Annotated in this window: 50 protein-coding genes, 2 tRNA genes and 1 pseudogene; 21 read left to right on the top strand and 32 right to left on the bottom strand. The window is 64.0% G+C overall.

Annotation, left to right across the window (positions count from 1 at the left end; all coding sequences use genetic code 11):
* Positions 1-18 precede the first annotated feature (18 nt).
* Genes IE100_RS09225 through IE100_RS09210 form a run of 4 tightly spaced genes read left to right on the top strand, consistent with a single transcriptional unit; the run spans position 19 to position 4887 of the window.
* A complete protein-coding gene (locus tag IE100_RS09225; protein WP_189373796.1) occupies positions 19-1161 on the top strand; it encodes an HlyD family secretion protein in 1143 nt (380 codons plus the stop codon).
* 10 nt (positions 1162-1171) lie between these two features.
* Positions 1172-2707 carry a DHA2 family efflux MFS transporter permease subunit gene (locus tag IE100_RS09220; RefSeq protein WP_189373795.1) on the top strand — a complete coding sequence of 512 codons (1536 nt, stop codon included), beginning with the start codon at positions 1172-1174 and terminating at the stop codon, positions 2705-2707.
* A gap of 23 nt (positions 2708-2730) precedes the next feature.
* Positions 2731-3255, top strand: a complete 525-nt coding sequence (locus tag IE100_RS09215; protein WP_189373794.1) for a MarR family winged helix-turn-helix transcriptional regulator — start codon at positions 2731-2733, stop codon at positions 3253-3255.
* 45 nt (positions 3256-3300) lie between these two features.
* Positions 3301-4887 carry a methyl-accepting chemotaxis protein gene (locus IE100_RS09210; RefSeq protein ID WP_189373793.1) on the top strand — a complete coding sequence of 529 codons (1587 nt, stop codon included), beginning with the start codon at positions 3301-3303 and terminating at the stop codon, positions 4885-4887.
* An 82-nt stretch (positions 4888-4969) separates the two neighbouring features.
* On the opposite strand, the gene IE100_RS09205 is transcribed toward IE100_RS09210, so the two are convergent.
* From IE100_RS09205 to gspG, 11 genes are all read right to left on the bottom strand, one after another.
* Positions 4970-5566 (bottom strand): type II secretion system protein, encoded by a 597-nt coding sequence (locus IE100_RS09205; RefSeq protein ID WP_189373792.1) that lies wholly within the window; start codon positions 5564-5566, stop codon positions 4970-4972.
* Positions 5541-5921, bottom strand: a complete 381-nt coding sequence (locus tag IE100_RS09200; RefSeq protein WP_189354444.1) for a type II secretion system protein — start codon at positions 5919-5921, stop codon at positions 5541-5543. Before IE100_RS09200 ends, IE100_RS09205 begins: the two co-directional genes overlap by 26 nt.
* Positions 5922-5968: 47 nt before the next feature.
* Positions 5969-6469 carry a type II secretion system protein gene (locus IE100_RS09195; protein ID WP_189373791.1) on the bottom strand — a complete coding sequence of 167 codons (501 nt, stop codon included), beginning with the start codon at positions 6467-6469 and terminating at the stop codon, positions 5969-5971.
* Between the two features lie 16 nt (positions 6470-6485).
* On the bottom strand, positions 6486-8396 hold the full coding sequence (locus IE100_RS09190) for a secretin GspD/PilQ domain-containing protein (protein WP_229800312.1): 1911 nt from the start codon (positions 8394-8396) through the stop codon (positions 6486-6488).
* A 65-nt stretch (positions 8397-8461) separates the two neighbouring features.
* Positions 8462-8956 carry a hypothetical protein gene (locus tag IE100_RS09185; protein WP_229800311.1) on the bottom strand — a complete coding sequence of 165 codons (495 nt, stop codon included), beginning with the start codon at positions 8954-8956 and terminating at the stop codon, positions 8462-8464.
* Positions 8957-8958: 2 nt separating this feature from the next.
* Positions 8959-9507, bottom strand: a complete 549-nt coding sequence (locus IE100_RS09180; RefSeq protein ID WP_189373789.1) for a hypothetical protein — start codon at positions 9505-9507, stop codon at positions 8959-8961.
* Positions 9504-10028, bottom strand: a complete 525-nt coding sequence (locus IE100_RS09175) for a hypothetical protein (protein WP_189373788.1) — start codon at positions 10026-10028, stop codon at positions 9504-9506. The genes IE100_RS09180 and IE100_RS09175 overlap by 4 nt, the downstream gene beginning before the upstream one ends.
* Positions 10029-10030: 2 nt before the next feature.
* Complete coding sequence (locus tag IE100_RS09170; RefSeq protein ID WP_189373787.1) at positions 10031-10864, bottom strand: hypothetical protein; 834 nt, start codon at positions 10862-10864, stop codon at positions 10031-10033.
* Positions 10845-12539, bottom strand: a complete 1695-nt coding sequence (locus IE100_RS09165) for a GspE/PulE family protein (RefSeq protein ID WP_189373786.1) — start codon at positions 12537-12539, stop codon at positions 10845-10847. Before IE100_RS09165 ends, IE100_RS09170 begins: the two co-directional genes overlap by 20 nt.
* Positions 12536-13717: a type II secretion system F family protein gene (locus IE100_RS09160; protein WP_189373785.1), complete on the bottom strand. Its 1182-nt coding sequence runs from the start codon at positions 13715-13717 to the stop codon at positions 12536-12538. The genes IE100_RS09165 and IE100_RS09160 overlap by 4 nt, the downstream gene beginning before the upstream one ends.
* A gap of 12 nt (positions 13718-13729) precedes the next feature.
* A complete protein-coding gene (gspG, locus tag IE100_RS09155; protein WP_189373937.1) occupies positions 13730-14155 on the bottom strand; it encodes a type II secretion system major pseudopilin GspG in 426 nt (141 codons plus the stop codon).
* A 413-nt stretch (positions 14156-14568) separates the two neighbouring features.
* On the opposite strand from gspG, the gene IE100_RS09150 reads away from it, so the two are divergent.
* From IE100_RS09150 to IE100_RS09135, 4 genes are all read left to right on the top strand, one after another.
* Entirely contained in the window at positions 14569-16200 is a 1632-nt protein-coding gene (locus tag IE100_RS09150) for an AAA family ATPase (RefSeq protein ID WP_189373784.1), read from the top strand.
* A 2-nt stretch (positions 16201-16202) separates the two neighbouring features.
* Complete coding sequence (locus IE100_RS09145) at positions 16203-16931, top strand: general secretion pathway protein GspB (protein ID WP_189373783.1); 729 nt, start codon at positions 16203-16205, stop codon at positions 16929-16931.
* Positions 16932-16957: 26 nt separating this feature from the next.
* Entirely contained in the window at positions 16958-17632 is a 675-nt protein-coding gene (locus IE100_RS09140; protein ID WP_189373782.1) for a lytic transglycosylase domain-containing protein, read from the top strand.
* Between the two features lie 346 nt (positions 17633-17978).
* A complete protein-coding gene (locus IE100_RS09135) occupies positions 17979-21008 on the top strand; it encodes a hypothetical protein (protein ID WP_189373781.1) in 3030 nt (1009 codons plus the stop codon).
* Between the two features lie 69 nt (positions 21009-21077).
* Here the strand turns inward: IE100_RS09135 and IE100_RS09130 are convergent, their stop codons facing one another.
* On the bottom strand, positions 21078-23081 hold the full coding sequence (locus tag IE100_RS09130) for an Ig-like domain-containing protein (protein WP_189373780.1): 2004 nt from the start codon (positions 23079-23081) through the stop codon (positions 21078-21080).
* A gap of 533 nt (positions 23082-23614) precedes the next feature.
* On the opposite strand from IE100_RS09130, the gene IE100_RS09125 reads away from it, so the two are divergent.
* The 3 genes from IE100_RS09125 (at position 23615) to IE100_RS09115 (ending at position 24333) form a co-directional block, all read left to right on the top strand.
* Positions 23615-24091, top strand: a complete 477-nt coding sequence (locus IE100_RS09125) for a hypothetical protein (protein WP_189373779.1) — start codon at positions 23615-23617, stop codon at positions 24089-24091.
* A gap of 86 nt (positions 24092-24177) precedes the next feature.
* Positions 24178-24253, top strand: a tRNA-Ala gene (locus tag IE100_RS09120).
* Positions 24254-24258: 5 nt separating this feature from the next.
* Positions 24259-24333: transfer RNA gene (locus IE100_RS09115), tRNA-Glu, on the top strand.
* A 522-nt stretch (positions 24334-24855) separates the two neighbouring features.
* Here IE100_RS09115 and IE100_RS16590 read toward each other — a convergent pair.
* From IE100_RS16590 to IE100_RS09095, 3 genes and pseudogenes are all read right to left on the bottom strand, one after another.
* A pseudogene (locus tag IE100_RS16590) lies at positions 24856-25914 on the bottom strand (recombinase family protein); the annotation flags it as partial.
* Positions 25915-26014: 100 nt separating this feature from the next.
* Positions 26015-26167: a hypothetical protein gene (locus IE100_RS09100; RefSeq protein ID WP_189373778.1), complete on the bottom strand. Its 153-nt coding sequence runs from the start codon at positions 26165-26167 to the stop codon at positions 26015-26017.
* The gene (locus IE100_RS09095) at positions 26164-27273 is read right to left on the bottom strand and encodes a phage/plasmid replication domain-containing protein (protein WP_189373777.1); all 1110 of its coding nucleotides are present in this window, start codon (positions 27271-27273) and stop codon (positions 26164-26166) included. Before IE100_RS09095 ends, IE100_RS09100 begins: the two co-directional genes overlap by 4 nt.
* Positions 27274-27752: 479 nt before the next feature.
* On the opposite strand from IE100_RS09095, the gene IE100_RS09090 reads away from it, so the two are divergent.
* Together IE100_RS09090 and IE100_RS09085 are read left to right on the top strand one after the other, a co-directional pair.
* Complete coding sequence (locus IE100_RS09090) at positions 27753-29129, top strand: AAA family ATPase (protein WP_189373776.1); 1377 nt, start codon at positions 27753-27755, stop codon at positions 29127-29129.
* Positions 29130-29131: 2 nt separating this feature from the next.
* Entirely contained in the window at positions 29132-30100 is a 969-nt protein-coding gene (locus IE100_RS09085) for a DUF4435 domain-containing protein (RefSeq protein WP_189373775.1), read from the top strand.
* A gap of 103 nt (positions 30101-30203) precedes the next feature.
* On the opposite strand, the gene IE100_RS09080 is transcribed toward IE100_RS09085, so the two are convergent.
* On the bottom strand, positions 30204-30599 hold the full coding sequence (locus IE100_RS09080) for a group I intron-associated PD-(D/E)XK endonuclease (protein ID WP_189373774.1): 396 nt from the start codon (positions 30597-30599) through the stop codon (positions 30204-30206).
* Between the two features lie 487 nt (positions 30600-31086).
* Between IE100_RS09080 and gltX the strand changes: the two genes are divergently transcribed.
* The gene (gene gltX / locus IE100_RS09075) at positions 31087-32472 is read left to right on the top strand and encodes a glutamate--tRNA ligase (RefSeq protein WP_189373773.1); all 1386 of its coding nucleotides are present in this window, start codon (positions 31087-31089) and stop codon (positions 32470-32472) included.
* A 241-nt stretch (positions 32473-32713) separates the two neighbouring features.
* Here the strand turns inward: gltX and IE100_RS09070 are convergent, their stop codons facing one another.
* The 6 genes from IE100_RS09070 to IE100_RS09045 all read right to left on the bottom strand — a co-directional run bounded on the left by IE100_RS09070 (position 32714) and on the right by IE100_RS09045 (position 38345).
* Positions 32714-33049: a hypothetical protein gene (locus tag IE100_RS09070; protein ID WP_189373772.1), complete on the bottom strand. Its 336-nt coding sequence runs from the start codon at positions 33047-33049 to the stop codon at positions 32714-32716.
* Positions 33050-33274: 225 nt separating this feature from the next.
* Positions 33275-34084: a MetQ/NlpA family ABC transporter substrate-binding protein gene (locus IE100_RS09065; RefSeq protein WP_189373771.1), complete on the bottom strand. Its 810-nt coding sequence runs from the start codon at positions 34082-34084 to the stop codon at positions 33275-33277.
* Positions 34085-34158: 74 nt separating this feature from the next.
* Complete coding sequence (locus tag IE100_RS09060) at positions 34159-34848, bottom strand: methionine ABC transporter permease (protein WP_189373770.1); 690 nt, start codon at positions 34846-34848, stop codon at positions 34159-34161.
* The gene (locus IE100_RS09055; RefSeq protein WP_189373769.1) at positions 34849-35586 is read right to left on the bottom strand and encodes a methionine ABC transporter ATP-binding protein; all 738 of its coding nucleotides are present in this window, start codon (positions 35584-35586) and stop codon (positions 34849-34851) included.
* 340 nt (positions 35587-35926) lie between these two features.
* On the bottom strand, positions 35927-36688 hold the full coding sequence (locus IE100_RS09050; protein WP_189373768.1) for a hypothetical protein: 762 nt from the start codon (positions 36686-36688) through the stop codon (positions 35927-35929).
* Positions 36689-36758: 70 nt separating this feature from the next.
* Positions 36759-38345 carry a GGDEF domain-containing protein gene (locus IE100_RS09045; protein WP_189373767.1) on the bottom strand — a complete coding sequence of 529 codons (1587 nt, stop codon included), beginning with the start codon at positions 38343-38345 and terminating at the stop codon, positions 36759-36761.
* 254 nt (positions 38346-38599) lie between these two features.
* On the opposite strand from IE100_RS09045, the gene IE100_RS09040 reads away from it, so the two are divergent.
* The 5 genes from IE100_RS09040 to IE100_RS09020 are packed head-to-tail and all read left to right on the top strand — an operon-like array spanning position 38600 to position 43008.
* Entirely contained in the window at positions 38600-40027 is a 1428-nt protein-coding gene (locus IE100_RS09040; protein WP_189373766.1) for a circularly permuted type 2 ATP-grasp protein, read from the top strand.
* Positions 40028-40029: 2 nt separating this feature from the next.
* Positions 40030-40953, top strand: a complete 924-nt coding sequence (locus IE100_RS09035) for an alpha-E domain-containing protein (RefSeq protein ID WP_229800309.1) — start codon at positions 40030-40032, stop codon at positions 40951-40953.
* A complete protein-coding gene (locus IE100_RS09030; RefSeq protein WP_189373765.1) occupies positions 40950-41459 on the top strand; it encodes an arsinothricin resistance N-acetyltransferase ArsN1 family B in 510 nt (169 codons plus the stop codon). The genes IE100_RS09035 and IE100_RS09030 overlap by 4 nt, the downstream gene beginning before the upstream one ends.
* 11 nt (positions 41460-41470) lie before the next feature.
* Positions 41471-42265 (top strand): transglutaminase family protein, encoded by a 795-nt coding sequence (locus tag IE100_RS09025; RefSeq protein WP_189373764.1) that lies wholly within the window; start codon positions 41471-41473, stop codon positions 42263-42265.
* Positions 42262-43008: a proteasome-type protease gene (locus IE100_RS09020; RefSeq protein ID WP_189373763.1), complete on the top strand. Its 747-nt coding sequence runs from the start codon at positions 42262-42264 to the stop codon at positions 43006-43008. The genes IE100_RS09025 and IE100_RS09020 overlap by 4 nt, the downstream gene beginning before the upstream one ends.
* A 15-nt stretch (positions 43009-43023) precedes the next feature.
* On the opposite strand, the gene IE100_RS09015 is transcribed toward IE100_RS09020, so the two are convergent.
* The 10 genes from IE100_RS09015 to IE100_RS08970 all read right to left on the bottom strand — a co-directional run bounded on the left by IE100_RS09015 (position 43024) and on the right by IE100_RS08970 (position 54297).
* Positions 43024-43773 carry an endonuclease/exonuclease/phosphatase family protein gene (locus IE100_RS09015; RefSeq protein ID WP_229800308.1) on the bottom strand — a complete coding sequence of 250 codons (750 nt, stop codon included), beginning with the start codon at positions 43771-43773 and terminating at the stop codon, positions 43024-43026.
* Positions 43755-48014 carry an ATP-binding protein gene (locus tag IE100_RS09010; RefSeq protein WP_189373761.1) on the bottom strand — a complete coding sequence of 1420 codons (4260 nt, stop codon included), beginning with the start codon at positions 48012-48014 and terminating at the stop codon, positions 43755-43757. Before IE100_RS09010 ends, IE100_RS09015 begins: the two co-directional genes overlap by 19 nt.
* 17 nt (positions 48015-48031) lie before the next feature.
* Complete coding sequence (locus tag IE100_RS09005; protein WP_189373760.1) at positions 48032-48766, bottom strand: response regulator; 735 nt, start codon at positions 48764-48766, stop codon at positions 48032-48034.
* 105 nt (positions 48767-48871) lie between these two features.
* A complete protein-coding gene (nudB, locus tag IE100_RS09000; protein WP_189373759.1) occupies positions 48872-49333 on the bottom strand; it encodes a dihydroneopterin triphosphate diphosphatase in 462 nt (153 codons plus the stop codon).
* On the bottom strand, positions 49330-49950 hold the full coding sequence (locus tag IE100_RS08995; RefSeq protein WP_189373758.1) for a response regulator transcription factor: 621 nt from the start codon (positions 49948-49950) through the stop codon (positions 49330-49332). The genes nudB and IE100_RS08995 overlap by 4 nt, the downstream gene beginning before the upstream one ends.
* Complete coding sequence (locus tag IE100_RS08990; protein WP_229800307.1) at positions 49947-51275, bottom strand: mechanosensitive ion channel family protein; 1329 nt, start codon at positions 51273-51275, stop codon at positions 49947-49949. The genes IE100_RS08995 and IE100_RS08990 overlap by 4 nt, the downstream gene beginning before the upstream one ends.
* Positions 51272-51970, bottom strand: coding sequence for a lipoprotein-releasing ABC transporter ATP-binding protein LolD (gene lolD / locus IE100_RS08985; protein ID WP_189373757.1), 699 nt, complete (start codon positions 51968-51970; stop codon positions 51272-51274). The genes IE100_RS08990 and lolD overlap by 4 nt, the downstream gene beginning before the upstream one ends.
* Positions 51963-53210 carry a lipoprotein-releasing ABC transporter permease subunit gene (locus tag IE100_RS08980; RefSeq protein WP_189373756.1) on the bottom strand — a complete coding sequence of 416 codons (1248 nt, stop codon included), beginning with the start codon at positions 53208-53210 and terminating at the stop codon, positions 51963-51965. Before IE100_RS08980 ends, lolD begins: the two co-directional genes overlap by 8 nt.
* A gap of 25 nt (positions 53211-53235) precedes the next feature.
* Complete coding sequence (locus IE100_RS08975; RefSeq protein WP_047967896.1) at positions 53236-53448, bottom strand: hypothetical protein; 213 nt, start codon at positions 53446-53448, stop codon at positions 53236-53238.
* A 96-nt stretch (positions 53449-53544) separates the two neighbouring features.
* Positions 53545-54297 carry a C40 family peptidase gene (locus IE100_RS08970; RefSeq protein WP_189373755.1) on the bottom strand — a complete coding sequence of 251 codons (753 nt, stop codon included), beginning with the start codon at positions 54295-54297 and terminating at the stop codon, positions 53545-53547.
* Positions 54298-54381: 84 nt separating this feature from the next.
* Here IE100_RS08970 and IE100_RS08965 point away from each other — a divergent pair, with 84 nt between their 5' ends.
* Together IE100_RS08965 and IE100_RS08960 are read left to right on the top strand one after the other, a co-directional pair.
* Complete coding sequence (locus IE100_RS08965; protein ID WP_229800306.1) at positions 54382-56040, top strand: ABC1 kinase family protein; 1659 nt, start codon at positions 54382-54384, stop codon at positions 56038-56040.
* 108 nt (positions 56041-56148) lie between these two features.
* Entirely contained in the window at positions 56149-56481 is a 333-nt protein-coding gene (locus IE100_RS08960; protein WP_047967893.1) for a DUF2325 domain-containing protein, read from the top strand.
* Positions 56482-56498: the final 17 nt, after the last annotated feature.

Here is a 56498-nt window from a genome sequence, read left to right as displayed (position 1 = left end):
CTTTTCGAGGAACCCGACATGACCAGCCCAACCCAGACCCTTCCCGCTAACGAGATGCCGGCCGGCGAATTGCCAGCCCGCCGCAAGAAACTGTTCATGCTGCTGGGCGGCGCCATCGCCGCCGCGGCCATCGGCTACGGCACGTACTGGACACTCGTCGCCTCGCACTACGTCAGCACCGACAACGCCTACGTGGCCGCCGAAATAGCCCAGGTCACCCCGGAGGTGGCCGGCACCGTGCGCGCGGTGCAGGTGATGGACACCCAGCACGTCAAGAAAGGCGACACCCTGGTGCTGCTGAACGACAGCGATGCCAGGCTGGCGCTGGCCCAGGCCCAGGCCGAGCTGGAGCGCGCGGAACGCCGCGTGCGCGGCTTCTTCGCCAACGATGCCGGGCTGACGGCACAAATGCAGGCGCGCAGCGCCGAAAAGACACGGGCCGCGGCACAACTGGAATCGGCCCGCTCGGACCTGGAGCGCGCGCAGCTCGACTACAAGCGGCGCGAGGCGCTGGTGAAGGGCGGCTCCGTGTCGGCCGAAGAGTTGAGCAACGCCAAGAACGCGCTGTCCGTCGCCGAGGCCCGGCACCGCGACGCGGAAGCGGCCGCGACACAGAACGAGGCCAACTATCGCGCGGCGATCGAGGCGCTCAAGAGCAACCAGACCCTGACCGAGGGCAGCACGCTGGACAGCAACCCGGAAGTGGTGCTGGCGCGCGCCAGACGCGACCAGGCCCGCCTGGACCTGGCGCGCACCGTCATCCGCGCGCCGATCGACGGCGTGGTGGCCAAGCGCCAGGTGCAGGTCGGCCAGCGCGTGCAGGCCGGCGTCAACCTGCTGTCGGTGGTGCCGCTGCAACAGGCGCACGTCGATGCCAACTTCAAGGAGGTGCAGCTTGAAAAGGTCCGTCTCGGCCAGCCGGTCAAGCTGACCTCCGACCTGTATGGCAGCAAGGCGGTCTACCACGGCAAGGTCGTGGGCCTGTCCGGCGGCTCCGGCTCGGCATTCGCCATGATTCCGGCACAAAACGCCACCGGCAACTGGATCAAGGTGGTACAGCGCCTGCCGGTACGCATTGCGCTGGACCCCGCCGAGCTCAAGGCCCATCCGCTGTCCGTGGGCCTGTCCATGACCGCCACCATCGACACCCGCGACCACTGAGGAGGCCACGATGTCAGCAACGACCACACACGCCACGCCCGCGCCGCTAAGCGGCGCCCAGCTATGGTTGGCCGCAGGCGCGCTGGCGGCGGGCAACTTCATCGCGGTGCTCGACACCACCATCGCCAATGTCTCGGTACCCAATATCGCCGGCGGCCTTGGCGTGGCCGCCAACCAGGGCACCTGGGTCATCACCTCCTATGCGGTCGCGGAAGCCATCACCGTGCCGCTGACCGGCTGGCTTGCGGCCCGCTTCGGCACCGTGCGCCTGTTCGTGACCTCGATGATCCTGTTCGGCCTGTTCTCCATGCTGTGCGGCCTGTCGAGCTCGCTGGAGATACTGCTGTTATGCCGCGTGCTGCAGGGCCTGGCCGGCGGCCCGCTGATGCCGCTGTCGCAGACCCTGCTGCAACAGATCTTCCCGAAAGAGAAGCAAAGTACGGCCATCGGCCTGTGGAGCATGACCACGCTGGTGGCGCCGGTGCTGGGGCCGGTACTGGGTGGCGTGCTGTGCGACCAGGTGAGCTGGCCGTGGATTTTCCACATCAACGTGCCGATCGCGCTGATCTGCAGCTACATCGCCTGGCAAATGCTGAAGCCCTACGAAAGCGCCATCCAGCGCTCGCGCATCGACGGCATCGGGCTGGCACTGCTGGTGATCTGGGTCGCGGCGCTGCAGCTGATGCTGGACGAGGGCAAGAACCACGACTGGTTTGCCTCGAATGAAATCGTGACGCTGGCCATCGTCGCGGTGATCGGCTTCGCCTGCTTCCTGATCTGGGAACTCACCGAACGCAACCCGGTGGTCAACCTGCGGGTGTTCCGTCACCGCGGCTACTGGGTCAGCGTGCTGACCATTTCCCTCGCCTTCGGCTCGTTCTTTGGCTCCACCGTGCTCACCCCGCAGTGGCTGCAAAGCTATATGGGCTACACCGCGACGGATGCCGGCATCGCGCAGGCCATCAGCGGCATCCTGTCCGTGTTGGCCGCACCGCTGGTCGCGCAGCTGACCACGCGCATGGACCCGCGGCCGCTGGTGTTCATGGGCGTGATGTGGCTGGGCGCGGTCACGCTGTTCCGCAGCTTTGCCACCACCGACATCAGCTTCGTGCAAGTCGCCGTGCCGCTGTTCTTCCAGGGTCTCGGCATGCCGTTCTTCTTCGTGCCGCTGATCGGCCTGGCCATGTCCAGCGTGGAAGAACACGAGATGGCGGCCGCCGCCGGCCTGATGAACTTCCTGCGCACCATGTCGGGCGCGATTGCCACCTCGCTGGTGACCACGGCCTGGGAGGACAAGGCCAAGTACTACCACGACGTCCTGACCGGCCTGACCGACGCCGGCGGCGAGGCGGTACGTTCGATGGGGACGGTCTTCGGCACGGAGCCGGCACGCAACCTGCTCAATTACCTGGTGGACAGTCAAAGCATCATGCTGTCCACCAATGAGGTGTTCTGGATCAGCGGACTGTCGTTCGTGGTGGCGGCCTGTGTGGTCTGGCTGGCGCCAAGGCCCACCCGTGTCGCCGATACCAGCAACGTGCACTGAGACCGACGCCAATGGACCACGCCATGAACCATCCCGCCAAGCCCGGGCGGCGCACCGTCCGGGCGGCCGAGGCGCTGCTCGCCCGCAGCCAGCCCGGCCTGCCGCACGAACCATCGCAAGGCATGCTGCTCGTGCAGCAGGTCGGCCAGCTGTGGAAACAGATGCTGGCGGACAGTCACGACCTGCTGCGCGAAGCACGCCTGACCCCGGTGACCTACGCCACCTTGCTGGTGCTGTACCACGCGCAAGATGGCGTGATGACGCCTTCCGCGCTGGCGGCCTGCACCGGGGAGCAGCCGACCAACGTCTCCCGTATCTGCAACGAGCTGGAAGCCCTGCAGCTGATCCGGCGCAGCCGAAGTGAAAACGACCGGCGCAACGTCGAGTTGAGCCTGACGGCACGGGGCCTGGCGCAAATGGACGCCTTGCTGCCGCGCCTGCAGGAGCGGGCCGAGCGGACATTCTCCATCCTGAGCCTGTCCGAGAAAAACCTGCTGGAACGGTTACAGAAAAAGATCCTGGCACACGCCGGACAGCCTGCCGGATGACGGCAGGCGATCCACTCCGCCCATAACCCGATACGAAAGCGCCACATGCGAAACAATCAACCGGTGACCGATCAGGAGTACCCGCTGCCATCCCGTCGCCCGCTGGTCAGCATGACCGACCGCAAGGGCGTGATCCTGCACGCCAACCAGGCCTTCATCAGTGCCAGCGGATTCGACCGGGAAGAGCTGATCGGCCAGCCGCACAACATCATCCGCCATCCGGACATGCCATCCGAGGCATTCGAGGACATGTGGCGCACGCTGGAGGCCGATCATCCCTGGCACGGCGTCGTGAAAAACCGGCGCAAAAACGGCGACTACTACTGGGTGGACGCCTACGTGACACCGGTGTTCGAGCGTGGACAGAAAACCGGCTACATGTCGGTCCGCAGCCAGCCGGAACCACAACAAGTCGCCGACGCCGCGTCGCTCTACCTTGCCGTCAGGCAGCGCCGCGCGAGCCTGCCCGCCACCCGTTACCCGCATGACGTGCCCTTGCTGGTACGCCTGCTGTTGCTGGCCTTGCTGCCGGTATCCAGCTTTGGCGTGGCACTGTGGCTAGGGGAGAGCCAGGGCTGGATTGCCGCGCTGGCCGGGGCCATGCTGGCCATCGGCCTGGGGCTGTGGACATGGTCCGGCATCCTGTCCCCGCTGTCGCGGATCGGAGACGCCTTGGGCCGGATTGCCGCCGGCGACCTGCGCTTCGAACTGAAAACCCGGGCGGCGGGCGAGTTTGCCCGGCTGCTGCTCGGCATGCAGTCGATGAAGGTCAATCTGCGCGCCATGTTTGCCGACATGCTGGGCATCGCCGGCGATATCGAAACGCAATCCCTGGCGCTCGGCAACCAGGTCGGCACCGCCACGCAGCGCATACAGCAGGGTGCCAACAGCATCGGCACCATGACCGCGGCCATCGAGCAGATGTCGGCATCGGTCAGCGAAATCTCCCTCGCCACCCGCCATAGTGCCGAGCACGCCAAGCTCACCGCCGAACAGGTTGATCGTGGCGTCCAGCAGATTGTGGCGACCCAGGCGGCGTCGCAGGGCGTGGTGGCGCGCATGAACAACGCGCAGCAGCAGATCGCGGAACTGGGCGCCGAAGTCGCGTCGATCCGGCAGCTGGCGGACACCATCAAGGAAATCGCCGACCAGACCAACCTGCTGGCCCTCAACGCGGCCATCGAGGCGGCCCGCGCCGGCGAATCGGGACGCGGCTTCGCGGTGGTGGCCGACGAGGTGCGCAAGCTGGCGGAGCGCACCAGCGGCAGCACCGTAGAAATTGCCGCCACCGTGGCGCGTATCGGCACCTGTACGGCCAACACGCTGTCGGCCATGACCACCGCGGCCAGCGAAGTAGAACTGAGCAACACCATGCTGAACGAATGCCGGCAGACCTATGAGACCATCCAGGACTCGGCCGACGACATTCAGATATCGTCCCGCAACATCGCGGCCATGCTGCAGCAACAGGAACGCGCGGCAAGCGAGGTGGCGGGCCATATCGAGCGGATCGGCCAGCTGGTGGCGCAAAACAGCAGCAGCGTGGAGGCCATCAGCAAGTCGGCAAGCACGCTGGGCGATACCGCGCACCAGCTGCACTACATGACCAGCCGCTTCGAGCGCTCGCTGTAGCGCCCGGGGGCGACGCCTGGCCATAGCGGCCCGCGGACCGCCGCCACGCGCCAGGCTTGGCCAAGGTTGGCCGCAGCCTTCGTCAGTTGGCGTCGCCGTCGCCCGCCGGCGCGTCGAACGGCTGCACCGTCTCGCCGTCCTCGCCGGCCGCCTCGTCCTGCGGCGCGGCGCCGCCGACGACCTGGTAGCTGAACTGCCAGCGCGCGTAGCTGCGCGCGTTCTTGAACGCGGCGTCGCGCTGCTCGAACTGGTCGACCTTGAACGGCACGCCGCCGCCCAGGCTGTAGACGCCGGCGATGCCGCCGTCGGGCGCGCGCAGCAGCCCCCACTGCGGCTTGCCGGTCATCGGATCGGGATAGAGCTTGCGCAGATAGCGCTGGACGTTGGGGTAGCGCTTGTCCAGCAGCAGGTCGGCCAGCGTCGCCGGGTAGCGCTTGGCCGCGGCCGGCGAGCGCTCGTAGTACTGGCGGATCGCCTCGCGGTACTGGTTGCCGACGAACAGCAGCTCCTGCTCGCGCTGGCGCTGCTGCACCGTGGACCACACCTCGCCGGTGGCGGCCAGAGTCCAGCCCATCACCGCGATCAGCACCAGCAGCCCGAGGTAGGTGAAACCGCGCTGGCGCGCCGGCAGCGGCCGGGCGCGACGGCTCGCGCTACCACTCCTGATAGCGGCTGCCATCCTGTGCCTCGCCTTCGGCGCCGCTCTTGACGTCGAACACCCCGCCCTTGGCCGGGTCGTCCGGCGGCACCACCACCCAGGTCGTGCTGCTCTCGGTAAACGGGTCCTGCGGCAGGCTGCGCAGGTACTTGTCGGTCACCAGCTGCTCCAGTGCGTCCGGATAGCGGGCGCGGTCGCCGTAGTACTTGTCGATGGCCTCGCGCATGATGAACAGGTCGCTCTGCAACACGGCCTCCTTGGAGCGCTCGACACTGCTGAGATAGCGCGGCACGGCGATGGTCAGCAACAGGGCGATGATGCTCATCACCACCATCAGCTCGATCAGCGTAAAGCCACGCGCTTGTTGCGTTTTCATAGCCCGATCTTCCCTGCCGCACGCGGCCTGCCGCGGCGGCTGCATGGTCACCATTGCCGGTACGGGATGCCGTTCAGCCCGTTGCCATCCGCCTTGGAGTAGACATCAAACACGTCGTCGCCCTCTTCCGGGGCGTCGGCCTCGCTGTCGTAGCTGCGCAGCCCCCAGGTTTCGGCGGCATCCAGCTGCGGATCGGCCGCCAGCGGATCGCGCGGCAAGCGGCGCAGGAAGTAGATCTTCCTCAGCTTGTCCGGGTCCTTGGGATCGACCACGCCCTCCACCAGCACCGCCAGCGTCTTCGGGTAGCCGCTTTCGTCGGCCGCCTTCAGGATGCGGCCGTCGTCGACCGCCTTCTTGTAGGCGTCGATGCCGTCGCGGATCTGGCGCAGCGCCACGCGCAGCTCCTGCTCCTTGCCGCGCTGCACCGTCAGCTCCGCCAGCGGCAGCGCGATGCTGGCCAGCAGCGCCACGATCGCCACGGTCACCACCAGCTCGATGAGGGTGAAGCCGCGCGTGCGGTGGCCGCCGGTGTGCGCTGGCGCCTTCATTTTTCCTCCCGCCCGGCTACTGCGCCGGGGCCGGTGCGGCCGGCGGTGGCACCGGGGCCGGCGCCGTGATCGGGGCCGGTGCCGGCTGGAACGGCACGATGCCCGGCAAGGGAATCATGCCCGGCACGGCTGCTGGCGCCGGCGCGCTGCCGCGGCTGCTCGGCGCCGAGGACGGGATGGGCGACGGTGCGCCGCCGACCGCGCCCAGGCCGCCGATGCTGCCCTCGGTGCCGGCGCGGAATTCGGAAATATTGCGCGCCGGCAGCGCCAGGTTGTGCACGATGTGCGGCGTGATCAGCAGCACGATTTCCGACTTGGACCGGTTGTCGTTATTGGTGGAGAACAGGCGGCCCAGCAGCGGCAGGTCGCCCAGCCCCGGGATCTTGGTCACCGAGCTGCGGTCCTCGTCCTGGATCAGGCCGGCCAGTACCTGGGTTTCGCCGTTGCGCAGGCGCAGCATGGTGTCCACCGCGCGCGAGCCGATCTGGTAGGCGATGCTGTCGCCGAAGTTCACCTGCTTGACGATGCTGCTGACCTCCAGCCCGACGTCGATGGTGACGTCCTCGTCCAGGCCGATGGTGGGCTGAACCTCCAGCTTGACGCCGACATCGAGGTAGGACACCGACTGTGCGATGCCGGCATTGACCACCGCGGTGCTGGTGAACACCGGCACCTTGTCGCCGATGTGGATCTTCGCCTTCTCATGGTTCTTCACGCGGATGCGCGGGTTGGCCAGCACGTTGGCGTTGGTGTCCTGCGCACGCAGGTTGACCAGCAGCGCCGGGTTGGCGATGAAGGTGGTCAGCCGGCTGGGGTTGGCGCGCAGGTCGATCACGCCCGGCGCCACGGTATTGCCCGGGGTGGTGACCTCGGAGATGGTGTTGCCGCCGGTGCCCAGCACCGCGGTGGTAGTGCCGCCCTGCAGCAGGCCGTAGCCGACCTGGCCCGGCCACTCGATGCCCAGGTTCTGCAGCCGGGCGCGGTTGACCTCCAGCACTTCCACTTCCAGGATCGCCTCAGGCTCGGCCAGGTCCTGCGACGCGATCAGTTTCTCCGCCAGCCGCACCGCGTCGGGGGTGTCGCGCATCACCACCAGGTTGCGCTTGTCGTCGACATAGATGTCGCGCGTTTTCAGCAGGGTGCGGATCAGGTTGGCCGCATCCTTGGCCTCGGCATTGGCCAGGTAGAAGCTTTTCACCACCAGCTCCTGGTAGTCCTTCTGCTTGGCCGGGTTGTTGGGGTAGATCATGATGGTGCGGTCGTTGAGCACGCGGCGGTCGAGCTGGTTGGACACCAGCAGCAGCTGCACCGCCTCCTCGATGGTGGTGTTGCGCACGAAGATGGTGGCCTTCAGGTCGGCGCGCACGTCCTTGTCGTAGACGAAGTTGACGCCGGCGGTGCGCGAGATGATCTCGAACACCGCTTTCAGCGACGCGTCGCGAAACTCCAGCGTGATCGGGCGCGCCAGCGCCGATTTCAGCTGCGGGCTGACGATGCCGTCGTTGCCGCCCTGCTCCTCCAGCCGTCGCAGCATGATCCTGGCGTCGCGGTGGCGCGGGTTGTCGGCCAGCACCTGCCGTACCGTGGCCAGCGCCGGCGCCAGCTCGCCTTTTTGCTGCTGCGCCTGCGCCTCGTCCAGCAGCAGCCGGTGGCGCCGGTCCTGCACCAGGCTATCCAGCCCGGCCTGCGCGCGCTGGTTCTGCGGATCGAGATTCAGCACGCGGCGGTACAGCAGCTCCGCCTCGTCGAACTGGCTGTTGAGCTGCACGCTGTTGGCCTGCGCCAGCCACTGGTTGATGAAACGCCCGCGCTGGTTGTACAGGTAGCTCTTGTATTCGACATTGTCCGGAGACTGCTTGACGACCTCTTCCAGGCGGGCAAAGCCCTCTTCCGCCCGGCCGTCCAGCAGCAGCTGTTTGCCTTCCATGAAAGCCTTGTTGCTGGCACATCCCGCGAACACGGACAGGATGAGCAGCCGAAAGAGTAAGCGTTTCAATTTGCCACTCCGATCTCTAAGGTCTGTTGCATTTGCAGCGGCAAGTAGGTGAACGTCATCACCGGCGGCAGGATGCTGTCTGCCCGGTACACCCCGTCGATGACATCGCCCGTTTTCACCACCAGATTACGATCCCCTTGCGCCACGAACACGCTCACCATCCCGTCGTCGATCGCCTTGCCCAGATAGGTAAACGGCAAGGGCGGCGGCTTGGGCGGTGCCGGTTTCGGCGGCGGGGGCGGCACATACCAGCTCTGCACCGGGAACAGGTCGCGCACTTTGCCCGCGCCCAGCTCGCGCGGCAGGCTGGCCAGGCTGCCGATCTGCAGCTCGGCCGGCGGCGCGGCGCGGCTGCCGCGCGGACGCGCCGTCACCGGCTCGACCACCGCCGCCTCGTTCCCGCTCTCCGGCTGTCCGATGCCGGCCGCCAGCAGCAGGGTCAGCAGCAGTGCGCCCCCCAGCAGCAGCCAGCGTTGTCGTTGTGCAAGCATGGTCAGCTCTCCCTCAGCAGCAGCACCAGGTGGATGGCGGCATCCAGCTGCGGCTGGCCGATGCTGTCACGCTTGAAGCGCAGGTTGGCCAGCAACAGCGTCGGGTTCTCGGCCAGCAGCTGCGCCACGAAGGCGCGCAGTTGCGGGTAGCTGCCGCGCACCGGCAGCTGCACCTCGTAGCGCAGCAGCTGCCCGCTGCGGTCCGGCAGCACCTTGTAGTCGCCGCGCGGCAGCGCCAGCTGCTGCGCCTCGGCGGCGGCGTAGATCTTCTCCAGCCACAGCGGCGCGGTCGACTGGTGCGGGAAGGCGCGATAGAAGTGCTGCAGCCGCAGTTGCGGGCTGGGCAGCGGGTGGCTGCGCTGGTAGCGCAGGCGCACGATGTCGCGCTGCTGTTGCTGCGCCTGCTGTTGCAGCTGCGCCAGCTGGCCCTGCAACGGCCGCGTCAGCATGGTGTGGAACAGCAGCATGCCGACCGCCAGCGACACCAGCAGCAGCAAGGGCCAGCCCGCGCGCTGGCGCAGGTAGCGCAACCGGGGCCAGAGCGTGTTCATGATCCGGCCCTCCACTGTGCCGACAGCGAAAAGCGGATAGGCAGCTCCTTGTCCTGCTGGTTGACGTGGTGCTCCAGCAGGGTGATGTCGCCGAGCGCCGGCTGCTGGCCGAGGCGCTCGATATAGGCCAGCATCGCCGCGCGCCGCTTCACTTCCGCGGTGATGCGCACCGTCCGCCGCAGGCTGTCCGGCTCCACCTCCAGCAGGGCGACCTCGTTGTTCCTCGCGGCCTCCAGCGCGTCGAACAGCTGCGGCCACGACTGGTTCAGCCGCGCCCACACCTCGTTGGCGCGGGCGATCTCGCGCTGCAGCGCCGGCGCCTGCGCGGGGGCGGCCTGCGGTTGCAGCCGCTGCAACGCCGTCTCGTTGCGCGCCACCGCCTGCTGCTGGCTGGCGACCTCCTGCTGCAGGCTCGCGTAGTAGCCGCCCTGCAGCAGCAAGGCCGCCAGCGCGAGCAGCAACAGCAGGCCGCGGCCGTAGTGGTGGCGGGTCTTGACGTAGTCGAGATCGATCGCGCGCATGGTCAGTCTCCCAGCAGCGCCATGCTGCAGGCGGCCCGGTCCGGCATGGACAGGGCCGCCAGCGCCGACGGCAGCGCCAGCGGGCGCAGGCGCAGCGTCTGCGGCTCGGGCCACACCAGCGCGCTGCCGTCGCCGGCAAAGGCGTACACGTCCAGCGGCAGGGGGCTGCGCTGCAGGCGCAACAGCATGCGCGGCAATACCGCCGGCAAGGCGGTGGCGATGTCGCCGTCCAGCGGCTCGAACACCAGGTCGCTCCAGCCCTGCTCGTCAAAGCAGGCCAGCCCCGCCCGCCCCGGCTCCGCCAGCAGGAAGGCGCCGCGGCCAACCTTGACCTCGCCGCGCCAGTGGTTGCAGGCCGCCATCAGGTAGGGCTGCACCGACACAAGCCGCAGGCCGGCCTCCTGCGCCAGCGCGGCGGCTTCCTGCAGCAGTTCTCTGTCGATGGCGCTGGCCAGCAGCGGCCCGCCGTAGCCGCTGCCGCTCCAGCGGTACAGCCACTGCGCGGCGGCGTCGCCATAGACCTGCTGGAAGGCGTGCTGCACCAGCGCCTGCCACTCTTCCGGGGTGTCCAGTCCCTCGCGCCACGGGATCAGCTGATAGCGCACGAAATGGTTGGACAGCACCAGCGTGGCTGCGCGCGGCGGCAGCGGCTTCTCCTGCAGCAGGCCGCGCAGGGCGGCCAGCGCCGGGCGCCACGCCGGCCCCTGCTCCGCCGGCGGGCAGGTGGCCACCGCACGCTCGACCAGCCGTGGCCGCAGGCCGCGCGACAGCCGCAGGCAGACCGCGCGTTCCGGCGCCAGCGACAAGCCGATTCGCTCATGCAACGAAAGTGACACGATTGATTTCCTGTAGTGTGGTTTCACCGCGCTTGACCATGTCGATCGCGGCCTCGCGCAGAAAACGGGTGCCGTTGCGGCGCGCGGCTTCCTTGATGTGGCGGATCGGTTCGCGCGCCACGATCAGCTCGCGGATCTCGTCGGTCAGGCGCAGCATCTCGCCGATCGCCTTGCGTCCCTTGTAGCCGGTGCCGCGGCAGTGGCCGCAACCGCGCCCGCTGCGAAAGCCGTCGTGCGTGGCCAGCTCGGCCGGCAGGCCGGCGGCCTGCAGTTGCGCCGCGCTCAGCCGCTCCGGCTGCGAGCAGAATGGGCAGTTCAGCCGCACCAGGCGCTGCGCGAAGATGCAGTTCAGCGCCGAGACGAAGCTGTACGGCTCAATGTCCATGTGGATGAAACGGCCGATGACGTCGAACACGTTGTTGGCGTGCACGGTGGTGAATACCAGGTGCCCGGTCAGCGCCGCCTGCACCGCGATCTGCGCCGTCTCGGGGTCGCGGATTTCGCCGACCAGGATCTTGTCCGGGTCGTGGCGCAGGATGGAGCGCAGGCCGCGCACGAAGGTCAGCCCCTTCTTCTCGTTGACCTGGATCTGCAGCACCCCCGGCAGCTGGTACTCGACCGGGTCCTCGATGGTGATGATCTTGTCGCTGCCGGAGTTGATCTCGGTCACCGCCGCGTACAGGGTGGTGGTCTTGCCGCTGCCGGTGGGGCCGGTGACCAGCACCATGCCGTACGGCTCGCTGATGTAGCGGCGGATCTCGCCGATCAGCTGGTGGTCGAAGCCCAGGCTGTCCAGGCGCAGCGCCTGCTGGCTGTCGGTCAGCGTGCGCCGGTCGAGGATGCGCAGCACCGCGTCCTCGCCGAGGATGTTGGGCATGATGGAGACGCGGAAATCGACCTCGCGCCCCTGCATCGCGATCTTGAAGCGCCCGTCCTGCGGGATGCGCCGCTCGGCGATGTCCAGCTCCGACATCACCTTCACCCGCGACACCATCTGCTCGGCCAGATCGGCGCCGTTGAGGCTGCCCACGCTCAGCAGCACGCCGTCGATGCGGTACTTCATCACCAGCCCGTTGCCCACCGACTCCAGGTGGATGTCGCTGGCGCCCATCTTCAGCGCGTCGTAGATCACCGAGTGCACCAGCTTCACCACCTGGCTGGTGTCCTCGCTGATCGACTTGTAGGAAATGTCTTCCACCGCCTGCGCGGTTTCCACAGGGTTCGCCGCAGTGCCCAGCAGCACGTCGATGGCGCGCCAGGATTCCTCGTAGCGGGCGAGAAAGGCGGCCAGGTCGCCGCGGTGTACCAGATACCAGCTGGCGGCCGGCTGCACCGCGCAGTGCACCCAGTCCTGCAGCGCCGCATCGAACGGGTTGCTGAACAGGATGCGCAGCGCGCCGTCGGCGTCGCGGCAGGCCATGCACTCCTGCCGCACCGCGTCGGGATAGGCGATCACGTCGAAGGCCGGTTGCAGCTGCTCGATGTCGGCCATCGCCAGCGCCGGGTAGTGCGCGGTGGCGGCCAGGCTGCGCACGAAGGCGTCCGGCGCCAGGCCGCTGCCCTCTTCCAGTACCGCCAGCAGCGGCCGCTGGTAGCGCTGCGCGTCGTCGCGCGCCTGCTGCAGTTGCCGGGCGCTGAACGCCGCCGGCTCGGGGAGGGAAAGGTCGCGGCTCATTGGATGCTCCCGGCCAGCTCGAAGATGGGGAGGTACATCAGCACCACCACGATGCCGATGACCAGCCCGATGAACACCATCAGCACCGGCTCGAACGTGCGCATGAAGCGCTCCACCGCCAGGGCCATCTCTTCCTCGTAAAAGCCGGCGATGCGGCCCATCATGCTGCCCATCTGCCCGCTGCGTTCCCCGACGCGCAGCATGCGCAGCGCCACCGGCGTGGTCAGCCCGTGGCTGTGCAGCGCACCGGAAATCGGCTTGCCGTCGCTGATGTCGCGCGCCGCCTGCTGCAGCCGCAGCCGCAGCGAGGCCTGCAGCACGCCGGACACCATCGCCAGCGCCGGCACCACCGGCGTGCCGCCGACCAGCAGCATGCCCAGCATCCGGTACAGCCGCGCCAGCTGGTACAGGCGCATGCGCTCGCCCAGCGACGGGATCTTCCACAGCCATTCGCCCAGCCGGCGGATGACCTCGGGGCGGGTCAGCAGGTAGCCGGCCGCGACCAGCAGCAGCAACAGCGCCGGCAGCAGGAACACGGCATGGGCCTGCAACAGGTTGCCCCAGGCCAGCAGCAGCCGCGAGAACAGCGGCAGGTCGCTGCCCATCGTTTCGTAGACCTGGGCGAAGCGCGGCACCACGTAGCCGATCAGGAACAGCAGCACCGCGCCGCCGGCCAGGATCAGGAGCGCCGGATAGATGGAGGCGCTGATCACCTTCTTGCGCACCGCGTCGACCTGGGTCTGGTAGGCGAGGTAGCGGCCGAGCGCATTCTGCAGGTCGCCGGTTTTCTCGCTGGCGCGCACGGTGGCGACATACAGCGAGGGGAAGGTCTGCGGGAACTGCTGCAGCGCCGCCGACAGCGACAGCCCCTCGTGCAGACGCAGGATGATCTGGCCCAGGATGCGCCGCGACTCCGGGCGCGTTTCCTTCTCGTTCAGCGCCTCGATGGCCTCCACCAGCGCCAGTCCGGCCTCCAGCAGTGCGAGCAGTTCCTGGGTGAACAGCGCCAGCTGGAAACGGGAACGCGACCATGTCCACGAGAGGCTGCGCGGCTTGACCGCCAGCACGGCGTAGCCCTGGTCCTGCGCCTGGCTGACGGCTTCGCCATCGCTGACGGCTTCCAGCACCAGGACCGCTACCTCGCCATCGGGGTTGATGGCCTTGATCTCGAAATACATGATGTTCCTGACCTAGCTGCCGATATCGGCATCCTCGCCCGAGCCACCGGACTGCCCGTCCTTGCCGTAGCTGTACAAGTCGTACTCGCCGCGCTCCCCCGGCTGGCGATACTGGTAGGGCCGTCCCCACGGGTCTGGCGGCGGCGCCTTTTTCAGGTACGGCCCCTGCCACTTCGGCTCGTCGGCCGGGCGCGTGTACAGTGCGGCCAACCCTTGTTCGGTGGTGGGATAGCGGCCGGTATCCAGCCGGTACTGGTCGAGCGACTTTTCCAGCGCGTCCACCTGCGCCTGCGCCGTCTTCACCTCGGCCTTGCCGACCTGCGCGAAGTAGCGCGGCGCCACGTAGCCGGCCAGCAGGCCGATGATCACCAGCACCACCAGCAATTCCAGCAAGGTGAACCCCGCCGCGACGCATCGCTTCCGAGAAAGGCTATACATAGATTTCACGCCTCGATCCGCCAGCCAGCCCCGCCCCGACGCGGCCTGCCACGCAGTAAGCTACTTGACCCAGTTGTTAATCATGCTTACAACAGAATTCAGACAAATACTTTTATAGAAGGCCAAGCCGGCTTTCGCCATCCATTCTTCAGTGCTAGACGCAATGCAAAGACAACGCATATGGCTTTTGCTAGCAAAAACGGATGGGATACCGGCAGCGGTAGGCCGGGAGCGCCGGGGTGAGGCCAGAAAGGCAGGGCGTGAGCGATAGCAGCACCACCGGCAGCTGTAACAGGAAGCGCCGAGGCGGCGGCGGTGCCGTTTAAGAAAAGGGCGGCGGCAAACGCCGGACGCCAAACTATACTTTTTTTCAACCGTACTGAATCGGATAGCACACCACAGCAGGTCGCGCCATGTACACCAGTCACTATGGCCTTGCCGACTCTCCGTTCTCGATCGCGCCCGATCCGCGCTATCTGTTCATGAGCCAGCAGCACCGCGAAGCGCTAGCCCACCTGATGTACAGCATCAGGGGCGAAGGCGGTTTCGTGCTGCTGACCGGAGAGGTCGGCGCCGGCAAGACCACGCTGTGCCGCTGCTTCCTGGAACAACTGCCCGCACACTGCGATGTCGCCTTCGTCATCAACCCCAAGCTCACGGTGCCGGAGCTGCTGGCCACCCTGTGCGAGGAGTTGCATATCGCCCTGCCCGCCGAGCACGGCAACAAGACCTATGTCGACCTCATCAACAAGCACCTGCTGGCCGCCCACGCGCAGGGACGCACCACGCTGCTGATCATCGACGAAGCGCAGAACCTGAGCGACGAGGTGCTGGAGCAGGTGCGGCTGCTGACCAATCTGGAAACGCGCGAGTGCAAGCTGCTGCACATCATCCTGCTGGGGCAGCCGGAACTGCGCGACAAGCTGGCACGGCCGGAATTGCGGCAGCTGTCGCAGCGCATCGTCGCCCGCTACCACCTCGGCCCCTTGCAGCGCGACGAAATCGCCCCCTACATCCAGCACCGGCTGAGCGTGGCCGGCAGCCATCTCGATCTGTTCCCGCCGGCGGTGATGCGGCTGCTGTTCAGCTGCAGCGGCGGCGTGCCGCGCAAGCTGAACGTGCTGTGCGACCGCGCCCTGCTCGGCTGCTACGCGCAGGGCAAGGCGCGCGTCGACCGCGCCACGGTGCGGCAGGCGGCGCGGGAGGTGTTCAACAGCAGCCCGGTCCGCCCGTGGCACAAGCTGGCCCTCGCCAGCGGCGCCCTGCTCAGCACCGTCGCGGTCGCCGCCGTGCTGTTCTATGGCGCGCAGCCGGCCGGTCAGCGAGCGCCTGCGCCGGCCGCCACCACGGCAACCCTTACCACGGCACCGGCCCGGCTGGCCGCCACCGCCCCCCGCCCCGCCGCGCTGGCACGCCTGCCGGCGCCGCTGCCGGCCGCCGAAATCGCGCAGGCTCAGGCCTACCGCACACTGCTTAGGCAATGGCGGATTCCGGCGCCGGTCAGCGACGAGGCCGGCGCCTGCCAGCAGGCCGAACTGTTCGGCGCCCGCTGCCTGAGCGGCAGCGGCGACCTCGACGCCCTGCGCCGCCTCAACCTGCCGGCGGTATTGCAGCTGCAGCAGCCCGACGGCCAGCTGCAGCACCTGACCCTGCTGGCCCTGGAAGGCGAACAGGCGCGGGTGCTCATCGGCCAGCAACCGCACCTGCTGACGCGACAGGCGCTGGCACAGGCCTGGAACGGGCGCTACACCGCGCTGTGGATGCCGCCGCCGCACTACCAGCAACCGCTGGCACCCGGCAGCCGCAGCCTGGCGGTCGCCTGGCTACGGCAACAGCTGGGCCAACCACCGGATGCCGGCGGCAAAACGTTGGCCGCAAGCTACGATGCCGGGCTCTCGACACTGGTACGCCAATTCCAGCTGCAACACGACCTGCCCGGCGACGGCATCGCCGGGCCGCTGACCCTGATACGGCTAACCCAGGCCGGCGACCCCGACTCGCCACGCCTGAGCGCCACCACGTCCGCCACCATCCGGAAGGAGTGATCATGTCCTACATACTCGACGCCTTGCTCAAGGCCGATCAGGAACGGCAACGCCACAGCACGCCGACCGTGCACTCCATCCACGCCGCGCAGAGCATCCAGGCGACGCCGGGCAAGCCGCGCTGGCGCTACCTGTTGCCGGTACTGTTGCCGGTTCTGCTGCTTGGCAGCGGCCTCGCCGCGGCCGGCATGCTGTTCGGCTGGCAGGCACTGGAGACGATCCGGCCGGCCGCGCCCGGTCCGGCCGACAGCAGCGTTGCCCTCGACAGCAGGACACCGCCGGTCGAAACGAAGGTGGTTTACCTGCCGCCGGCGATCGGTCCGCTGCCGGCCGCGCCAGGTAGCGAGATCCAGCAGGCACCGGCGCAGCCGGCACCCGCCGCCCCGGTGCCCGGCCGCAAGGAAAGCCGTATCGCGGCGGCAGGCAAGCCGGCCGCGCAAACGACAGCGACCCCGGCGCCGGCAACCGAAGCGGCGCCCGTCAGCCGCATCGACAACCGCGTGTTCAGCCTGCACGAACTGCCGGCGGCACTGCAAAAAGAGATTGGTGACACGGTCGTGATCTCCGGCTTCTCCTCCTCCGCCGAAGATTCGGAACGACTGGTGATCATCAACGACCGGGTACGGCGCGCCGGTGACGACGTCGTGGCCGGCATGACACTGGAAAGCATCCAGGCCGATGGCGTGATCTTGAACTACAAGGGCTATCGCTTCCGTAGCGGAAGTTACTGACGTTTGACCCACCAGAGGAAACCATCATGGCAATCCTTACCTGCCTGCCCCGTGCCGGGCCGGCTCGCGGCCGGCAAAGACCGGCGCTGCTGACCGTCTTGCTGCTGCTCCTGGCGCCGGTCGTCGACGCCAACATCTACGCCTTTACCGACGCCGACGGCACCACGCACTTCAGCAACGTGCCGCAGGACAAGCGTTACCGGCTGGCCCTGAGCACGCCGCGCGACAACGCTGAAATCACGGCCGGCAAGCGCAAGACCGGCACAGCGTACCGTGCCAGCCAGCGCGCACGCTGGAGCCAGCTGATCGACAGCACCGCGCAGACCCTAAACCTGGACGCTGCCCTGCTGCACGCGGTCATCGCCACCGAATCCGGTTACAACTGGCGCGCGGTGTCGCCCAAGGGCGCGATTGGCTTGATGCAGTTGATGCCGGCCACCGCCGGACGTTACGGCGTGACCGACCTGTACGACCCGGGACAGAACGTCCGCGCCGGCGCGCAATACCTGCGCGAGCTGATGGGCCGCTTCGACAACGACCTCAGGCTGGTGCTGGCGGCCTACAACGCCGGCGAACAGGCGGTGGCGCGTTACGGCAACCGCGTGCCGCCCTACCAGGAGACCATGCAGTATGTACCGCGCGTGCTGGGCAACTACGCACGCAATCAACAACGGCCACTAGCCGTTCCCGAGTACCGATAAAGCCCCAGAAATGCTGATGGCGGCAGGAATCTCTTGCCATTTTGCTGCTGCCATATTTTAAATATTTCGTTGAATCTATTGTCACAGTGTTCTACGATACAGCGTACCAGCCGCCCAAGACAGGAAGGAGGCGAACCACGTTTAGCGCGTTCTGTAATCGCATCGGCCACTCACGGCAGACATTGCCGGAGGAGGCCGCATCCGGCTTGCAGGCTGAAGCCACAGCTACAAACAAAAGCGGCAGAACAGTACTGGCGGTATTTTTCATTTGATTGAATGCAGGAGGGGAATCTCGCGCGATTCCTAGGCAAGGAACCGCCTTTGATAGCTTCAAAGGAGGTGTAACATGAGTCCCAACGGCCTCGGGAAGCCGCTCCAGGCTTCCGCAATACGCACACCCGCCACCTGTAGTACGGCGGGCTTCAAACAACCCCTATTCAGGTTTTTCGCCCTGCTGTTCAGCACGCTGTTCCTGCTGCTCAGCCCGACACCGGCCTCGGCCGTCGCGCCGGATCACGTCTCCACCACCCTGGAAGGCTGCCGCAATGACGGTTCCATCACCCTGCCCAATGGCAGCGGCCAGTTTGTCTGCCCCGATGCGGTCTACACCAGCGGCAACCTCGGCAAGGGCTGGAACGAGCTGGACCTGGTGCCCTACCGGCTGACGGTCGATGCCGGCAACTCCGCACCGGCAAGCCAGCAATACACCATCGCGGTGGTCGTCGATCATGAAGATGCCGGCAAACCCGGCTACGACGTGCTGTCGACACTGACCAAGAATGCAGCCCTCTCCAGCGGCACCTGCTCGATTCAAAGCGTTGGCGCCCAGACAGTACTCAGCCCCGGCATCGGTGGTACCGACAAGTCGATCTACCGGCTGGTCACCATCAACCAGAACAAGAACAGCACCTGCGTGTTTGACTACTACGCGCGGCTGGCACTGGGTTCGCACCTGTACCCGGGATCGTCGCTGCACGCCAACCTGGCCAACGAGACCTTCGGCACCGCCGGCATCGGCGCGCGTGACGTGTCCATTCCGGTGAAAGAAATCCTGCCGCAGGAACTGCGCAAGGACATGACCGCCACCCAGGACACCGACTACACCTGGAACATCACCAAGCAGGCCAACCCGACCAGTGTTTCCTTCGGCAATGTCTGCGCCAGGGATTTCGATGACCAGCTACCGGTGGAAATCACCATCGAGTGGACCCGCTCGGCAGCCATCAACGGCAAGATCACCGTCACTACCAACGTCTACGCCAAGAACCCGGCATCGCGCACCATCACCGTCAGTGTCTCCGACAAGATCTACAAGGGCCTGACCCAGTCCACCCAGGTCGGCAGTACCGCGACATCGGGTGAGGTTGATGTGGCCGCCAAGACCGAAGTCAAAGTGCTGACCAATACGCAGATTCTGGATGCGGCAGATGGTAGCGAAGGCGCCTTCAACGACGTGGCCACCGCGACCTACATCGACAAGGCCACCGGTATAGCGGTACCGGGTAACACCACCGCCACCGCCAGTGCCGCCATCAGCACCGGCACCACCACCAACGCCACCGCGGTCATCACCGACACCGAGTCGATCACTGGCAACTTCCTGCAGTTCTCGGTCGATAGCCTGGGCGGCAGCGTCGCCGGCAGCTTCAATCCGGCTTATGTACTTGGCACCAAGACCGTCGGTCCGGTTAACTGGACATCCGGCGAACAAAGCGGCAGTGGTTCGGTCGTGTTCCTGAAGACCATTCACCTGAATGGCCAGAAAATCACTTCCGGCACCCTGACCGACACTGCGACACTGACACCGAAAGATGGCAGCCCGCAGGTTTCCGGTCCGGTCAACGTCGCCATCGTGTCGAGTTCGGCCGCTGAGCTGAAGATCGACAAGAGCATCGACGCGGAATCGATGTCGTTCCTGGCAGCGGGTGAGAAATACGTAATCCGCTTCACCATTACCCGCCTGGGTGATGCGACCTACCAGGACAGCAAAGAGCTGACCTTCAACTTCGGCGATAGTGGCGCCACCAAGTCGGTCTCCCTGACCGGGCTGGTGCCGGATACCTATCAAGTGGTTGAGGAAACCGTGTTCGTCAATGCGGCCAACGTTGAAACAACCGGGATACTGGCCGATGCGACCAGCAACTCGCGCAGTGTCGACCTGACTGTCACCGACAGCACACCGATCTGTCTGGGCACTGCCGTGTTCGCCAACAAGCGGGCATTTGGTCCGGCCACTGCAGAAGTGCAGAAAGTCACCGATCCGGTGCTGCAGTCTGGTGATCCCGACTTCAAGTGGAGCTTTACCCTGACTGGCCCTGGCGCAGGCATTGGTGTAGTTGCCGAAGCTGATGCCGGTGGTGGTGCAGTTGCGTTCGAAGCCGGCGGCCAACCGTTCGCGCTTTCCGAAGGTGTCTACACCGTGACCGAAACGCTGAAGAATGGCTGGGACCTGAACAGTGTCAACGCTGACCCTCAGGCCACCACCTGCTCCTTTACCGTCAATTACCCAGCCGATGCCGGCAAAGTGTTCTCCTGCCTGTTCAAGAACACCAAGCGGGCCGAGGTGCAGGTAATCAAGACCTTCAAGGGCGCACCCATCACTGGTAGTGAAGTGTTCACCTTCAGCCTGCGTACCGGTGCATCGGCCGCAGCGGACGGCACCATCCTGCAGACCCTGCAGGCCAATGCCGGCAACGGTGGCACCATCACCTTTGACAAGGTGGTTCCCGGCGATTACCAGCTGTGCGAACAGGGTATTCTGGCTGGCTGGACAACTTCCCTGTCCTCCATGCCCGGCGCCTTCTCGCCACCCAATGGCGGTGACAACAGCACTACTTGCGTCGGCTTTAGCGCCGCTGCCGGTCAGTCTGTGAGCTTCACCATCGACAACGTACCACCGCCGGAAGGCCAGGCCCGCACCATCGGTTTCTGGAAAAACTGGGCTTCCTGCAAACAGAGTGGCGGCAAGCAAGCGCCTGTTCTCGACCGTACCATGGCCCTGGCTGAACCTACCGGTATCCAGGTAAACAGCTTCTACCTGCACGGTAGCGTGGCCAACCCTGACGTGGCACCGGATTGCAGCAAGGCAGTCAGCTTGCTCAACAAGTCCACCTTTGGCGGTACCAAGAAAGCCAGCGATCCGCTGTTCAACATGGCGGCGCAACTGGTAGCGGCTGAACTGAACTACGCAGCAGGGGCAGGTACCTGCGCCAAAGTCACTGAGGCCATCGCGGCAGCCAATGCGCTGCTGACCAAGTACCAGTTCACTGGTAACGGCTACACCGGCAAGGTCAGCGCTACTGACGCCAGCCTGGCCCGCAGCCTGGCCACCAGACTGGACAACTACAACAACAACCTGCCGAGCGCCTGCCTGTAAGCCAGACCGGCGTATCGAAAAAAGCCCGGCGCAAGCCGGGCTTTTTGTTGCTGACGATACTGCGCAGCCTTATCTGCTCACCTGCACCGACACCACCGCGCTGGCCGTTGCGGCCCCGTCGCTGATGCTGTAGCTGAAGCTGTCGCTGCCCTTGAACTTGCCGTTCGGGGTATAGGTGACGCTGCCGTCGCTATTGAGCACCGCCTTGCCACGCGCCGGCACGCCCACGGTCTTCACCTGTAGCGGCTTGCCTTCCGGATCGTAGTCATTGCCCAGCACCACCACCTTCACGGCGGTGCCGATCTTGGTCGCCGCGCCGTCATTGACCGCCACCGGCGGCTTGTTGCTGGTGCTGGTCGTGCCGCTGGCCACCACATAGGTTGCCGCGGCCGTGGCGCGGTAGGTCGTGCTGCCAACGTTGGCCGCAACGACGCTCAAGCCGTAGGAGCCGGCAGCCGCGGTCGTTGCCGACGTCACGCTCAGCGTGGTACTGGTGCTGGCACCCGGTGCCAGGGTCAGCGTCGACAGCGGCAGGCTGCTCCAGCCGGCCGGCAGCGTGGCCGCCAGGCTGAACTGCGAGCTGCTGCAGGCGCTGGAGTCGGTATTGGTCACGCTCAGGCTGAAGTTCACCGCCGTGCCGGCCGCCACCGACGGGCTTTGCCCCGGCGTCAGCGCCACACTCGGGTTGCCGCGGGTGCACACCGGCTGCGCCGGCGGTTGCCCGCCGGTCGCCACGCTCACCGTGGCGCCGCTGCTGCTTGCCGACAGCAGCGAAATGCTCACGCCACTGCCGCTATCGGTGAAGGTCTTGCCCACCGCCAGCGGCGAATCGCTGATGTCGTCGGTGGCCGAGCTGTTCGGCGTCAGGTCCAGCAGGTCGCTGGTGTCGCCGCTGTTGTCGGTACCGGTACGCACCAGCACGCCATTGACCGCCCACGGGAAACGCGAGATATCGCTGTCGAAGCCCAGCGGCTGACGGAACTCGACGTAGTACCAGCTCTTCTGCCCAGTTGTCGCATCCACGCCCTTCAGTACCTTCAGCGCCTTGGTGCCGCTGCCGGCCGCTGCGTACGGCGCCAAGGTGACGGTGGTACTGCCGCTTTCCACGGTGGCAATAGCCGGGGAAGTGTTGTAATTCAGCCAGCCCAGGCGCTCCTTCTGGAACGCGTTGTAGTGCACGCCGCCATTACCCATGGTGTCGAAGGCATCGCCGTACTCGCTGCGGTTGCAGCTGCTGCCCAGCGTAGTCGCACCGCAATCCAGCGAATGCGAGTGCCACAGGCCCAGGTTGTGCCCCATCTCGTGCGTCACCACCCCGCGATACAGCGAGCCGTTCAGCCACGACGACGACGGCGCACCGCCGACGGTGCCCATGCCGGACCAGGTGCAGGCACTGTTTTTCGGCATCACGTAGATGCGGCGCGGATACTGCGTCAGGTCGATGCCGGCGTTCTTGGCGGCCTGGTTGGCGTAGGCGGCCACGTTGTCCGGGCTGCAAGTCTGGTTGATCGGCAGGGTCAGCCAGCCGTAGACATTGCCGCTCAGCCAGGTCTGCTGCGACGAGTTTTCCTTGATGAAATCGCTGCTGCTGCCGAACACGGTGGTGTTGGCCTGGCTCACGGTATACGGCTGCGTCTGGTTGTCCTGGAAGTTGACCAGCAGCACCGCGGTTTTCTGGTCGCCGAAGGTATTCGACGTTGCCAGCGCCAGCACCTGGTAGCTGGTGGTGCTATCCAGCGCCAGCACATTATTGCTGAGCGAACCCTTCACCCGCACCCTGGTGCCGCTAGGCTGGCGCGGGCCCTTGCCCTTGAACTTCAGCTCGACGCGGCCCTCTTCCGTCTTCAGGTAGTAGCGGTTGCCGGTGCTCTTGTCGAAGTAGTGGACGTGGATCACCTCCAGCTCACCCTCGCGCTCCACTGCAGCCGCTGCCGTCGCGGTGCCCTGGTTCTGCGGCAGGGCCTTGCTGCTCTGGGCCATGCCGGGGGCGGCAAACAGGGTCAAGACAAGTGACAACATGGTGCCGCCGCGCGCCATCAGGCGCGGCCAGGCTGGCGCTGCTGCAATAGACATACGTTCCTTTCGTGTAACCCGGGCGGCCGGCAGGTGGCGCCCAGCGCCCTGCCCGATCCGGCCATCCCCTTTTCCTGCGTGGCGGCGGCAGCCGGAAGCGGCACCGCATCGTGCCCGCTCCCGGCCGCAGGCAACACGCCACAACCAAGTCTTGCTTCGTCTGTTCCGATAGCCCCGCCGTGCTGCCTCGATGGCCCAGCCACCCGCCCGACAGGAACGCGCCCCCTTTTTGGCATCCCGTCGGCAGGCGCCGGCGCCGGCCACTTATCTTGCTGACACTTGTTGTTTTACTTGCAACAGCTACTTTTAAAATCAATAGCCGAAAGATGTCAGTTACAAACAGTCAAGTCAGTTCACATAGTCTGGCCACAAGGCCGACGCCGTGATTCCACGTCGGGACCTATCGGATGACGCCGCTACTATACATAGTTGCTGAGGAGTTTCCGCCCCGTTTTCCGGCTGATTCAAAAAATAGCACGCAAGATATATGTCTTTGTTTTAATTAGACAAACATCATTTCATCAATCAGATAAATGACAGCTTTACCGACAACATCTTTGGAAATTTTGCAACGGGTCATTCCGCTCATCTTTATCCCGTTCGAACTGCCGACGGCACTGAAAACCGGACGCAAATGTCCCGCCAACACGGTGCCAAGGCACGCGGCAAAACGCCGCGTCGGTCGCCACGCAAGCAGACAGACCAGGGGAGAAAACGGAGAACCCAAAGAAGGCAGCGGGCGCGCGGCAGGGGCACCGCGCGCGGCGAGTCACAAACGGCCGGAGCCGCACCAGGGCAGCCAGTGCAGGAGGGGTGGCACAGAAACATCGATGCCGGCGGCAAAGTGGCCGCAATTTAACGATCCGCCATGTTTTGCACGCTTTCGCCGCCGGCAGCCGCGCGCAAAGCCCTATGGCGCGATCATCGCCAAGCGGCCGACCGCCATGCAAAAAGCAATAACCGCATTAAAATCAATAACCTGTCATTTGAAACATGTCAAAAGCGCATAATTTTTTAAAAACAGGCTTGACTTGGTAAAAACCAGACGTTAAAGTGCACGCCAATTCGTAACGCAACACAGCGATACGAAGCCAGTGGGGGTATAGCTCAGCTGGGAGAGCGCTTGCATGGCATGCAAGAGGTCAGCGGTTCGATCCCGCTTATCTCCACCACTTCAGTCCCTATAGTTTAGCGGTTAGAACACTGCCCTTTCACGGCGGCGGCCGGGGTTCGATTCCCCGTGGGGACGCCAGACACGAACAAAAGAAGGCACCGACTCGGTGCCTCTTTTTGTTTTCAGCACTGTTTGCGCCAGCCCTTCATAACTACCGCTCATCACCGCCTCGCCTGCCGCTGTAATACGGATATCCCGCAGCAGCACCTTGAGATACTGCTTGGCAAACACCTTGTCCATCTGTAGCCGGTCGCGCAACACCTGACAGAACACCCCAATCTGCTGTGGTGTGATGTCCTTCTCCGGCACTGCCTGAACTCGCTTGATACCTGCCAACTCCACCAGCTGCGCCTCGCGTTCCGCCTTTAGCCTGTCCAGCCGCGAGCGAATCGACAGGTCGGCCACTGGCAGCGCCCCTGACTCGATTGCATCCAGCAATCGCGCCTGCCGTGCTTCGATATCGGCCAGCGTGCGCTGCACTTGGGCATAACGATCCTGCTGCCCTGACTTGCGCAGGCTCAGCTGCTGCCGCCACTCGGTCAGCAGGCCACCAACACGCTCCGGCACCAGCCATTGTTCAGCGAAGAACCGCAACACGGCATCATCCAGCCGCTCCATTGGAATGTTCTTGCTGTCGCAAATGTCATTCTGCTTGTTCTGCCGGTTGGTGCACTTGTAATAGCGGTAACGCCCGCCCTTGCCGGTAGCCAGCGTCATTGCCGCCCCGCAATGCCCACATTTCAGCAACCCTGTCAGCAAGGTGTCACTACTAACCATGCGGGGAGCCACCTTCGACGGCGCGCGAGCGCTTCGTAGCGCTCGCACGTCGTCAAAGGTAGCGCGATCAATAATCGCATCAACTTCCTGTTTGACCCATTGCTCAGGCGGGTTACGCCGCCGCGTTTTGGCTTGGGTGACGTTGAAATAGCGCACGCCGACATACAGCTCCTTCGATAGCACGCCATACACCATTTGCATACGCCACGGCTTGCCGCGCATCAGCAGCCCACGCTTCGTCAGATGGCCGGCAATTTCCTTCATCCCCATGGGACGCCCTTGATAGCCATGCAGGTACAGCGCATAAATCTGCCGAACCACGGTAGCCTCCGGCTCGTATACCGCCAGCCGCTTTTTGTGACGGCCACGGGAAGTTGTCGCCTCCGCTTCTACCGTGCAATAGCCATACGGCGGCTGTGAGCCGTTATTGAATCCTTGTCGCGCGTTCTCCTTCATGGCTCGGGAGGTGTGCTTGCCGTTTTCCTTGCTCTGGTACTCGTCAAACACACTGAAAATCTTGCGTGCCATTTCACCGGCTGGGTCGTCGCCGGTCATCTGGGTGATGGAAATGAGCTTCACCCCGAACTTGGCCAACTTGCGCTCGTACAGCCCCATGCTCACCGAGTCGCGGAAGAAACGCGACAGGCTATGCACCACGATGGCCTCAAACGGTGACGGCGAGCGCAGCGCCTCTTGCATCATGTCTTGCAGCACGGGGCGGCGATCATCGGTCGCCGACGCACCCGGCTCGACATATTCATGACCAATGACATACCCCTGCCGCTCGCACCACTCACGCATCTGGCGCAACTGGTCGGGTATGGATAAATCGTTGTCTGCCTGACGGACAGTGGAAACACGGGCATACAGGGCAACAGCCATGGCAACCTCACGAAGCGGAATCGCCGCCTGTAGGCCTTGCCGCCGGCCCACGCGGCGCAAGCGCTCGCGTTGGTCCGCCGGCAAGGCTAGGCGGCTTGGTTTAGTCCTTGTCGATGCTTTGCAGCAGGGATGGCAGCAAGTCCGGCAGATACAGCGTCCATTGCCTTAGCTCGGCCTGACGCAACTCCGAAGTAGCTTCATACCCATAGAAAGCCAACTCGTACGGCAACTGATTTTGGCGAGGGTTTTTCATAAGCCTAGCCTCATTTCGGTAACGCGCTTGTCCACGTCCTGCTGCCAGGTGGCGGCATCATGCACCCGATGCAGCAAGCGATCGATCCTGAGCAACGTATCATCCAGCGACAGGAAGGCATGGCCACCACGCAAGCACTCAATCGCCGCCACGCGCTTGGCGTAGCCGTACAGGCTGATGCCGATACGCATCAAGCGCTCATCCAGCACCATTTGCGGATCAATCTCCCGATACACCCCCTGCCCGTTCAGCTGCTCGATACGGCTGTGCAGATCGACCCAGAGTGGATGCAGCGGCCAACGTGAGCAGTTACTGTCTGCCGTTGGTATGCGCAGGCTGTCATGCTCGTTCGCCAGATAGCGCAAGCAATCCGCCTGCCGCTCGAACAGGTCATCCATGGTGCGGATGCCAAAGCGTTTCAGGATCGTTTTGCGCACTTGCCACTCAATGCGCCACACCCCCTGCTCGACACCCCACAACGGAAAGAACCACACCTTGTCGCTCTGTTGCGCAATCTCGGCAATCTTGTCGTAGACCCGCAGCATCACGTCGCCCTTACCGAAGGCAAAGGTCTGCTCTTGCCCGTTTTCACGGTACTGGCTGTCCTTGCCGGCCAAGGTGACAAAGCTGTTCAAATCGAAGTCCCGCGACGGCAGAAAGTAATCGAAGGTGAAATCGACACGGGACAGTGACGGCGGCTTCGCACTGACCAGCCCGACTGCATCAACCCATTGCATGAAACGCTCATGCAATACGCGCGCACCGAACTGCCATAGCGCCTGGCTGCGGTAGGTCACAAAGAAGGAAGGACTGTTGAACTCGCCAAACTCCACCTTGAATTCGGCATTCTCCATCACCAGCGGATAGCCTGAACCGCTGCCATAGGGTTTCAACGACCAGTCGATCCCGCCAAGCGTCAGGATGCAAGCATCCCTGAGCTTGGCTTGGCGCAGGCGCTCCCTTTCGAGAAGTAGCGACGAGAAGTCCAGCGAGCAAAATGCGCTGCGGTGCAGGTAGTAAGCGCACTGCAGCGTGTCATGGCCGGCAAGCAGGAAGCTTGGTTTGCAAGCATCCGGTTGCGGCTCGCAATGAGTAGTCAGAGACATGAAGGCTCCATTCATTTGCGGAATGGAGCCGAGTGCCTAGCGACAGGCTACACAACTCCACTCCCTTGGTTTTAAAGGGGAAGTTGTCATGTCGGCTTGCGGAATGGAGGTGTAAGACGCAAAGGTATGGAAACCGGAGGGCGTTGACTTCAGGCTTCTCTGCCTGCCCTCTCTGCAAAATGTCGTGCGTCGCCTGTAGGCCAAGGAAGTAGTTGCCGTTGACATTGGTTAACATAGCAGCCACCATCAACAAGAACAAGGGCATTTTTCATGATGTAGCCGTAGCCCCCCGTGTTACAGACCACGGGGGGCGCGACACTCTCTGTCCCATGCGACAAACTACAGCGCAGAATAAAATATGTAGTCGACTGATCCTATTAAATTTTTAACTCCAATCTCTTCCTAAAATTTATTCTCCATAAAAAAATTTCCCAGCTCTGCAAATACAGAATTTTTTTATTAACAAAAAGAGAAAATCCATGCAAAACGTGATCGAATATTTTGACATAGAAAAACTTCACGGCCACAAAAACGTGAGAATAACCTTTGATTCACCATACAAAATTCTTTTATCAGAAAACGGACAAGGCAAAACAACAATATTAAAAATAATGGATGCCATATTTTCTAAAAACTTTAAAAAACTGCGATCAATTAATTTTGAATCTGCAACAATAAAACTAACGGGAAGGCCTCCAATTTCAATAAAAAAAGATAACATTGCATACGACTACGATTCGAAAGCACTCAATTATTTATCAAGAAAACTGCCGCCCGATGTATTAACAAAAATAATTGATGTTGCTACAAAACCAATACCCACCACAATAGCAAGGAGAGAAATAAATAAAATCATTGAAACAACCGGTATAACCATTAGCTTAATGGCAGTCAGAGAATTAATAGAAGACAGAGACGTCATTGCAATAAACAAAGAATGCAGCGATCTAATCAAGGAAATAGATGATGGATTCCCACTGGAAAGTTTGTACTTGCCAACTTATCGTCGAATTGAAGATGACGGCCTGTCTATTGGCATTTCACAAGAACTAGGCGGTAAGGAGCTAATACAGTTCGGATTGACTGATGTCGAGAAAAAACTTGAGGGCATGAGAAACAACGTCTTAGAGTCCTCAAAAGAGTCGATGGCTAGGATTAATAGTGAAATTCTCACTCGACTTGTGAACGGCTTGAAAGTTAACGCGGATGACCTAGCCATAATTAATGAAAACAAAGACAAAATAAGTATTGCTCTAAGTCGAGTGGCAACCACCTTATCGACAACAGATAAAAAGAAAATTATTACGCTAGTAGAATCAGGAGAAATATTTCAATCCAAAACTGATCCATCGCTGGTATATTTTTTATCAAAAATGGTTATGGCATTTCTAGATCAAAGAAATAGCGACCAAGCTTTGGAGAAATTTTCAGAGTTATGTTCAAAATATTTCGTTAACAAAGTAATGATTTATGACCAAATAAGCTTAAAAACAGAAATTATTTGCAAAGAAACTGGAAATGAAATCAAGTTTGGAGAACTCTCCTCCGGTGAAAAGCAAGTTGTTTCATTATTCTCTAAATTATTACTTGAACCAGAAAAAAAGTTCGCACTTCTTTTCGACGAGCCAGAATTATCCCTATCTGTCGAATGGCAACAGAAAATCTTGCATGACGTAATATCATGCAACAGTTGTGCTTTTCTGATTGCCATGACTCATAGCCCATTCATTTTTACCGATCTTAGTCAATACACATCCGACCTGCAATATTATATTAACCGTTCCACAGAAAACCAATCTACGAATTTCTACACTTATGAATTCAATGGATTTGACACAATGGGAGAGGAATTCTAACCATGTCAAATCGTGTAGCATTTTTAACTGAACAGAAAAAATCAACAGAAGTTCATTTTCAAAAATACATCGAAATAAGAAGAAAAACAAATTACAGAAATCCAGTTTTTATTATCGAAGGAAAAGATGATCCAAAATATTACACATCTAGATTTAGCAGCGCATTTTCGGACCACTGGGAGGCGATGTCCGTTCAAGGAAAGAGCAATGTATTAAAATTACGAGATAAAATTAGAGAAAATAACATATACAAAAATGATTTCACTGCATTTTTTGTTGATAGAGATTTCGACGATCAAATAATATTAACCGATCTTTACACCACACCAACATACTCAATAGAAAACCTTTACTGCACAGCCACTGCATTTAAGAGAACTCTTGAAGCACAATGCGGCCTTAGCGGCACAGAAATAAATGGAGTAGAAACCGCAAAAATCAAACAGGAGCTACTTGATGAATTCATAAGCAAAAGCAATGAATACTGTAACAACCTGAGACTAACACTAACAAACCTTGCTTTTTTTTACACACGGCATGAAGCGCGAGATACAAAGACAGCTCTCGATGACATTGTAAAAATAAAAACCACACTAGATAAAAACCTAGACGTCAGGATAATAAAGCGAAAGAAATACTTTGACACCATCAAATCACGAGGGAAAATTAAAAAATTTGGCAGCTGCAATCAAGAATGGGCATCAATAAAAAGCCAAGCCCATAATAGATTTAGAGGAAAGCAGCAAATATTATTCATGATTACTGCCATTGAGGGCTTAGCACAAAATGGTTACTTTTCAAAAATAATTAAAGAAAAATACGGAGTAAACTTACGATTAGAAAACCCAGCCTTTAGTCAACACTTACTATCAAACATGGCGGCGTACGCCTCTACCCCCCCATGCCTAATTGATTTTATGCGTAATTTCATTTCGCACCATCAGAAACCAAAAGAAACCGCATCATATTAAACTGCGAAGCCAATATATTCGCGAAAAACCCCATTCCTCAGTGATCAGTCCCATCCTCGTTGATACGCCAGACATATAAAAAGCCACCGCAAGGTGGCTTTTTTCATATCTTCGAAAATGCCTTTAGAAAATGCTTTGGGTGTTGATGAAATCGAACATTGGAAGGATGATCTAAACGGCGCCTTGCCTCTGAAAACGCCGGCGCTATATAACCCCACTCAGCGGTTCTGGAAAAGTAGACGACAAAATCAATATTCACCCCCTTCCACTTGTTCTCGACATAACAAGACTCATCATTTGACTCGATGCTTTTTACCTGAATTCGGTAATAGTGATCGTCATCAGCAATAACGAGATCTGTTTTTTTGCCATGATCGATTGCGGGAATAAGCACTTCCCAACCAGCACTGGAAAGCCAGGCGGCAAGCAATTGTTCGTAAGAAAGCTGCTTATGGACAGCCAAGGAGGCGGGTTTGATATTGCTATTGAGCACAGGCATTGCATGACCTTTAACTTCAAGGTTATGCCGTATGACAGCCAGAGGTGGCCTCCTGTATACGGACCGAAGTAGCGTCGCGCTAACTTCCCAAGTGCCAGCAAACCAGAATAGCTCTGGTGAAAGCATCCAAGACTGCCAGTCTCGCTCGACGAGTCATCTCTTGAGGCGTTAAGGATGCTTAGGCTTATCACAAGCCGCTAGCATTCGATTTGTGCTGTCAGCATAGTCCAGCACTCACGCCTTCGTCCAGCTAGTTGTTTGTGAAGCAATGAATAGTGTTGTTTGCCAGTGCCCATGTTCATCATCGTTGGCACGCCAGAACAGGAAAAGCCCGTTACCTCGGTAACGGGCTTTTTGCATGGCGGCCAACGTTGGCCGCAAGCGACCGCGATGCGGCGGAAAGCGCCTCCGCGACGGCGACGGTTTGCCCGCCATTTTGCCGGCAGCGTACAATAGCCGTTTTTCCGCATTCGCTGGCCATCCAAACATGATCCGCACTCGCTTTGCCCCCAGCCCGACCGGCTTCCTGCACATCGGCGGTGTCCGCACCGCGCTGTTCTCCTGGGCGTTTGCCCGCAAACACGGCGGCACCTTCGTGCTGCGCATCGAAGACACCGACCTGGAGCGCTCGACCCCGGAATCGGTCAAGGCCATCCTCGACGGCATGCACTGGGTCGGCCTCGACTACGACGAAGGCCCGTTCTACCAGACGCAGCGCTTTGACCGCTACAAGGAAGTGATCCAGCAGCTGCTGGCATCCGGCCACGCCTACCCGTGCTACTGCAGCAAGGAAGAGCTGGAAGCGCTGCGCGCCGAGCAGGAAGCCAAGGGCGAGAAGCCGCGCTACGACCGCCGCTGGCGCCCGGAGGCCGGCAAGACCCTGCCGCCGCCACCGGCCGGCGTGCAGCCGGTGATCCGCTTCAAGAACCCGCTGGACGGCGTGGTGGCGTGGGACGACGCGGTCAAGGGCCGCATCGAGTTCGCCAACACCGAGCTGGACGACCTGATCATCGCGCGCCCGGACGGCAGCCCGACCTACAACTTCTGTGTGGTGGTGGACGACTGGGACATGAACATCACCCACGTGATCCGCGGCGACGACCACGTCAACAACACCCCGCGCCAGATCAACATCCTGAAGGCGCTGAACGCGCCGCTGCCGGTGTACGGCCACCTGCCGATGATCCTCAACGAGGACGGCCAGAAGATGTCCAAGCGCCGCGACGCGGTGAGCGTGGTGGACTACGCCGACAAGGGCATCCTGCCGGAAGCGCTGCTGAACTACCTGGCGCGCCTGGGCTGGGGCCACGGCGACGACGAGCTGTTCGACATGAAGCAGTTCGTGGAGTGGTTCACGCTGGAAGCGGTCAGCGGCTCGCCCAGCCGCTTCAACCACGAGAAATTCCTGTGGCTGAACGCGCAGTACATCAAGGCCGCCGACAACGCTCGCCTGGCCGGACTGATCGCCGGCCGCCTGGCTGCGGCCAACGTTGACACCAGCGCCGGCCCGGCGCTGTCGGACGTGGTCGCGCTGGTGAAGGAGCGCGTGCAGGACCTCAACGCGCTGGCACAGGAAGTGGACTACTTCTACGCCAAGCGCGAGCCGGCCGCCGCCGACGTGGAAAAACACCTGTCCGCCGACAGCCACGCGCGCATGCTGCGCTTTGCCGAGCGCCTGGCCGCACTGGACAGCTGGACCGCCGAGAGCATCCACGAGCTGTTCAAGCCGTTCTGCGCCGACGAAGGCATCAAGATGGGCCAGCTGGGCATGCCGCTGCGCGTGCTGGTCTGCGGCACCGCGCAGACGCCGTCGGTGGACGCGGTGCTGGCGCTGATCGGCAAGGAAGAGGTGCTGCGCCGCATGCGCGGCTAAGCCACCCGCCTGCTGCCACCCGGCGCCATCACACGACAAAGCCCCGCCAGTGCGGGGCTTTTTTACGGCTGCGGCCAAGGTTGGCCGCAACAAGTTTAGGGTGCCTCGAAAAGCCCTGGTTTCCAAGCGAGACAAGGCGCGAGCGCAAAATTCCGACGCTGTATAGGGTTGATAGGCAAGGAGGAATTTTTCGCGAGTAACGCCGTATCGCAACGAAAGCAGGGGTTTTTCGAGGTGCCCTTTATTCATCCACGGTGACCACCGCGTCGTGATTCATGCGCGTCAGCATCGCCCGCGCCGCCGCCAGCTCGCCGGCGCCGACGTGCGACACGTCCAGCACGTATTCCTTGTGGCTGCTGAGCAGCACCACGCTGGTACTGCCCCACACCACCGACAGCAGACGCTCGTTGGGATCGTCGTCATCGCTGGTCATCACGATGCCGCGCTCGTCCGCCGGCAGGGCGTCGTCGTCGTGGCGCGACAGCAGCAGGCGGTTGCTGGCATACAGGCCGAGGGCAAAATCGAGACTGAGGCCGTCGCCGTCATCGGCGGCAATGGAAGAAACAAACTGGCTCATGGCGGGACCTCGCGGGCGTTGACGATGACAGGCATCATAACGCGGGCCGCGCGGCACTGCAGCAGCACGACCTGCGGCCAACCCTGGCCCCCGTCACTGAGACATAGCCAAAAAAAAAATGGCGGATCGCAGGATCCGCCGAGCAGCCTTGAATGCCAGGAGTGTTTCAAGGAAAACCGCCGCGCCGCTGCCATCAGCAATCAGCAATCAGCGCGGATAAAACGTTTACTTCCAGTTGGCCGGGAACTTGTAGCCGGCAAACTTCTGCTTCGCCCAGGCGCGGAACGCCGGCGAGTTGTAGGCGGCGATCACGTCCTTGGCCCACGGCTTGTTCACGTCAGCCGCGCGCACCACGCCCCAGTTCACGTAGGCGTAGCTCTTTTCCTGGTACACGGCTTCGGTCAGCTTGATGCCGGAGCTGACGGCGTAGTTGCCGTTCACCACCGCGAAGTCAACATCGGCGCGCGAGCGCGGCAGTTGCGCGGCTTCCAGCGGCACGATCTTGATCTTCTTGACGTTGACTTCGATGTCCTTTTCCGACGCGGTCAGCGGGTTGATGCCCTTCTTCAGCTTGACCCAGCCCAGATCGTTCAGCATCACCAGCGCGCGGGCGAAGTTGGACGGATCGTTCGGTGCCGCCAGGGTGCTGCCGACTTTCACGTCCTTCAGCGACTTCAGCTTGCCGGCGTAGATGCCCAGCGGCGCGGTCGGCACCTGGAACACTTCCTTCAGCTGCAGCTTGTTTTCACGGGCGAAGTTGTCGAGGTAAGGCTTGTGCTGGAACACGTTGACGTCCAGCGAGCCTTCCTGCAGCGCCAGGTTCGGGCGCACGTAGTCGGTGAATTCCACCAGTTTCACGCTGTAGCCCTGCTTTTCCAGCAGCGGCTTGATCTGCAGTTTCACCTGGTCGCCGAAGTCGCCAACGGTGGTGCCGATGGTGATTTCCTTTTTCGCCGGGTCGGCAGCGTAAACGTTGGCCGCAGCGGTCAGGCCGATGGCGGCAACAGCGATGGATTTCAGTACGAGTCTGCGCATGGTGTTCTCCTTGTGAGAGGCTTTGTCCAATGGCGTGGCGTCTGCGTGAACGCCCGCCGCTTTAAATTGAGTGCTTAACGCTTGTCGAGGCGAGCCGCGAGGCGGTTGCCGGCAAACTGGATGATCTGCACGATCACCACCAGCAGCAGCACCATCGCCACCATCACCTCGGTCTGGAAGCGGTAGTAGCCGTAACGGATGGCCAGGTCACCGATGCCGCCGCCGCCGACCACGCCGGCCACCGCCGAATAGCTGAGGAAGCTGATGGTGAGGATGGTCAGGCTGGAGATCAGGCCGGCGCGGGCCTCGCCCAGCAACACCTTCCAGATGATCTGCGCCGGGCTGGCGCCCATCGCCTCGGCCGCCTCGATCACGCCGCGCGGGATCTCGCGCAGCGTCTGCTCCACCAGCCGCGCAAAGTACGGGATGGCGGCGAACGACAGCGGCACCGCGGCGGCGACCGGGCCGATGGTGGAGCCGACCAGCAGCCGCGTCAGCGGCACCAGCGACACCATCAGGATGATGAACGGGAAGGAGCGCACCAGGTTGACGAACCAGCCGACCACGCCGTTGACGGCGCGGTTGGCGAACAGCTGTCCCGGCTGCGTCAGGTACAGCAGGATGCCCAGCGGGCCGCCGACCACGATGGCCACGGAGAGGCCGATGGCCAGCATCAGCCCGGTTTCCACGCTGGCCTGCCAGATTTCCGGCGCGAGATCCGACAGGTTGGTCAGCGCCTGGGCAAGCGTCAGTTGTTCGTCCATTTATGCGGCCTCCAGCAGCGATTTGGCCAGCGCCGAGCGCGCCGCGACCTGTTTGTCGGTGACGTCCAGCAGCTCGACCACTTCGCCGGCGTCGAGCAAGGCGGCGCGGTGGCAGATGGAGCGGATGACGTGCATTTCGTGGGTGACGATCACCACGGTGACGCCGAAACGGGCGTTGATGTCCTGCAGGCAGTCGAGGATGGACTGCGTGGTTTTCGGGTCCAGCGCCGAGGTCGGCTCATCGGCGAGGATCACGTGCGGCCGCGGCGCCAGTGCGCGGGCGATGCCGACGCGCTGCTTCTGGCCGCCGGACAGCTGTGCCGGATAGTGGCCGGCGCGGTCGGCGAGGCCGACGATGTCCAGGCACTCCGCCACGCGTTGATCAATATCCGCGCGGCTCCAGCCGGCGATCTCCAGCGGAAAGGCGATGTTGGCCGCCACCGTGCGGTTGGCCATCAGGTTGAACTGCTGGAACACCATGCCGATATTCTGGCGCGCGCGGCGCAGCTCGGCGGCGGACAGGCCGGTCAGATCGCGGCCGTCGACATTGACGCTGCCGTGGTCGGGACGTTCCAGCAGGTTGATCAGTCGCAGCAGCGTGGATTTGCCGGCGCCGGAAAACCCGATCAGGCCGAAAATCTCGCCCGCCTTGATGTGGAGGGTGGTGTCGCGCACGGCGTCAAACCAGCCGCCTTCGGGGCGACGGAAGCGCTTGTGTACGTTTTTGAGGTGAATCATCCTGGACTCCGAAGCAATAAAGCCCGCCGGGTTTGCGCTGGCGGGCTTTATCACGTGGAATCTTCGGTATCGAAAATTGGGAGAATCGTTTGGTAAAACAATCCCCACGCTTTAGCTGTTTTACGCCCGCAAGCTGTGTTCAAATCGGCGTTAATCAAGTTGTTGTACACAATTGAACAATATACATTCGTTTGTGTCAATCGCTGCGATGCACCATCCTACCCTTATGTCGCAAAATTGCAAACATTTGTTTTTATATAACTTATAGCAATTTAAATATTGTATCCAGTGCCAGGCGCTGACAGCGGCCGCCAACCGGCGATCGCGCTACCATCGGCGGTTATCGCGCGCTAAAACAGGCGCTTAGCTGGCCCAGCTCGCCGTAGCGCAGGCTCGCCTCGCACTCCGGCGCCAGCGTCAGCACACCAGCATAGGAGCCGGTGATCACCACCTGTCCCGGCAGAATCGCCTCGCCACGCGCGGCGAGGAAGCCCTGCAGCCAGTACAGCGGCGCCAGCGGATCGCCGGCCGGGTGTACGCCGGCCAGTGTTTCCTCGCGCTCGCCCTGATTCAGCGTCAGCGCCAATACCTTGGCCGCAAAGGCGGCGTCACGATCGACCTGCGGCCCCAGCAGCAGGCCCTGGTTGACCAGGCCGTCGGCGAGCGACTGCAGGAACGGCGGCTTCGGCAGCGGCAGGTAGCGGCTGTCGATCAGCTCCAGCGCCAGATGCACACGGGTGATGGCGGCACGGATCTCGGCCTCGGAATAAGGCTCGGCGCGCAGCGGCAGGCCGCCGTCGAAGACGAAGGCCAGCTCCGGCTCGACGCGCACCGCGCCGTCGCGCAGCCACACCGGGCACGGCGCGGCAGTATGAATAGTGGTCGCGTAGATCGGCGCGGCGACGGTCTTGTCGCCGTCCGGCAGGCCGCACTTCCAGCCGCCGATGGCGTCGTTGAGCAGGCCGGAGACGGCCTGCTGGATCGCCAGCGCGTCGGCCGGCGTCTGCGGCGCCTGGGCGTCGGCCAGCAGCGGGCCCTGGCTACCGCTGAGGCGGCGCGCCGCGAGGGTGATGGCGGCGGCGCGGATATCGGATGGGGTCATGAGGGAATGAAAACGGGTGGCAAAGCGCCGTTGTACCCGTCCGCGCGCGCGGCGGCAAGCTCACTGCAGCTCAGCCGCGATAGCGCACGCAGTTGCGGCCGGCCGCCTTGGCCTGGTACAGCGCGGCGTCGGCCTCGCGCAGCAGCGTCTCCTCGTCGCTGCCGTGGGCCGGATAGCTGGCGATGCCGGCGGAGAAACGCAATCCCTGCAGCTCGCCGTTATCACCGGCCACGCGGCAGTCGGCGTAGGCCTGCTGCAGCTCGGCGACGCAGGCGGCGGCGCCGGCGATGTCGCAGCCGGGCAGCACCAGGCAGAACTCCTCGCCGCCGTAGCGCACCGCGAAATCGGCGGCGCGCAGGCGGCCGGCAAACAGCGTCGCCAGCACCTTCAGCACCGCGTCGCCCATCGCGTGGCCGTACCGGTCGTTGACCGCCTTGAAGTGATCGAGGTCGATCAGCACCAGGCACAGCGACTGCCCGAGATGGTTGGCGTGCTGCAGCTCGACCGGCAGCCGTTCGTGTAGGTAGCGGCGGTTGTAGAGCCGGGTCAGCGGATCGCGCCGCGCCTGATCCTGCAGCTGTTGCTGCAGCTGCTCCACCTCGGCCATGCGCACCGCCAGCTCGCGGTTCAGCGTCTGCAGCGCCTGGTGCGCGTGTTCCGCCTCCTGCTGCCGCTGCAGCGCCCAGTCGCGCTCGAAGGCCACGCTCTGCGCTGCCTGCTGCAGCTGCAGCGTGCGCTGGCGGAAGAAGCGGTAGCCGAGGAACACCAGCGCCAGCATCAGCACCGACAGCACCCAGTACACCGCCATCGCCGAGTCGCGATACAGCATCGCGCGCTGCTGCCACGCCTGCGCGCTGTCGCCGACCTGCGCCGCCACGCTGCGGTCCGCCAGCCAGAACGACAGCCACAGGAAGCCCAGCACGCCGCACAGCGCGAACACCGCCACCAGCCCCACCCAGCGTTGCGCCGGCGCCGTCGCGGCGCGCTGCGGCCAACGTTGCTCGCGCCAGCGCCGCACCGCGGGCGTACCCAGCAGCAGCAGCGGGCCGCAGGTCAGCACCGTCTGCAGGAAATTGCCCGACCACCAGCCCTGCCACACCGCGAAGGCGCCCATCGCCGACAGCTTGTTGCTGTAGCTCCAGATGAAGGAGCCGGTGGCGCTGGACACCGCGGAGATGAAGCAGATGGTGACGAAGAACAGCGCGGCCGGCAGCGACGACGGCACATAGCGCACCCCGACGTGGCGGTACACCAGCGACATCACCAGCAAGCCCAGCGGATTGGAACAGGCAAACAGCAAGGCCCAGCCCGGCGACAACCCGGACAGGTAGGCGACCAGCAAGGTGGAGAGATAGGCGAGGCTGGCGCCCCAGGCGTAGCCGAACCACAACACCCACAGGGTGGCGATGGTCAGCGGTGGGTAGATGCTGATCACGAAATCCAGCTCGCCAAAGTGCACGCTGTAGCCGTACCAGCCGGCATACAGCTCGACCACGCCCAGCCACAGGCATAGCGCCAGCGACAGCAGCCAGGCCAGCAGCAGCTGCCAGCGCGCCGGCGAGCGCTGCAGCAGCACGCCAAGCGGCAAGGCATGGTCGCTGGCGGCCAGCGGATCGGCCGACGCGGCAAGGTTGGCCGCAACAGGGGAAGCGTGCATGGCATGGCCGCTATCTGGATAAAGTAAACAGCAGCATAAGAGTATGCCTGCCACGTTTCAAGCACTGCTGCCACGGCGCTGCGCGGCACGCGAACGGGGCATGCCGCACCAGCATGACACATGATTTTCGGCACCGCCGATGCCTGCATTATTTCGGTGCGCGCCGCCGCTGCGCCATGGGCATTTCGATAGGCCGGACACTGGCACGCGGCTTGCTGAACGGCTCATGACGATGAACAGCAGGAGACCGCGCCATGCATGCCCTGACCTTGCCCGAAGCGCACCACTACGACGAAATGCTGCTCGCCAGCGGCGGTATCCGCCCGCACTACCGCGACTTTGCCCACTGGCTGCACTCGCAGTCGCCGCAGACCCTGGCACGCAAGCGTGCCGAAGCCGATCTGATGTTCCACCGCGTCGGCATCACCTTCGCCGTGTACGGCGACGATTCCGGCGCCGAACGGCTGATTCCCTTCGACAGCGTGCCGCGCATCATTCCCGCCAGCGACTGGCGCACGCTGGAGGCCGGCATGCGCCAGCGCGTCACCGCGCTGAACGCCTTCCTGCACGACATCTACCACGAGCAGCACATCGTGAAGGCCGGCATCATCCCGGCCGAGCAGGTGTTCTCCAACAGCCAGTACCAGCCGGCGATGCAGGGGCTGGACCTGCCGCACCGCATCTATGCGCACATCACCGGCGTGGATGTGATCCGCCACAACGACGGCAACTTCTACGTGCTGGAAGACAATCTGCGCGTGCCCTCCGGCGTGTCCTACATGCTGGAAAACCGCAAGATGATGATGCGGCTGTTCCCGGAACTGTTCGCCAGCCACGCGGTGGCGCCGGTACAGCATTACCCCACCCTGCTGCTGAACACCCTGCGCCACGCCAGCCTGGCGGAAAACCCCACCGTGGTGGTGCTCACCCCCGGCCACCACAACAGTGCCTATTTCGAGCACGCCTTCCTGGCGCAGCAGATGGGCGTGGAGCTGGTGGAAGGCCAGGACCTGTTTGTGAAGCACAACCGCGTGTACATGCGCACCACCGCCGGCCACAAGCAGGTGGACGTGATCTACCGCCGCATCGATGACGCCTTCCTCGACCCGCTGGCCTTCCGCGCCGACAGCATGCTGGGCGTGCCGGGGCTGCTGTCGGTGTACCGCAGCGGCGGCGTGATCCTGGCCAATGCCATCGGCACCGGCGTGGCGGACGACAAGTCCATCTACCCCTATGTGCCGGACATGATCCGCTTCTATCTGAGCGAGGAGCCGCTGCTGCAGAACGTGCCCACCTGGATGTGCCGCCGCCCGGCGGAGCTGGACCACGTACTGAACAACCTGGCCGAGCTGGTGGTGAAGGAAGTCCACGGCGCCGGCGGCTACGGCATGCTGATCGGCCCGGCCGCCAGCAACGCAGAGATTGAGGACTTCCGCCAGCGCATCCTCGCCGACCCGAGCAACTACATTGCGCAGCCGACGCTGTGCCTGTCGTCCTGCCCCACCTTCGTAGAGGCCGGCATCGCGCCGCGCCACATCGACCTGCGCCCCTTCGTGCTGTCCGGCCGCGAGATCAGCATGGTGGCCGGCGGGCTGACGCGGGTGGCACTCAAGGAAGGCTCGCTGGTGGTGAATTCGTCGCAGGGCGGCGGCACCAAGGACACCTGGATTCTGGAGGACTGATCATGATGCTCTCGCGCACCGCTTCCCAGCTGTACTGGATGAGCCGCTACATGGAGCGCGCCGAAAACCTGGCGCGCCTGCTAGACGTGACCCACAGCCTGTCGCTGCTGCCGCAATCCCGCGGCGGCGCCGACATTGCCGCCGCGCTGGCCACCACCGGCGCACTGGACGCCTGCCGCGCCCGCCACCCGCAGCTTGCCGCTGCCGACGTGCTGCACTTCATGACCTTCGATGCGGCCAACCCGGCCAGCATCATCAGCTGCCTGAAATACGCCCGCGAAAACGCCCACGCCGTGCGCGGCAAGATCACCGGCGAGATGTGGGAGAACATCAACGCCAGCTGGCTGGAAGCGCGGCAGATGGCGGCCGAAGGCCGACCGCTGGCCGGATTCTTCGACTGGGTGAAGGAGCGCTCGCACCTGTTCCGCGGCACCACCTACGGCACCATCCAGCGCAACGACGCGTTTTCCTTCATCCGCCTTGGCACCTTCCTGGAACGCGCCGACAACACCGCGCGGCTGATCGATGTGAAGTCGCACCTGGTGGGCCATGAGCTGGACGACAGCGCGGCGGATTTCTACCTGTGGGGCGCGCTGCTGCGCTCGCTGGGCGCCTTCGAGGCCTACCACGAGCTGTACCGCGACAGCCTCAGCGCGCGGCGCGTGGCCGAGCTGCTGATCCTGCGCCCGGACGTGCCGCGCTCGCTGCGCGCCTGCGTGGACGAGATCGCCGAGCTGTTGCCGCGCATCCAGGGCGACACCGGCCACCGCGCCAAAAGGTTGGCCGCAACCCTGCATGCCGAGCTGTGCTACGACCAGATCGACAGCATTCTCGCCGGCGGGCTGCATGCCTACCTGGCGCAGTTTCTCAGCCAGATCCACGCACTGGGGGCCGAGGTGCACGGCGCCTACCTGGAGGCCGCATGAGCGAGCTGATCATCCGCGAGGCAACCCCGGCCGACGCCGCCGCCATCTGCGACATCTACAACCCCTACATCGAGTACACCACCATCTCGTTCGAGGAACAGCCGGTGAGCGTGGCGGACATGGCCGAGCGCATCGCCGCCACCCAGGCACAGGGCCTGCCGTGGCTGGTGGCCGAAGCCGAGGACGGCGAGCTGTTCGGCTACGCCTACGCCAGCCGCTGGCGCGTGCGCCCGGCCTACCGCCACAGCGTGGAAGCCAGCATCTACCTGCGCCAGGCCACCGTGGGCCAGGGCCTGGGCAAGCTGCTGTACCGCGAGCTGCTGCAACGGCTCACCGCGCTGGGGCTGCGCACGGTGATCGGCGGCGTGGCGCAGCCCAACCCGGCCAGCGATGCGCTGCACCGCGCGCTGGGCTTCAAGCAGGTGGCACTGTTCGAACAGGTTGGCCGCAAGTTCGGCCGCTGGCTGGACGTGGCCTACTGGCAACTTTCTCTGACCGCTAGCTAGCAGGGGGCAATATGCAACTCACCATCGATCACGAAACCGTGTACCGCTACGACGCCACGGTCAGCCACAGTACCCAGTACCTGCGATTGACCCCGCCGCAAAGCAGCCACCAGCGCATCATCAGCTGGCAGCTGGAGCTGCCGGTGGCGGCCAGCGAAAGCACCGATGCCTACGGCAACATCCTGCACGTGCTCACCCTGGACACCCCGCATAGCGAGATCCGCCTGCGCGCCCACGGCGTGGTGGAAACCAGCGACGACTGGGCGGCGGAAGCCGAGATGCTGCCGCCGCCGGTATTCCTGCGCGGCAGCACGCTGACCGAACCGGACGATGCCATTCGCGCGCTGGCGGCCAGTCACGCCGCCGCCATTGCCGCCGACGCGGAGGCCGGCCTGGCCGCGCTGATGCAGGCGGTGGCCGACGCCATGCCCTACACCAGCGGTGTTACCGCAGCGGAAACCACCGCGGCGCAGGCCCTGGCGCTGGGCGCCGGCGTGTGCCAGGACCACAGCCACGTGTTCATCGCCGCCTGTCGCAGCCTGGGGCTGCCGGCACGCTATGTCAGCGGCTACCTGCTGAGCGACCGCGACACCCACGTGGCCAGCCACGCCTGGGCCGAAGTGCATGCCAACGGCCGCTGGCTGGGCTTCGACATCAGCAACCGCATGCGCCCGGACCGCCACCACCTGAAGCTGGCGGTGGGGCTGGACTACACCGATGCCAGCCCGGTACGCGGCGTGCGCCGTGGCGGCGGCAGCGAGGCGCTGCAGGCACATGCGCGGGTGACGGAGGCGGATCAGCAATGACTTACTGCGTAGGCATGGTGCTGGACGAGGGGCTGATCTTCGCCTCGGATTCGCGCACCAACGCGGGGGTGGACCATGTGGCCACCTTCCGCAAGATGAACGTGATCGCAGTGCCGGGCGAGCGGCAGATCGTGCTGCTGAACGCCGGCAACCTGGCCACCACCCAGAGCGTGGTGAGCCTGCTGAAAAGCCGGCTCAGCCACGATGCGGCCAACCTGCACACGGTAAGCAGCCTGTACCAGGCGGCGGAGCTGGTGGGCAAGACGGTGCGCGAGGTGATCGCGCGCGACGGCGACGGCCAGACCCAGAGCCAGGGCGTGGACTACAGCTGCAGCTTCCTGCTGGGCGGGCAGATCAAGGGCGAGCCGCCACGGCTGTTCCAGGTCTACCCGCAGGGCAATTTCATCGAGGCCACGCCGGACACGCCCTATTTGCAGATCGGCGAAGCCAAATACGGCAAGCCCATCCTCGACCGGGTGATCCGCCACGACACGCCGCTGGCGCAGGCGATCAAGTGCACGCTGATTTCCTTCGATTCCACCATCCGCTCCAACCTGTCGGTGGGGCTGCCCATTGATCTGTTGTGGCAGCAGCGCGATAACTTCGACTTTGCGCCGCGCCACCGCGTGACCGAGGACGACCCGTACTTTCTGGCGCTGCGTCAGGGCTGGGGCGAGGGGCTGCGCAGCGTGTTCGGCCAGTTGCCGGATGCGCTGTGGTTCAGGGACGGCGGCGAGGCGTAGGACCGTGCCGCCGGCTCAGGACGCCAGCGACAGGCTGGCAAACAGCGGCAGGTGGTCGGACAGGTGCGACCAGGGTTGGCCGCGACACACCGCCACCTGGTGGACGCGCAGGCCGCGCACGTAGATGCGGTCCAGCGGCAGCAGCGGCAGCCGCGCCGGGAAGCTGCGCGCGTGCTGGCCCTGCTGCTGCACGAACACCTCCTGCAGGCCGCAGCCGCGGCCCAGCCAGCTGTCGGCCTCGCCACGCCAGTCGTTGAAATCGCCGGCCAGGATCAGCGGCATGCTGGCCGGAATGTGCTGCTGGATGTAGTGCTGCAGCGTCAGGTACTGGCGGCGGCGGTCGCGCGCCAGCAGGTTGAGATGGGCGCAGAGGCAGGCCACCGCTTGCGGCCAACCTTGTGGCTGGATCACGGTGTGCAGGATGCCGCGCCGCTCCAGACGGTTGACCGAGATGTCCTGGTTGGCGGCCAGCCGCTGCGGAAAGCGTGACAACACCGCATTGCCGTGATGGCCGTGGTCGTAGCGCGCATTCATGCCGTAGCTGGCGGAATGGGTCAGTGCCGCGGCCAGGAAGTCGTGCTGCGGCCAGCCGGCATGGTGCTGCTCGCGCCCGGCATGACGGCCCTGCACCTCCTGCAGGAACAGCACGTCGGCGGACAGCTGCTGCAGCGCGCTGGCGATTTCCTGCATGTGGGAACGGCGGTTGAACGGCGACATCCCCTTGTGCAGGTTGAAGGTCACCACGCTCAGGCGCTTGCTTGGCACGAGGCCTGCTCCTCCAGCCAGGCGGTCACCGCCGCCTGCGCTGTATTGAATTGCTGCCATAGGGCCGGGATTGCCGACAGCTCGACGGCGCGTCCCGCTTTTTCCAGTGCTTCTGCCGCATCGCCCAGCGCCATGGCACCGACCATGCGGCTGGCGCCCTTGATCCGGTGCGCCGACCAGGCGATCTGCGCGGCGTCTCCGGCGGCCACCGCCCGCGCCAGGGCGGCGACGTCCTCGTCGTTGCCCTGCATGAACTCGTCCAGGATCGCCTGCTCCACCGACCAGTCTCCGCCGCTGTATATCGCCAGCGCCTGGCGGTCGACCGCCGCCGGCGTGGCCGCCGCCACCGCCGTTGCCAGCGGCGCAGCCGGCAGGGCAAGGTCGCCCAGCCACTTGTGCAGCATGTCCTTCAGCGCCGCCAGCCCCAGCGGCTTGCTGAGGAAGTCGTCCATGCCGGCGGCACGGGTCTTGTCCAGCTCTTCCTTCGCCACGTTGGCGGTGCAGGCGATGATCGGCACCGGCGCACGGCCCTGGGCCGCCTCCTGGCTGCGTATCGCCTGCGCCAGCGCGTAACCGTCCATCTGCGGCATGTGGCAGTCGGTCAGCACCAGCGAGAAGGTCTGCTGCTGCCACAGGCTCAGCGCCATCAGCCCGTCCACGGCGGTCACCACCGGGTAGCCGAGCAGCTCGAACTGCTTGACGGTCAGCTTGCGGTTGATTGAATTGTCTTCCACAAACAGCACCGGCGCCATGTCGCGCATCAAACCCGCGCTCGTGGCCACGATGGCGGCATGATCCAGCTCGCTCGCCTGCGGCAGCTCGGCGGCGTCGCACAAGGGGAAGCGGATCTCCAGCGAGGCGACGGTGCCGCGGCCCGGCTCGCTGTCCATCGCCACCGTCCCGCCCATCAGCCCGGACAGGCGCCGGCAGATGGTCAGCCCGAGGCCGGTGCCGCCGAAGCGGCGCGCGGTGCTGCTCTCCGCCTGGGTGAACGGCTCGAACAACCGGGCCAGCTGCTGGCGGTCGATGCCGATGCCGGTGTCGGCCACCTCGAAACGCAGCCACTGCTCGCTGGCGGTCGTTTCCAGGCAGCGCACGCGCAGCGTCACCTGCCCCTGCTGCGTGAACTTCAGCGCATTGCTGCAGAAGTTCTGCAGGATCTGGCGCAGGCGCAACGGGTCGAAACGCAACGCCGGCGCCACCTGCTCGTCGATGTCGAGCAGGAACCACAGCTGCTTGCGCTGCGCCAGCTCCGTGTACAGGTGGTGCACGCGCTGCATCAGCACGCGCACCGACGCCGGCTCGGGGATGATCTCCAGCTTGCCGGCCTCGATCTTGGAAAAGTCCAGAATGTCGTCGATCAGGCGCAGCAGGGTGTGCGCCGACTCCTGCACCGTGTCCACCGCGTCGCGCTGCGCCTCGTCCAGCGCCGTCAGCGACAGCAGCTCCAGCATGCCCAGCACGCCGTTCATCGGGGTGCGGATCTCGTGGCTCATCGCGGCGAGGAAGGCGCTCTTGGCGCGGCTGGCGGCGTTGGCCGCATCGCGCGCCAGCAGCAGGTCGGCCTGCTGCTGCTTCAGCGCGCTGATGTCGGTCAGCACGCACACCGCGCCGCCGTCTGGCACTCGCCGCGACGCCTGCTGCAGCCAGCGCTCGTTCCAGCGCAGCTCGAACGACGACGCCTCGCGACCGTAGCGTGCCAGCCGCTCGACGAACCAGCTGTGCTCCTCGTAGCCCGGCTCCGGCTGCTCGCCGGCGATCAGGCTGGCGCGCAGCACGTTGGCGAAGGGTTGCCCCTTCAGCGTTTCCGGCGTGTTGCCGGCGCCGGCCAGGCGGGCAAAGTGGCTGTTGCAGCGCACCAGCCGGTCGCCGGCGTCGAACAGCGCGAAGGCGTCATCCAGCGAGTCGATCGCCAGCTCCAGCTGCTGGCGCGCCTCGGCGGCGGCATCGCGCGCGCGCAGCACGCCCTCCTCCGCCTCGCGCCGGCCGGTGATGTCGAAGCAGGCGAGGATCACGCCGTCCTCGGCCATGCCCGGGAACAGCAGCTGGCCGGCGAACAGCACCCAGATCGGCTTGCCGCTGGCCTGCACGCATTCGATTTCGAGATTGAGGTGGCTGTCGTCGCGGCGCACCTGTTCCAGCCCGTCGTGCAGCTGACGCCACGCCTCGTCGCTGCCGAGCAGTTCGCGCAGCGGCACGCCCTGCAGCCCGTCCTCGCGGGTGCCGAACAGCGCCTCGCCCGCGCGGTTGACGCGCACGATGTGGTCGTTGTTGTCCAGCCGCATCAGCCCGACCGGCGACGCGCTGTAGATCGCCTCTTCCAGCTGCAGCACTTCGCGCAGGTTGCGCTCGCTGGCACGACGGCGGTCTTCCTCGGCGTAAAAGCTGACGATGCTGCCGCAGGCGCCGAGCAGCGGCTGCAACGCCTGGTAGTGCGCGTCGGCAATCGAGTCGATGGCGATGCCGGCCACCATCACCGTGCGGCTGTCGATCTGGATGGGCAGGAAGGTCCAGCCATCCTCGGAGATGGTTTGCTGCAACTGCCCCTGCTGCAGCGCTTCCGCCAGCGGCAGCTCGCGGAAGCGCGCCACCCACGACGGCTCCTTGCCGTTGCCCAGCCGCGCCTGGATGCGGAATGACGCCGACTTGTCGTGCGACGCCTCCAGCGACAGCACCAGGCCCTCGGCGACGCCGAAGTAGTCCAGCAGGATGCGCAGCACCTCGCGGAATACCGTCTGCCGCGGGCTGCGGGCGAACAGCAGGCTCTCCACGCGCTGGATCGCCGATAGCAGCTGCATGCTGCGCGCCAGCGACTGCTCGGCGATGGTGCGCTGGTGTTCGTCGCGGATGATCAGCAGCCGGCGGCTGTGGCGGCCGTCGCGCCCGTCCACCAGCGGGCTGACGGTAATCGCGGCAAAGAAACGGCTGCCGTCGTGCCGGCGGCCGCTGCCGGCGCGCGACACGTCGAAGCGGCCCTCGTCATCCAGCCAGTCGGCGTCGGCACCGTCGACGCTGAGGATCTCGTCCAGCGCCAGCCCCTGCAGCGCCGCCAGTGGCAGGCCGAACATCTTCGCGGCGCCGTAGTTGGCGACCTCGATGCGGTGGCTGGCGTTGACGGTCAGGATCGCGTCCGCCGCCGCGTCCAGCACCCGCTGCATGCGCTGCAGCGGGCGCAGGATGCGGTAGCGCATGCGCAGCAGCAGGTAGGCGTACAGCAACAGCGCCAGCAGGGCGAAGGAGATGTTCAGCGCCAGGCTTTGCGCGTAGCGCTGCTGCTGCTCGTCGACACGGTCGGCCGCGGCGCGGGTCAGCTCGGCAAAGAAGGCGCCCAGATTGCGATCGACCTGCTGCACGGCCGTCCTGTACTCGTGCGCCGTGGCCGGCATGGCACCGCCCTGCTCCAGCGCCAGCAGCTGCCGGTCGGCGCGCTGGTGCAGCTGCCAGGTCTGGGTCGCCAGCATCGCCAGTTGCCGGCGCAGCACGGCATCGCCGAGATAGCCGGTGTTGTAGCGCAAGGACTCCAGCAGCAGCAAGGCGCGCTCGCGGCTGCGCACCAGCTCGTACTCGTCGGTGGAATTGAGCTTGCGCGCCAGCTGCGCGCGGATGATCAGCGCATTGCCTTCCTGCTCCAGCGAGCGGCTCAGCTGCCACAGCTGGTACTTGGTTTCTGCCAGCCGGTTGAGGCGGTCGTCGGCACCGTCGGACAGCAGGAAGGCGTCCAGGCGCAGCACCTTGTCGATCGCGTCCTGCCAGGTGCCCACCGACAGCTTCCAGCCGAAGATCGCATTCTCGTCGAACCGCACCGGTCGCCGCGCCAGCACCTTGTCCATCTCCTGTCGCCGCTGGCGCAGGTGCGGCAGTCGTTCCTGCAATTGCAGCAGCGCGGCATTGCTGTCCTCGGCCAACGGTTGCGCCAGCCGCCGCAGCGCGATGTGCAGGCGCTGGTCGGTGGCACTGCGCGCCTGCTGCAGCTCGGCGTTTTCGCGCCGGCTGGCCGGGCGTGTCAGCGCCAGCAGGCCAAGCTGGAGCTGGTTTTCGCGGTTGATGGCCGAGGCCAGCAGGAAGATGTCAAGGTTGGCCGCATTGAGCGTGGCGTGCTGGCTGGCCTGCCGGTAGTTGAACACGCCGGAGCGGATCAGCAGGCCGGAGGCCACCAGCTGCAGCGAGCCGAGTATCACCACGATCAGGATCACCGCCTGGCCGATGCCGGCGGTTTGCTGCTGCTGGCCGTGCTTGCTCATGGCGGACCTCGCGTGGCTCAGGCGGTCGGGGGGGGGGGCGGGATGTCGCTGTCCGGCTCGCAGCTGATCTCGATCGCGTCGACGCCGAAGCGTTCCGGAAACTGCCGCAGCACGCGCAGCTGCGTCCTGGTGATCTCGCTGCCGCGCAGCAACAGCAGCTGCCCCGTCTTGTTGTATAGATCACGCGCCAGCCGGCTTCCCGGTTTCACCGCGCCCAGACCGAGGCGCTGTACCGGCTTGTCGTCCTCGTCCAGCAGCAGCGACGCCTGTGTCACCAGTTCGCCGAACACGTGGCGGTCAAAGGCGGTGCCGGTGGCTACCTTGTAGTAGGAGAACGGGTCGATGTCCGGGCGCTGCCGCGTCAGCGCCAGGCGCAGGGTCTTTTCCATGTCGGCCGGCTTGGGCGGCTTGATGATGAAACCGTCGGCGTGCAGCTGCGCGGCGATGACGATATTGTTCTTTTCCGGATGGCCGGACAGGAACACGAACGGCAGGTTGGGCGGATTGTTGGTGCGGCCGCAGCGCAGGTCTTTCAGCACGTCGAGGCCGTTCATCGGCTCCATCTGCACGTCGCACAGCACGATGTCGATCGGCTTGGCTTCCAGCGTGCGCTTGGCGAAGGAGCCGTCCACCGCCTGCGACAGGTTTTCCGGCGCAAAGCCCATGGTGCGCAGCGCCTGCGCCACCAGCGAGCGCACCAGCATCTGGTCGTCGACGATCAGCGCCCGCAGTCGGGAGAAGTCAATTGTCATGACTCGGCCCTGCCTTTATCTCGAATGGGTACACTTCATGATGGCGAGTGCCGGCAAGCCCGGCAAGACTTTAATGCAAAAAACTTGAAAATGGCACAATCACTTTCAGCATTTGCCAGTAGTCGCCAACCTTTGTCCCAGCGCGCGGATCGCCGCGGCATTGGACGGAGAGAACACCTTGTCGGCCGCCTGCGGCCACGGCAGCCAGCACCAGGCCAGATGCTCGGCGGCGGCCAGCCGCACCTCGCACGGTGCCGGCAGCTGCAGGCTGAACACGTGCTCGGTGTTGTGCGTCACCCCCGGCGCGTAACGGTGGCGCCAGTGCGGGTAGATCTCGTACACGTTCTGCTGCTGCCAGTCGTTCAGCGCAAGCTTGGCCGCATCGATGCCGGTTTCCTCGAACACCTCGCGCCGCGCGGTGTCGCACAGGTGCTCGTCGCCTTCGCGGCTGCCGGTCACCGACTGCCAGAAGCCGGGGCGGTCGGCGCGTTCGATCAGCAACACCTGACCGTCGGCGCTGTGAATCACCACCAGCACCGATACCGGCTGCTTCGCTGGCTTGCTCATGGCTTGCCCGCCGTGCCGGCGAGGCTGGCGATCAGGCCGGCCAGCTCCACCGCCGACTTGACGCCCATCTTGTCGAACACCCGCGCGCGGTGCACTTCCACCGTCTTCATGCTGATGTGTAGCGCCTCGGCGATCTGCTTGTTGAGCAGGCCGGCCAGCACCAGCTGCATCACTTCCTTTTCACGCTCGGTCAGCGTCGCCAGCGTCTGGTGCAGCCGCGATGTGCGCTGGTGCTGCTCGCGCGCGACGCGGTCCTGCTGTAGGCAGTGCTCGACCTGCGCCAGCAGGCGCTGGTCGTCGAACGGTTTTTCCAGGAAGTCGACCACGCCCAGCTTGAACGCCGCCACCGCGTGCGGCACGTCGCCGTGGCCGGTCAGCATCACCACCGGCGGGCAGTACGCCCATGCGGCCAACGTTTGCAGCAGCACGATGCCGCTCATGCCGGACAGGCGCAGGTCGACGATCAGGCAGTTGAAGGCGGTATTGTCCGGTGCGGCGAGGAAGGCCTCGGCGCTGTCGAAACCGGTGACGCGCAGGGTGTCGCTTTCCAGCAGCCACAGCAGCGATTGCCGTACCGCGGCGTCGTCGTCAATGACGGCAAGTGTCTGGCAGCTCATGCACTGGCCTCGACCGGTGGCACGGCCACCGCCTGGTTGACCACCCGCAGTTCGCGCTGCGGGTACGGGATCTGGATATGGTGCTGCTTGAACAGCTGCCAGATGCGCAGGTTGATGTCGGAACGCAGGCCGGCGATGCCGTTTTCCGGGTCCTTCACCCACAGCCCGATTTCCATATTGACGCCGGACTCGGCAAAGGCGGTGACAAAGGCGTTCGGCGCCGGATCGGTCATCACCCGCGGGTGCTCGGCGGCCTCGCGCAGCAGGCGTTGCGCCAGTTCCAGATCGGTGTCGTAGGCGACCTGGATCGGCATGCTGATCCAGATCTGCTTGTCGGTATAGGACTGGTTGATCACGGTGTTGGCGATCAGCGCCTCGTTCGGCACCAGCACCTCGCTGCCGTCCAGCCCCTTCAGCACCACGTAGCGCGCGGTGATCTTGCTGACGTAGCCGACGCGGCCGTCGACCATCAGCCGGTCGCCGATGCGGATGGAGCGGTCGAGCAGGATGATGAAGCCGGACACGTAGTTGCTGGCGATCTTCTGCAAGCCGAAGCCGAGGCCGACACCCAGCGCGCCACCGAACACCGACAGCACGGTGAGGTCGATACCGACGATGGGCAGCGCCACCATCACCGCGCCGATGATCAGCAGCGTGCGCGCCAGCTTGCTGATCACGAAGCGCAGGTTCATGTCGATGTCGCCGAGCTTCATCACCCGCTTCTCGATCAGCTTGCTGACCCACAGCGCGCCGACCAGGATCACCGACACCCACAGCAGCGCCGACAGGATCATCAGCAGGTTCAGCTCGTTCTTGCCGACGCGGAAGCGCACCGACTCCAGCCAGCTCAGCACCAGATTGTCGATGCCGGTCACCCACGCGGCGAAGGCCAGCCACAGCAGCATCGCCAGCAGGTGTTCCGAGTGGCGCTCCACTTTGCCCTCCGGCAGCGCGTGGCGCACGATGGCGGTCAGTACCCGGATCAGCGACAGCCAGAACAGCAGCGTCGCCGACAGCATCAGGATCACCGACGACTGCCCCTGCAGCAGCTGCCAGCCCAGCGCCAGCGCCTGGGTCAGCAGCTGCGCCGACAGCGGATACACCAGCCGGTACAGCAGGTATTTGCCGAACGGCCACTCCTGCACCTGTGTAGCCTGGAAATAGCGGCGGTACAGCTGCCGCGCCCACAGCCAGGCGCACAGCAAGGCGGCGACGCCGACCAGCAGTTCCTGCCAGCCGGTTTCGCCCTGGATCACCTGGCCCAGCCGGTGCAGGGTGACCCCCGGCGTCCAGCCGTCCAGCATGTCGTTCACGGTATTGATCATGTTTCGTGCTCAAGGTTGGCCGCAACGCTCAGGCCTTGCGGCGTCAGGGTCAGCACCTTGCCGACGCGGTGTGCCAGTTCGTGGTCATGGGTGACGATGATCAGGCTGGTGCCCAGCGTGCGGTTCAGTTCCAGCATCAGCTCGAACACCGCCTCGGCATTGGCGCGGTCAAGGTTGCCGGTCGGCTCGTCGGCCAGCAGGCAGGCCGGATTGGTCACCAGCGCGCGCGCCATCGCCGCACGCTGCCGCTCGCCGCCGGACAGCTCGCCCGGTTTGTGCTGCAACCGCGCGCCGAGTCCGACGCGCTCCAGCATCGCCTGCGCCGCCAGCGCCGCTTCGTGACGCGGCGTGCGCCGGATCAAGAGCGGCATCATCACGTTTTCCAGCGCGCTGAATTCCGGCAGCAGGTGGTGGAACTGGTAGACAAAGCCGAGACTGCGGTTGCGCAGCTCGCCCAGCTTCTGCTCGGACAGGCCGCCGATCGCCTGCCCCATCAGCAGCACCTCGCCGCTGCTGGGCCGGTCCAGCCCGCCCAGCAGGTGCAGCAGGGTGCTCTTGCCGGAGCCGGAGGCGCCGACGATGGCCAGGCGCTCGCCTTGCTGCACCGACAGGTTGATACCGGCGAGCACGCGGACGTCGAGCTCGCCCTCGCGGTAGACGCGCCCCAGATCGCGGCAGGACAGGACTTCACTCATAACGCAGAGCCTCCGCCGGGCGGGTACGCGCCGCGCGCCAGCTTGGATACAGCGTTGCCAGCAGCGACAACACCAGGGAAATGACGGCGATGGTGACCACGTCCGACGACTGCACCTCGGACGGCAGGTAGTCGATCAGGTACACCTCGCTGGACAGCAGGCGCATGCCGAGCACGCGTTCGATCGCCGGCAGGATCACGTCCAGGTTGAAGGCCAGCAGCAGGCCGCCGGCGACCCCGCTGACGGTGCCGAGCACGCCGGCCACCGAGCCCTGGATCATGAAGATCTGCATGATGCTGGCCGGGCTGGCGCCCAGGGTGCGCAGGATGGCGATGTCGGCCTGCTTGTCGGTGACCACCATCACCAGCGTCGACACCAGATTGAACGCCGCCACCGCCACGATCAGCGTCAGGATGATGAACATCATCCGTTTCTCGATCTGCACCGCGCGGAAGTAGTTGCTGTTCATGTCGGTCCAGTCGCTGGCCACCTGGTTGGCCGCCAGCCGGCCGTTCAGCGCCGCCTTGACCTGCGGCGCCTGCAGCGGATCGTCCAGCTTCAGGCGCACGCCGGACACGTCCTGTCCCATGCGGAACAGTACCTGCGCGTCGCGCAGGTGGATCATCGCCAGCGACGCGTCGTACTCGAACATGCCGATCTTGAACACGCCGGTGACGGTGAACTGCTTCAGGCGCGGCATCATGCCGGCCGGGGTGACATTGCCCTGCGGCGTGATCAGCGTCACCTTGTCGCCCACCTCTACCCCCAGCGCCCGCGCCAGCTCGTAACCGAGCAGGATGCCGAACTGGCCCGGCTGCAGGTCGGTCAGCTTACCGCGCTGCATCTGCTGGCCGAGGTCGATGACCTTGTCTTCCTGCTGCGGCACGATGCCGCGCACCATGGCGCCGCGTACCGCGCCGCCGCTGGACAGCAGGCCCTGGGCGTTGACGTAGGGCGCGGCGGCCAGCACGTGCGGCTGCCGCGTCAGGCTTGCGGCCAACGTTGGCCAGCCGGCGACGCGGCCATCGTAGCTGCCGACCTCGACGTGCGACACCACCGACAGCATGCGGCCGCGGATCTCCTGCTGGAAACCGTTCATCACCGACAGCACCACGATCAGCGCGGCCACGCCCAGCGCGATGCCCAGCACCGACATCAGCGAGATGAAGGAAATAAAGCCGTTACGACGCCGCGCGCGCAGGTAGCGCAGCCCGACAAATATCTCGAAAGGAAAAGACATCGATACCTTGCTCAGGATTGGGGGCTCAGGATTGGTAGGGGTTTTCCAGGCGCTGCATCATGTCCACCAGGAACGCGCGCACCTGCTGCTCATCGCAGCCCATCAGGATGGCGTCCTCGAACGCGTCCTGCGCCATCTGGCCCAGTTCCTGCAGATTTTCCGTCATCACCTTGATCTTCTCGGTGCAGGACACCACGCTGCCGTCCGGGGCATACCAGGTGGGAAGTTGCAAACTCATGACTGTTTTACCTTGCTGAAAAAGCCAGCAGCCCGCAATCCGGGCTGCAAGCTAGAAAGGGGATGGATAGTCGCCATCCCGAAATGTTCCATCCGTTCAGTCCGGTTTTTTCTTTTTGCGCGTGGTCTGCTCGCTTTTCTTGCGGCTGGCGCCCTTGCGTTCTGTTTCCTGCTCGCGCGCCGCCTTGCGCCGCTCGGCACGGGAGCTGGACTTGCCCGGCCTCTCCGCCGCTTTTTTCTCGGCCACTTTTTTCTCTGCCAACCTTTTCTCCGCTGGCGGCCTGTCGTTCGTCACACGCGCCGTCGCCGGCTCTTTCCACTCGCTACCGCCACGGTTTACCCGCCTGGCGCCATTGAAACGCTGCACCCAGTAGCTGTTGGCCATGTTGACCACCTCCACCGACTTGCCGGTGCGCGGCGAATGGATGAACTTGTTGCCGCCCAGATAGAGGCCGACGTGGGAATACTGGAAACCGCGCGTGTTGTAGAACACCAGATCACCCGGCGCCAGCTCGTCGCGTTCGATCACCCGACCGGCACGCGCCATCTCGGCCGAGGTGCGCGGCAGGTTGACGCGCAGGGACTTGCGGAATACGTACTGGATGAAGCCGGAGCAGTCGAGGCCGGTTTCCGGACTACTGCCGCCAAAGCGATAGGCCACGCCCAGCAGGCTCATTGCCTGCAGCAGCAGGTCACCCACGGCTTCTTCGCCTGGCGCGGCAAACTGGGCAATCGGATCGGCGAAAATACCCAGATTCGGCTTGTTGCCGACGCCCGACTCCGGTTCGGCATGGGCAAACGACATAAATCCGGCCAAAATGATGGCAAACAGGTGAAGATGCAATTTCATAGGCTTGCACTGTAACGAAGCGATGCGGCACTGTAAAGCCGCCATAAGGGGTCATAAAAAATGCTCAGAGAAACATTGATCGCCATGCGCGACTTGCCCCGCCTGCGCGAAATCAGCGCGGTGCTGTTCAAGCACGGACTGGGTGAATTCGTGCAGCGGCTGCGACTGCCGGCGGCGGTGGAAAAGGCCGGCGAGTGGTTCAACCTGCGCCTGCCGGACAGCGCCGACGCCATCCCCGCCCCCATCCGTGTCCGCCTCGCCTTCGAGGAGCTGGGCCCCACCTTTATCAAGCTGGGCCAGATCCTGTCCACGCGCGTCGACCTGTTCGCGCCGGAATGGATCAATGAATTCGAAAAGCTGCAAAATACCGTGCCGCCGATAGCGGAAGCCCAGCTGGCGCCCTACCTGCAACAGGTGCTGGGCGAGGCGCCGGAGACGCTGTTCGCCCGCTTCGACATGACACCGATCGGCTCGGCCTCCATCGCGCAGGTACACCGCGCCACGCTGCACGACGGCAGCGAGGTGGTGGTCAAGCTTCGCCGCCCCGGCATCGTGCCGAAAGTCGACGCCGACTTGCGCATCCTGGAGCATCTGGCCCACCTGATCGAGCTGGAGTTCCCCGACGCCCGCCGTTTCGTGCCGTCCGACATCGTCGCGCAGTTTGCCCGCTCACTGAAGCGCGAGCTGGATCTGGCCGCCGAAGCCCGCAATATGGAGCGCTTTGCCCGCGATTTTGCCGAGGATCCTTACATCCGCATCCCCAAGGTGTACTGGGAGTACACCCGTGCCGACGTCAACGTGCAGGACTTCATCGACGGTTTCAGCGCCTCGCCGGTCAGCGCGCTGCCAGCGGCGGGGCTGAGTCCGCCACTGCTGGCGCGGCGCGGGGCCGACGCGGTGCTGAAAATGATCCTGCTCAACGGCTACTTCCACGCCGACCCGCACCCCGGCAACGTTATCTTCCTGCCGGAAGACCGCATCGCCTTCATCGACTTCGGCATGGTTGGCCGCCTGTCGCACCGTCGCCGCGACGAGATCGTCGACCTGCTGGCGGCGATGGCGCAGCGCGACGAGCATGCGATGATGGGGGTACTGATAGGCTGGACCGGCAGCGTGCCGGTGGACGAGGAGCAGTTTGCCGAGGACATCGGCGAGATCTTCTTCCAGTACGACCACGTGATGCTGAAAGACCTCAACATGTCGCAGCTGATCAACGACCTGATGGCGCTGATCCGCAACCACGGCATCCTGCTGCCGGCGGACATGGCGATGCTGTTCAAGGCGCTGATCACGCTGGAGGGGCTGGGACGGCAGCTGGAGCCGCAATTCCAGCTGGTGGAACACCTCACCCCGTTCGTGCGCAAGCTGATCATCGAGCGCTACCGTCCGGAGGCGCTGCTCAAGCGCGGCCGCGAAACGCTGAGCGACGGCTTCGCCATGCTGGCCAGCCTGCCGCGCGACATCATCCGCATCGGCCGCGACATCAAGCACGGCAAGTTCCGCATCAATCTCGACCTGAAACGGCTGGAACAGTTCGGCCACCAGCTGGACAAGAGCGTCAACCGGCTGACGATGGGCATCGTCACCGGTTGCCTGATCATCGGCTCCTCGATCGTGATGACGGTGGATGGCGGCCCGACGCTGTTCGGCCTGCCACTGTTCGGCTTTCTCGGCTTCATGGTGGCCTTCTTCAACAGCATGTGGCTGATCTGGTCGATCTGGCTGGCCGGCAAGCAGCTCTAGGTCACCGCTTTGGCATAAATGCAACGCCGGTGCCGGCCATGCAACTTTGAGTTGCATTTGCAAATGAGAATAAATATCATTATTAAAAATACAGTGAAAGGTCTCATCATGAATGCAATGCTGGTCGGCGCCGATACACTGGGCAATATTCCTGGCGTACTGGACAACTTCGGTATCTCCATCAACAAGCACCTCAGCGGGCGCAACAGCTCGCACCAGCGCAAGGTGGACCGCCTGCCGGCAGGCACCGACCTGCTGATCCTGTTCACCGACTTCCTCGGTCACAACGTGATGAAGCATTTCCGCCAGCTGGCCAACGAGGAGAACATCCGTTTCATCGCCTGCCGCCGCTCGGTGTGCTCGCTGAAACAATCGCTGGAGTGTGTCGGCCTGTCCGAGCGCTGCGCCAGCTGTCCCAATGCCTGCCACCGCAAGCACTGAACCCGGCGACACCACCA

Origin of the sequence: Vogesella alkaliphila (assembly GCF_014652475.1) — a bacterium.
Taxonomy (GTDB): Bacteria; Pseudomonadota; Gammaproteobacteria; order Burkholderiales; family Chromobacteriaceae; genus Vogesella; species Vogesella alkaliphila.
The sequence above is the reverse complement of the archived record's forward strand: the minus strand, read 5'-3'. Positions and strand labels throughout refer to the sequence as shown.

Excerpts from the sequence above, each read along its gene's own strand:
- IE100_RS09225 (WP_189373796.1), top strand. The coding sequence starts at position 19 with ATGACCAGCCCAACCCAGACCCTTCCCGCTAACGAGATGCCGGCCGGC.
- IE100_RS09220 (WP_189373795.1), top strand. The coding sequence starts at position 1,172 with ATGTCAGCAACGACCACACACGCCACGCCCGCGCCGCTAAGCGGCGCC.
- IE100_RS09215 (WP_189373794.1), top strand. The coding sequence starts at position 2,731 with ATGAACCATCCCGCCAAGCCCGGGCGGCGCACCGTCCGGGCGGCCGAG.
- IE100_RS09210 (WP_189373793.1), top strand. The coding sequence starts at position 3,301 with ATGCGAAACAATCAACCGGTGACCGATCAGGAGTACCCGCTGCCATCC.
- IE100_RS09205 (WP_189373792.1), bottom strand. The coding sequence starts at position 5,566 with ATGGCAGCCGCTATCAGGAGTGGTAGCGCGAGCCGTCGCGCCCGGCCG.
- IE100_RS09200 (WP_189354444.1), bottom strand. The coding sequence starts at position 5,921 with ATGAAAACGCAACAAGCGCGTGGCTTTACGCTGATCGAGCTGATGGTG.
- IE100_RS09195 (WP_189373791.1), bottom strand. The coding sequence starts at position 6,469 with ATGAAGGCGCCAGCGCACACCGGCGGCCACCGCACGCGCGGCTTCACC.
- IE100_RS09190 (WP_229800312.1), bottom strand. The coding sequence starts at position 8,396 with ATGGAAGGCAAACAGCTGCTGCTGGACGGCCGGGCGGAAGAGGGCTTT.
- IE100_RS09185 (WP_229800311.1), bottom strand. The coding sequence starts at position 8,956 with ATGCTTGCACAACGACAACGCTGGCTGCTGCTGGGGGGCGCACTGCTG.
- IE100_RS09180 (WP_189373789.1), bottom strand. The coding sequence starts at position 9,507 with ATGAACACGCTCTGGCCCCGGTTGCGCTACCTGCGCCAGCGCGCGGGC.
- IE100_RS09175 (WP_189373788.1), bottom strand. The coding sequence starts at position 10,028 with ATGCGCGCGATCGATCTCGACTACGTCAAGACCCGCCACCACTACGGC.
- IE100_RS09165 (WP_189373786.1), bottom strand. The coding sequence starts at position 12,539 with ATGAGCCGCGACCTTTCCCTCCCCGAGCCGGCGGCGTTCAGCGCCCGG.
- IE100_RS09160 (WP_189373785.1), bottom strand. The coding sequence starts at position 13,717 with ATGTATTTCGAGATCAAGGCCATCAACCCCGATGGCGAGGTAGCGGTC.
- gspG (WP_189373937.1), bottom strand. The coding sequence starts at position 14,155 with ATGTATAGCCTTTCTCGGAAGCGATGCGTCGCGGCGGGGTTCACCTTG.
- IE100_RS09150 (WP_189373784.1), top strand. The coding sequence starts at position 14,569 with ATGTACACCAGTCACTATGGCCTTGCCGACTCTCCGTTCTCGATCGCG.
- IE100_RS09145 (WP_189373783.1), top strand. The coding sequence starts at position 16,203 with ATGTCCTACATACTCGACGCCTTGCTCAAGGCCGATCAGGAACGGCAA.
- IE100_RS09140 (WP_189373782.1), top strand. The coding sequence starts at position 16,958 with ATGGCAATCCTTACCTGCCTGCCCCGTGCCGGGCCGGCTCGCGGCCGG.
- IE100_RS09135 (WP_189373781.1), top strand. The coding sequence starts at position 17,979 with ATGAGTCCCAACGGCCTCGGGAAGCCGCTCCAGGCTTCCGCAATACGC.
- IE100_RS09130 (WP_189373780.1), bottom strand. The coding sequence starts at position 23,081 with ATGTCTATTGCAGCAGCGCCAGCCTGGCCGCGCCTGATGGCGCGCGGC.
- IE100_RS09125 (WP_189373779.1), top strand. The coding sequence starts at position 23,615 with ATGACAGCTTTACCGACAACATCTTTGGAAATTTTGCAACGGGTCATT.
- IE100_RS09100 (WP_189373778.1), bottom strand. The coding sequence starts at position 26,167 with ATGAAAAACCCTCGCCAAAATCAGTTGCCGTACGAGTTGGCTTTCTAT.
- IE100_RS09095 (WP_189373777.1), bottom strand. The coding sequence starts at position 27,273 with ATGTCTCTGACTACTCATTGCGAGCCGCAACCGGATGCTTGCAAACCA.
- IE100_RS09090 (WP_189373776.1), top strand. The coding sequence starts at position 27,753 with ATGCAAAACGTGATCGAATATTTTGACATAGAAAAACTTCACGGCCAC.
- IE100_RS09085 (WP_189373775.1), top strand. The coding sequence starts at position 29,132 with ATGTCAAATCGTGTAGCATTTTTAACTGAACAGAAAAAATCAACAGAA.
- IE100_RS09080 (WP_189373774.1), bottom strand. The coding sequence starts at position 30,599 with ATGCCTGTGCTCAATAGCAATATCAAACCCGCCTCCTTGGCTGTCCAT.
- gltX (WP_189373773.1), top strand. The coding sequence starts at position 31,087 with ATGATCCGCACTCGCTTTGCCCCCAGCCCGACCGGCTTCCTGCACATC.
- IE100_RS09070 (WP_189373772.1), bottom strand. The coding sequence starts at position 33,049 with ATGAGCCAGTTTGTTTCTTCCATTGCCGCCGATGACGGCGACGGCCTC.
- IE100_RS09065 (WP_189373771.1), bottom strand. The coding sequence starts at position 34,084 with ATGCGCAGACTCGTACTGAAATCCATCGCTGTTGCCGCCATCGGCCTG.
- IE100_RS09060 (WP_189373770.1), bottom strand. The coding sequence starts at position 34,848 with ATGGACGAACAACTGACGCTTGCCCAGGCGCTGACCAACCTGTCGGAT.
- IE100_RS09055 (WP_189373769.1), bottom strand. The coding sequence starts at position 35,586 with ATGATTCACCTCAAAAACGTACACAAGCGCTTCCGTCGCCCCGAAGGC.
- IE100_RS09050 (WP_189373768.1), bottom strand. The coding sequence starts at position 36,688 with ATGACCCCATCCGATATCCGCGCCGCCGCCATCACCCTCGCGGCGCGC.
- IE100_RS09045 (WP_189373767.1), bottom strand. The coding sequence starts at position 38,345 with ATGCACGCTTCCCCTGTTGCGGCCAACCTTGCCGCGTCGGCCGATCCG.
- IE100_RS09040 (WP_189373766.1), top strand. The coding sequence starts at position 38,600 with ATGCATGCCCTGACCTTGCCCGAAGCGCACCACTACGACGAAATGCTG.
- IE100_RS09035 (WP_229800309.1), top strand. The coding sequence starts at position 40,030 with ATGATGCTCTCGCGCACCGCTTCCCAGCTGTACTGGATGAGCCGCTAC.
- IE100_RS09030 (WP_189373765.1), top strand. The coding sequence starts at position 40,950 with ATGAGCGAGCTGATCATCCGCGAGGCAACCCCGGCCGACGCCGCCGCC.
- IE100_RS09025 (WP_189373764.1), top strand. The coding sequence starts at position 41,471 with ATGCAACTCACCATCGATCACGAAACCGTGTACCGCTACGACGCCACG.
- IE100_RS09020 (WP_189373763.1), top strand. The coding sequence starts at position 42,262 with ATGACTTACTGCGTAGGCATGGTGCTGGACGAGGGGCTGATCTTCGCC.
- IE100_RS09010 (WP_189373761.1), bottom strand. The coding sequence starts at position 48,014 with ATGAGCAAGCACGGCCAGCAGCAGCAAACCGCCGGCATCGGCCAGGCG.
- IE100_RS09005 (WP_189373760.1), bottom strand. The coding sequence starts at position 48,766 with ATGACAATTGACTTCTCCCGACTGCGGGCGCTGATCGTCGACGACCAG.
- nudB (WP_189373759.1), bottom strand. The coding sequence starts at position 49,333 with ATGAGCAAGCCAGCGAAGCAGCCGGTATCGGTGCTGGTGGTGATTCAC.
- IE100_RS08995 (WP_189373758.1), bottom strand. The coding sequence starts at position 49,950 with ATGAGCTGCCAGACACTTGCCGTCATTGACGACGACGCCGCGGTACGG.
- IE100_RS08990 (WP_229800307.1), bottom strand. The coding sequence starts at position 51,275 with ATGATCAATACCGTGAACGACATGCTGGACGGCTGGACGCCGGGGGTC.
- lolD (WP_189373757.1), bottom strand. The coding sequence starts at position 51,970 with ATGAGTGAAGTCCTGTCCTGCCGCGATCTGGGGCGCGTCTACCGCGAG.
- IE100_RS08980 (WP_189373756.1), bottom strand. The coding sequence starts at position 53,210 with ATGTCTTTTCCTTTCGAGATATTTGTCGGGCTGCGCTACCTGCGCGCG.
- IE100_RS08975 (WP_047967896.1), bottom strand. The coding sequence starts at position 53,448 with ATGAGTTTGCAACTTCCCACCTGGTATGCCCCGGACGGCAGCGTGGTG.
- IE100_RS08970 (WP_189373755.1), bottom strand. The coding sequence starts at position 54,297 with ATGAAATTGCATCTTCACCTGTTTGCCATCATTTTGGCCGGATTTATG.
- IE100_RS08965 (WP_229800306.1), top strand. The coding sequence starts at position 54,382 with ATGCGCGACTTGCCCCGCCTGCGCGAAATCAGCGCGGTGCTGTTCAAG.
- IE100_RS08960 (WP_047967893.1), top strand. The coding sequence starts at position 56,149 with ATGAATGCAATGCTGGTCGGCGCCGATACACTGGGCAATATTCCTGGC.